This is a genomic window from Pseudomonas sp. FSL W5-0299 (assembly GCF_005930655.1).
Taxonomy (GTDB): Bacteria; Pseudomonadota; Gammaproteobacteria; order Pseudomonadales; family Pseudomonadaceae; genus Aquipseudomonas; species Aquipseudomonas mandelii.
This window is the reverse complement of sequence record NZ_RXHX01000022.1, coordinates 56683-105113: the sequence shown is the minus strand read 5'-3', so window position 1 is coordinate 105113 and position 48431 is coordinate 56683. Positions and strand designations below refer to the sequence as shown.

The window sequence follows — 48431 nt, the reverse complement described above, 5'->3', positions numbered from 1 at the left end:
GTGGTGAAAAGCGAAGCGTGTACACCGAACCCCTTGTAGGAGCGAGGCTTGCCCGCGAAGGCGGCCTGACAGCCGACCAATTTCTTGCAGACGTGCATCGTTCCGCTGTAGGAGCGAGGCTTGCCCGCGAAGGCGGCCTGCCAGCCGACCAATTTCTTGCGGACGTGCATCGTTCCACTGTAGGAGCGAGGCTTGCCAGCGAAGGCGACCTGCCAGCCGACCAATTTCTTGCAGACGTGCATCGTTCCACTGTAGGAGCGAGGCTTGCCCGCGAAGGCGGCCTGACAGCCGACCAATCACTTGCAGACATGCATCGTTCCACTGTAGGAGCGAGGCTTGCCCGCGAAGGCGGCCTGACAGCCGACCAATCACTTGCAGACGTGCATCGTTCCACTGTAGGAGCGAGGCTTGCCCGCGAAGGCCGCCTGCCAGCCGACCAATTTCTTGCAGACGTGCATCGTTCCACTGTAGGAGTGAGCCTGCTCGCGATAGCGGTCTGCCAGCCGACCATTTTCTCTCTACTGCCCCCGATTGATCGTTCCCTACGCTCCGCGTGGGAATGCCGCCCGGGACGCTCCGCGTTCCATTTTTGTGTGTTGAAAGATGTTTAAAAAACACAGCGTTTTCCCACGCATTTTTCAGGTTGCCGGGTAGGAAGCGTGTTCTCTAACCTTTGGCTGTCGCTGCAAATTCAGCGACCGGGCGTGAGATCCCCGGCAACTAGTATGCATCTAGCGCCAATGCCACCATAATTGGCGCCAGCTTATCCGCTGCCTGTAAATGCGTTATGGCGGCTGTGTGCGGGCAGACTTCGGTCTGGCCGGGTGCCTACTACCGGTGATCTCACACTGCACATAGCTGCCACCTCTTCGCCGCGTGAGATCCGGCGAATGGTGGCACCCATTTCAGTAGGAGTTTGCATGGATAAGTTAATCCCCGATCCACCCATCAACACCACCTCTCCCCGCGACGAAACCACCCAGGCCGAATCGCTCATCAAAGACCACGAAGCCATGAAACGCGCGCTCGATTACTACCTCGATCCCCCCGAGCGCTACATCGAAAAACCGCGCCGGCCGAGCACGATGTTTGTGGTCGATCCTGATGTTGATTCTGAAAGTCTGTTGGCTCATGCCTGTGAGTCGTTGGCGTCGGCGAGTGTTATGAGCAGTGATTTTGCGACGAGCCTGGAGGGGCCGCAGCGGCATACGCTGATGGCGATTCAGCAGGTCATCATGCTGGCGGAGTTGGCGGTGAATCGGGTGTTGGATAGGGTTGAGGTTCCCCGGTAGATAGCGTTCGGTCTGGTTTACCGCGTGATCGTTCTTCGCGGGCAAGCCTCGCTCCCACAGGTGCGGGGGTTGCTCGCGATTGGCACAAAACCCGACGGACTCGCTTGCGGCGTGAAGCTTGCGGCTCTGGACACAGGTATACTGCCGCTCTTTCGCGGCTCGCTGACCGGGCCCGACTTTTTGCATCACCCCGGAGCTTTCATGACTTCCCCGACACAACCGCCGGTTGCCGACGCTTTGAGCGACGCCCCGGCAGACCTGCCAGACAGCGTCGACTCCAGCGCAGACAGCGAAACCAAAGCCGCGATCCCGGCGTTCAAGTTCCCGTTCAAACCGGGTGATTTGGCCGCTGCGAAGAATGCCAGCCAGCCTTGGTACAAGAATGGCGCGAAGAATGGCCATACCAAGACACCAGGGGCTGCGCCTCCAGGGACTCGTCGGTCGATGGGTAAACGCTGAGTTTCAAACGCTGCAGTGCCTGATCAATCGCCTTCGCGAGCAGGCTCGCTCCCACAGTAGATCTCAACAGGACACAGATTTTGTGTGTACGACGCAGATCAATGGTGGGAGCGAGCCTGCTCGCGAAGGGGCCATAACAGGTTGAACAGCCCTGGAATCAAGCCACCCGCAACGAAATAAACGCATAGTTCACCGGCACTTCCGTCGCCACCATCGCCCCGGCCGCCTGCACTTGCACGGCGATGTCTTCCCCTGACACATGAAACTGCCAATCACTGCCTGAGCCCGCCAGCGGCTGCGCGGCAACCTGGTCGATGACGGTGGCAAACGCCTTCATATCCGGCAGATAAGCCGTAAATCCATCCCCCTTCAACGCTGTCGTCCGAATCCCCAGCAGCCCGCAAATCGCATCCTTGGTCTGAATGTCGTCGCGATCCGCCTGGCGCGAACGCTGGATCAATCCCGCGAGTTCCTGATCCACCAACTTACCCCCGATGATCAAGTCCGGTCCCTGTTCCCACGATTCGGGCGGGCATTCTTTCACTGCGGTGTTCAGCGCAATGTGCGGATTGATTTCCATCGGGTAGATGCGGCACACCAGCGGGCGGCGTTCGTAGATTCGGCAGAGGTTGTCTTCGTCAAGATTCCGGCAGGGACCGACGTTGTAGGCGGCAAAAGTGATCGCCACGTAAGCCTCGGACGTGCCGCTTCGAACCACTGCTGAGCGACGTTCGGCGTGTTCGCGTTGCTGCACGGGAAGGCCCAGGCCGTTGCCGAGGAAACCTTCCACCAACACGATCACCTGACCGCCGTCGGCCGCCCACATGCGGGCTTCGGCCAGGGTCAGGGGCACGTGGTGGTCGTTGCAGCATTTGCCGCAACCTACGCAGGAAAATGTCGTATTCATTGAGCGGCCGGTCGCTTCCGAGGGCATGGAACGGCGCCAGAAAGACACCGCGAAGGCTCGGGTCGAAGCAAGTTATGCGCCAGTCACTGGGTTTTGGCGGTGGGGCGGATGGAGTCCCATTCGGTCACGTAGGCGGTTTTGCTCTTTTTGTTGTAGAGGCACAGTTCGGTGCCTTGCTGGCCTTTCATGTGTTTTTGCGGGTATTGGCCTTGCATCAGGAGCGCGGTGTAGTCGACCCGGTCGTCGAACTGCGCGGCGGTGCCGACGGGTTTGGCGTTTTTCAGGCCGCTGGCTTTGGTGCAGCTGGCGAGCACGGCTTTGTCGTAGGCGGCCCAGGCGTCGGGACTGGAGGCGTGGGCTTGGGGGGCGAGGGCGGTAAGGCAGAGCAAGGTCAGGGTGGCGGTTTTCATGGGTCAGGCATCCTTGGGCATTGAGTTGGCCGAGGGGGGGAGTATGCCTGATGGTATTGGGTTGAATGTGTCGGCCCCATCGCGAGCAGGCTCGCTCCCACAGTAGATCTTCACCAGACACCGATTTTGTGTACGACAAAAAACATTGTGGGAGCGAGCCTGCTCGCGATGGCGGTGTCTCAGACTGGGACCAATTCTCGGCGGACTACATACATCCCGGCGCTTTCATACAGCCGCTGCGCCCGAAGGTTGTCTTCCAGTACTTTCAAATCCACATAACCTTCCCGGCGGGCCTGAAACACCTGGAACGCGTGGAGCAGTAATGCGCGGCCAACCCCGCGTCGCTGTGCCCGTGGGTGCACCATCAACTTCTTGATGTAGGCGCTGGTCCAGCACTGCGCCACGCCGACGATCCCTTCGGCATCTTGAGCGATGAAGCAGAGCGTGGGGTCGTATTCAGGATCGGTTTCAAAACGGCGCTGCCAGATTGCCAATTCCGGCACACGACCACCGCCTTCCAGGTGACCCAGTTCCATCACGTGATGGACGGCTTGGGCGACTTCGGGACGGTACTCGATCAATTCAATGCCGACCGGCCACGTGATTGCGGGCACCGTCTCGGCAAGGTTGCGCCGCATCAGCAAGCAAAAGCGTTCGGTCATGACTCAGTGACCTTGTTCGGCGACGGCCTTCGCCGCTTCGATCAGGCACCGGGTCAGTTCTGGTGAGGAAAACTTGGTCAGCACCGCGTTGGCCCCGGCCAGGCGCGCTTTCTCACTGTTCATCGCGCTGTCCAGCGATGTGTGCAGCAACACATAAAGGTGCGAGAAGTCCGGCGTCTCGCGCAGGGTGCGGGTGAACGCGTAGCCGTCCATCTCCGACATTTCGATGTCCGAGACGATCAGGTTGATCTGCTGCGCCGTGCCTTGCAGGTCCAGCAGGCAGTCGATGGCTTCCTTGGCGCTGCGGGCGGTGTGGCATTGCAGGCCGAGGTTGCGCAAGGTGTGAACCGATTGCTGCAGCGCGACCTGGCTGTCGTCGACCACCAGGATCCGAGCGTTACCCAGCACTTCGGCGTCTTCCATGCTCAGTTCGGTCGGGGCCATTTCGATCTGCGCCGGGGCGATGCCGTGGATGACCTTTTCGATGTCCAGCACTTGCACCAGGGTGCCGTCGACCGAGGTCACGCCGGTGATGTACGAGCGCACGCCGCCGGAGCCGAAGGGCGGCGGGCGGATGTCGGTGGTCAGGCAGTGGACGATCTTGCTCACGGCCTGAACGTGCAGGCCCTGTTTGGAGCGGCTGACGTCGGTGACGATCAGGCAGCCACCATTCGGGTCTTCCAGTGGCCGCTCGCCGATGGCGCGGCTGAGGTCGATCACCGACAACGAGGCGCCGCGCAGGGTGGCAATGCCTTTGACGTGTGGGTGCGACTCCGGCAGCTTGGTCAGCGGCGGGCAGGGGATGATTTCGCTGACTTTCAGCAGGTTGATTGCCATCAGCTTGCCGCTGCGCAAGGTAAACAGCAGAAGCGAAAGTGAGTCTGCGCGGGCTTTGGTGGTGGACATAAAAACCTTCTGTGGAAAAAGGTGATGGGCGAGTAAAAAGTCGCCAAAAACTATTGATGCCGGGTTATCGACTTGTTGGGGGCAGGCTTTAGGCTAAATACCCATTCCCGGCCCAACGGCGAACCCTGTGGCGAGGGAGCTTGCTCCCGCTGGAGTGCGAAGCACTCCCGATCAGGTGATGTGTGTTATCAGACTATCCGCATTTTCAGGTTTTGCGGCTGCCTCGCAGCCGAGCGGGAGCAAGCTCCCTCGCCACAGTGGGGGGTTATTTCATCCCTAGGCGCTTGGCCATCCGCCCGAGGTTCGCCCGATCCAGGCCCAACTCGCGCGCCGCGCTTGCCCAGTTGTCGTGGTGCCGTTCCAGGCAAGCGCTGATCAATTGGCGCTGATAATTTTCGGTAGCCTCTCGCAAATCCCCCGACACCAATGCCATTGGGGCCGCCGCCGGTTGCTCGGCGACCACTTCGATGCTGCCATTGGGCAAATCCAGATCCGCCGCACTCAAACTCAGAATCTTCGGCCGTACCTTGCAGTTACCCAGCGCTTTCAAGGCACTGCGACCAATCAAATGCTCCAGCTCCCGGACATTCCCCGGCCAGTCGTATGCCAGCAATGCCACCTGCGCGTCGCTGCTCAGGCGCAGGCTGTTAAGGCCCATCCGCGAGCGGTTCTGTTCCAGGAAATAACCGCTGAGCAGCAACACATCGCGCCCGCGATCGCGCAGGGCCGGTACCAGCAGCGGGTATACGCTCAAGCGGTGATAGAAGTCGGCACGGTAGCGGCCGCTGCGCACTTCTTCGGCCAGGTCGCGGTTAGTCGCTGCGATCAAGCGCACGTCCACCTGATGCTCCTTATCCGACCCCAGGCGCTGCAATTGACCGCTTTGCAGCACCCGCAACAACTTAGCCTGCACGGTCAGGGACAGTTCGCCGACTTCATCAAGAAACAGCGTGCCGCCATTGGCCAGTTCGAACTTGCCGCGCCGATCGCTGGTGGCGCCGGTGAAGGCGCCGCGCACATGGCCGAACAATTCGCTCTCCACCAGGGTGTCCGGCAGGGCGGCGCAGTTGAGGCTGATGATCGGTTTGTCCGCCCTTGGCGAAGCGGCGTGAATCGCCTGCGCGACCAATTCCTTGCCGACTCCGGTTTCCCCGGTGATCAGCACGGTCAGGTCGCTGCCGCCCACCAGGCTGATCTCTTCCACCAGGCGTTTATGCGTCTTGCTCTGGCCGATCATCTCGCGGTTTTGCTGGCCGCTGGCCTGGCGGTAGACCTCGGCGCGCTGATGCTCGTCTTCGGCGCGATTGGCCAGGCGTTCGATGCGTTCGGCGGCGTTGACGGTGGCCGCCGCGAGGCTGGCGAAGGCTTGCAGGGCGTCCAGTTCGATGGGTTCAAATTTTTCCGGGTCGAGGGCGTCGAGGGTCAGCAAGCCCCAGGGACGCTCGTCGATGAACAACGGGCAGCCCATGCAGTCGTGAACTTCCAGATGCTCGTCGAGGCCGTCGACCAGACCGTCGTAAGGATCCGGCAAGTTGCTGTCGGCGGCGAACCGCGTCGGGCCGTGGCTGCTGAGCAACGCTTCGAAACGTGGGTGCTCGCTGACTTTGAAACGGCGGCCCAGGGTGTCGGTGCTCAACCCGTCGACGGCCAGCGGCACCAGCCACTCGCCATCCAGGCGCAGCAGGGCGGCGGCATCGCAGGGGAGCAGGGCGCGCATGGCTTCGAGCAGGCGTCGATAACGCTCGCCTTCGGGCAGTTCGCGGGACAGGTCGGAGACCAGCGGTAGCAGGGCGGTAAGCAAAGATTTTGCAGTCATAGTGACTCCGTGTAGTCGGGATGACTATAAGCCAGCGTGTGTCGATATGACTACTGTGTTTATAAGTTATTGTTTTTAAAGGGTTAAATAGTTGGCATGGAAAGTGATAGCTATAGGGTCATCAGTTAGCAATCCAAAAGTAGCCCAGGAGTCACTTTATGCTTAGCGTTCAAGACCGTGCCATCGTCAAATCCACCGTGCCGTTGCTGGAAAGCGGTGGCGAAGCGCTGATCACTCACTTCTACCGCATGATGCTCTCGGAATACCCGGAAGTGCGCCCGCTGTTCAACCAGGCTCACCAGGCCAGCGGTGATCAGCCGCGCGCCCTGGCCAACGGTGTTCTGATGTACGCGCGCCACATCGACCAGCTCGATCAGTTGGGCGACCTCGTCGCCAAGATCATCAACAAGCACGTGGCCCTGCAAATTCTGCCGGAGCACTACCCGATTGTCGGCACTTGCCTGCTGCGTGCGATCTCCGAAGTGCTGGGCGAAGAAATTGCCACCCCTGAGGTGATGAGTGCCTGGGGCGCGGCCTACGGTCAGTTGGCCGACATCCTGATCGGCGCCGAAACCAGCATTTACGATCAAAAGGAACAGGCCCCCGGTGGCTGGCGCGGGGCGCGGGAATTCATCGTGGCGGCCAAGGTCGAGGAAAGCGCGGAAATCACCTCGTTCTACTTCGAACCTGCCGACAAAGGCGCGATTCTGGCAGCGGAACCGGGCCAGTACATTGGCATGAAACTGATCCTCGATGGCGAAGAGATCCGTCGTAACTACTCGCTGTCGGCGTTGGCCAACAAGGGCCAGTACCGCATCAGCGTCAAGCGTGAAACCGGTGGCCGCGCCTCCAACCACTTGCACGATCAGTTGCACGTTGGTTCGAGCATTCAACTGTTTCCGCCATCGGGCGAGTTCACCCTGACCGCCAGTGACAAACCGCTGGTGCTGATCAGCGGTGGTGTCGGCATCACCCCAACGCTGGCGATGCTGGAAGCGGCGCTGGCCACCGAGCGGCCGGTGCACTTTATCCACTGCGCGCGTAACGGCAGCGTTCATGCATTCCGCGACTGGATCGATGGCTTGGCCGAGCGTCACCCGCAACTCAAACGCTTCTATTGCTACGCCGAAGATGATGGCGTGAGCCCGGCGGCCGACACGGTCGGGCTGTTGAGCCGCGAGCAACTGGGCGAGTGGCTACCGGAGCAGCGCGATCTGGATGCTTACTTCCTGGGGCCGAAAGGGTTCATGGCGGCAATCAAGCGTCACCTCAAGGCGTTGGGTGTGCCGGAGAAGCAGAGCCGTTACGAGTTCTTTGGGCCGGCTTCGGCGTTGGAGTAACTGTTTGCGGCGACTCGGGAGACCGAGTCGCCTGCTTCGCGGGCAAGCCCCGCTCCTACAGGTTTTGTACCGTTGCGCAATCGCGCGAACAACACAAAACCTGTAGGAGCGGGGCTTGCCCGCGATAGACGCGCCGCGGTCCCGATTCGTAAAAATCCCTTAAAAGTTAATCCGTTCTTAACCGGTTTATCGTTTATTCCCCGATGCTGATGATAGGCGCTCGTTCGTTTACATGATCAGGATCGCCCCATGACTCACTTCACCTTCTCCCGTCTCGTTCTATCGGCTGCGTTACTGGCCAGCCCTTTCGCGTTCGCCGAATCCGCCTTGCTCCAGCCGCAGACCTTGATCGTCGATCAGAGCCTGCCCAAGGCGCAGCGTGATGCGATGGAATTGGCAGCTCGTCGTTACGGTAGTTTCTGGAACAGCGGGGAGGAGGCGTTGGCCAAGGCGGCCTTGTCGGAGCAGTTCATCGACATGACCCCGCCTGAAGGCCGGGTCCAGGGGCCGACCGGGCCGCTGCTGGCGTCGAAGTTTTTCCGCACGGCGGTGCCGGACCTGAGCTGCGAGATCGAGCAAATGATCATTGCTGGCGACCGGGTGGTAGTGCATTTGCACTTTCGCGGTCACTTCACTGGTCCGTTCAAGGCTCTCAAAGGTCAGGGCCAGCGTGTAGACTTCCGGGCAACCGATATCTATCAGATCAAAAGCGGTCGCATCGCGGCCAATTGGCATATCGAAGACAACATCAGCCTGATGCAGCAGCTGCAAGCGCAGCCGCCGGCGAGCTGATCCACGAGCATAAAAGGGAAACGCGATGAGCGAGGAAACAATGCGGTTGGGACGTGAACGGCGCTACCTGGTGTTGCTGGGCATCATCTGCCTGGCGCTGATCGGTGGCGCGCTGTACATGCAAGTTGTGCTGGGCGAGGCGCCGTGCCCGCTGTGCATCCTGCAACGTTACGCGCTGTTGCTGATTGCGCTGTTTGCCTTCATTGGCGCGGCGATGCGCACCCGCCGCAGCATCACGGTGTTTGAAACCCTGGTGGTGATTTTCGCACTGGCCGGCGTCGCGGTGGCCGGGCATCACGTCTACACCCAGTTCTACCCGGCGGTCAGCTGTGGCATCGATGTGCTGCAACCGATTGTCGATGGCCTGCCGCTGGCGAAGATTTTCCCGCTGGGCTTTCAGGTCGACGGTTTCTGCTCCACGCCATACCCGCCGATCCTCGGTTTGTCGCTGGCGCAGTGGGCGCTGGTGGCGTTCGTGCTGATCGTGGTGCTGGTGCCGCTGCTCACTTCGCGTAACCGCAAAGCACTGCGCTGAGGTCATCCGCCACTCGTGCGGATAACGTGAAAAAACGCCCCGGTCCTCATCAAGAGGGCCGGGGCGTTTTGCATTTCAAGGGACAAATAAAAAGTCCGTGATGTGCGACAAGAAAGGGTGCGACACGTGTGCGACATGTTGTCACAGCGTGACTGTCGCAAGGCATTTCAACGGGCAGAATCGGTGTATGGCCTGGCAACAAAATTGGCCTGCTCAGGCGTCTGCCGATTTATTGGCCATCGCACGCAAGCAGACAGTTTTAACAGCGGCTGGCAAATCGCCAGAGCCCTTGTCTTGTAGGGGCTAGGGCACCGTCGAAGTGTCTGCGTCAGCCCCGATAGCTGTCTGAACTGCGCCCTGTAGACCTACAAATTTTGGTGTTTTTGTTGAGAATTAATTTCGATAAGATGCCGCACTTTTGCAAAATCCGTTAATGATTGTTGCTGGAATGGATAAAAATTATTTCGGGATGAGACATGGTTTATGAGTCGCTACGTATCTACAATCGCCCGCACTGAATTCCGGCACTGCTCACCTTGAGCAGGAAAACAGGGCGTCGAGGGGCTTGAACGCTTCGTGCGACTCCCAGGTGTCGGAGCCTTCCAACTATCCGCACCAAATGGAATTGGTCTGTAACAAGGCCTTTGACCACGAATTCGAATAAGAACTTACCGCTAGCCCAGGATTTGTCGAACAGCGTCTGACGCGCGACGGGCAGCCCTTATTCAATCCAAGAAAAATGCCAACCCTTGGCAGGGTGAAGTGTTGGCGATCAAAACCCAACTGCATTGCGCAAGCTGCTTTAGAGGTCGTGAGATGAGTAAAAACAGGTACCCCAGACTACTAGGCTTATTGCCGCTGCTCGGCACGTTGTTGCTGTCAGGCTGCAACATGACCTTGCTCAATCCCACGGGCCAGGTCGGCCTGGAACAGCGAAACCTGATCATCACCGCCACGCTGCTGATGCTGTTGGTCGTGGTGCCGGTTATCGTCATGACCTTCCTGTTCGCCTGGAAGTACCGTGCCTCTAACAAGGACGCCATTTACACCCCGAAATGGTCTCACTCGACCAAAATCGAAGTGGCCGTCTGGACCATCCCGGTCCTGATCATCGTTGCCCTGGGTTACATCACCTACATTTCGACCCACGAATTGGACCCGTACCGTCCGATTCAATCCGACGTCAAGCCTGTGACCATCGAAGTGGTCGCGCTGGACTGGAAGTGGCTGTTCATCTACCCGGAACAAGGCATTGCCACGGTCAACAAGATCGTGTTCCCGGCGCACACGCCAATCAACTTCAAGATCACCTCCGACGCCGTGATGAACTCGTTCTTCATCCCGGGCCTGGGCGGCCAGATCTACGCGATGGCGGGCATGCAGACCAAGCTGCACTTGATCGCTGACCGTAACGCTGAAATGGACGGTATCTCCGCCAACTACAGCGGCGCGGGTTTCACCGGTATGAAATTCAAAGCGATCGCAACTTCCCAGGAAGATTTCGACGCCTGGGTAAGTGAAGTCAAAAAGTCACCCAAGCAGCTTGAACAAGTTGAGTACGCAGCCCTTGCCAAGCAGAGCCAGAACAACCCAGTCGAGCTCTACTCCTCGGTGACGCCGAACCTGTTCCAGACCATCGTCGACAAGTACGAAGGCATGAAACCGGGTCCTAAGGTGAAGCACGAGAAGAAAGAGAAAGAAGTGGCCGCTACGCAAGGAATGGACATGAACTCGCATTCAGCTGCCGGGGCAGAGGAGTAAACGATGTTTGGTAAATTAAGTTGGGAAGCGGTCCCGTTCCACGAACCGATCGTGATGATAACCATCGCCATGATCGCGCTCGGTGGTCTGGCACTGTTCGCTGCAATCACCTACTTCAAGAAGTGGACCTACTTGTGGACCGAGTGGCTGACGTCGGTCGACCACAAGAAAATCGGCGTGATGTACATCATCGTCGCCATGGTCATGCTGCTGCGCGGTTTTGCCGACGCCATCATGATGCGTACCCAGCTGGCCATGGCCACCGAGGGTTCGCCTGGCTACCTGCCGCCTGAACACTATGACCAGATCTTCACCGCCCACGGTGTGATCATGATCATCTTCATGGCGATGCCATTCTTCACCGGCCTGATGAACCTTGCAGTGCCGCTGCAGATCGGCGCGCGTGACGTTGCCTTCCCGTTCCTGAACTCCCTGAGCTTCTGGCTGCTGGTGTCCGGCGTGGTGCTGATCAACCTGTCCCTGGGCGTCGGCGAATTCGCCAAGACCGGTTGGGTTGCCTATCCGCCGCTGTCGGGCCTGCAATACAGTCCGGGCGTGGGGATGGATTACTACATCTGGGCGCTACAGCTATCGGGTCTGGGGACAACGCTGACGGGGGTCAACTTCCTGGCCACCGTGCTGAAAATGCGTACCCCTGGCATGAAACTGATGGACATGCCGATCTTCACCTGGACCTGCACCTGGGCCAACGTCCTGATCGTGGCTTCGTTCCCGATCCTGACCGCTACCCTGGCACTGCTGACGCTTGACCGTTACATGGATTTCCACATTTTCACCAATGAACTTGGTGGCAATCCAATGATGTACGTCAACCTGTTCTGGGCGTGGGGTCACCCTGAGGTGTACATCCTGATCCTGCCGGCATTCGGCATTTTCTCGGAAGTCATCTCGGCCTTCACCGGCAAGAAACTGTTTGGCCACCACTCGATGATCTACGCTTCCGGCGCGATCTCGGTACTGGGCTTCATGGTTTGGCTGCACCACTTCTTCACCATGGGTTCGGGTGCCAACGTCAACGCCTTCTTCGGCCTGGCGACGATGCTGATTTCGATCCCGACGGGGGTGAAGCTATTCAACTGGCTGTTCACCATTTACCAGGGCCGTCTGCGTTTCACCAGCCAGGTTCTGTGGACCCTGGGCTTCATGGTGACCTTCGCCATCGGCGGCATGACCGGCGTATTGCTGGCCATCCCGGGTGCTGACTTCGTACTGCACAACAGCCTGTTCGTGATTGCGCACTTCCATAACGTGATCATCGGCGGCGCGGTATTCGGCTACATCGCCGGTTTCGCCTTCTACTTCCCGAAAGCGTTCGGCTTCAAGCTGCACGAAGGCTGGGGCAAGGCAGCGTTCTGGTTCTGGATCAGCGGCTTCTTCGTCGCGTTCATGCCGCTCTATGCACTGGGCTTCATGGGCATGACCCGTCGTCTGAACGCCACCACCAACCCTGAGTGGGTGCCGTACCTGTATGTCGCCATGTTCGGTGCGGTGATGATCGCTGTCGGCATCGCCTGCCAATTGATCCAGCTGTACGTCAGTGTGCGTGACCGCAACAAGCCAGAGAACATGTGCGAACACGGTGATCCGTGGAATGCCCACACGCTGGAATGGTCGACCTCGTCGCCACCACCGTTCTACAACTTTGCCGTGCTGCCGAAAGCCGACTGCATCGACCCGTTCACCGAAGCCAAGGAAAACGGTACTGCGTACCGCGCTCCGGCCAAGTACGAGCCGATCCACATGCCGAACAACACCGCCACTGGCGTGGTGATGGGCGCGCTGTTGACCGTGTTCGGTTTCGCGATGATCTGGCACATCTGGTGGCTGGCAATCGCGAGCCTGGCTGGCACTGTCATCTACTTCGTGATCCACGCTGCACGTGACGATCAAGGCTACATGGTGCCGGTCGATGTGATCGAACGCATCGAAGCCGAGCAGCACAAGCGTCTGGTCGCGGCAGGGAAAATCCCGGCCACCGCCACCCGTGTTGAAACCTCGTTGGAACAGGCTTAAACCATGTCGAACTTAGTGACCAATGCTGGACACACCCATGTCGATGGACATGGGCACGATGACCATCACCACGACTCGGGCGAGATGACCGTATACGGTTTCTGGCTCTACCTGATGACCGACTGCATTCTGTTTGCGTCGATCTTCGCGGTGTACGCGGTACTGGTTAACAACGTCGCCGGTGGCCCGTCGGGCCACGACATCTTCGAACTGCCTTACGTGCTGGGCGAAACCGCTCTGCTGTTGTTCAGTTCGATCACCTACGGCTTCGCCATGCTGGCGTTCTACCGGGGTAACAAGAAGCAGGTCCTGGGCTGGTTGGCCATGACCTTCCTGTTCGGTGCCGGCTTCATCGGCATGGAGATCAACGAGTTCCACGTGTTGATCGCAGAAGGCTACGGCCCTAGCCGCAGCGGCTTCCTGTCCGGGTTCTTCACCCTGGTCGGTACCCACGGTCTGCACGTGACCAGCGGTCTGATCTGGATGGCGATCATGATGTATCAGGTCAACAAGCATGGCCTGACGTCGACCAACAAGACCCGCCTGAGCTGCCTGAGCCTGTTCTGGCACTTCCTGGACGTCGTGTGGATCTGCGTATTCACCGTTGTTTACCTGATGGGGACTATGTAAATGGCTAACACACACGCCCATGACAGCCACGACGCCGGCCACGGCAGCGTCAAGTCCTACGCGATCGGCTTCATCCTGTCGGTGATCCTGACCGTCATCCCGTTTGCGCTGGTGATGTACCCGACGCTGCCGAAGTCGATCACCCTGATGATCGTCCTGGCATTCGCCGTGATCCAGGTGCTGGTGCACCTGGTGTACTTCCTGCACCTGGACCGTTCGGCCGCGCAGCGTAACAACGTGATTGCATTTGTTTTCGCCGCGATCGTGATTGTCCTGCTGGTGGGCCTGTCGCTGTGGATCATGTTCAGCATCCACACGTTCATGATGGCGAAGTGAGGTAAGTCCGGATGTCCTTTAAGCACTTTATCCAAATCACCAAACCGGGGATCATTTTCGGTAACGTGCTTTCAGTGGCAGGCGGATTTTTCCTGGCCTCTAAAGGGCATGTCGATCTGGCCATCTTCCTGGCGGCAATGATCGGCACCTCCCTGGTGGTGGCTTCCGGTTGCGTGTTCAACAACTGCATCGACCGCGACATCGACCTGAAGATGGAGCGCACCAAGAACCGCGTACTGGTCCAGGGCCTGATCTCCCTGAAACTGGCGCTGATCTTCGCGACCGTCCTCGGTGTGGCCGGCGTTGCATTGTTGTACAAGGTGGCGAACCCGTTGGCCGCGCTGTTCGCGGTGATCGGTTTCGTCATCTACGTCGGCTTCTACAGCCTGTACCTCAAGCGCAAGTCGGTTCACGGCACGCTGGTGGGCAGTCTGTCGGGTGCGATGCCGCCGGTGATTGGCTACGTAGCCGTGACCAACAACTTCGACATGGCCGCACTGACGTTGCTGGTGATGTTCAGCCTGTGGCAGATGCCGCATTCCTACGCCATCGCGATCTTCCGCTTCAACGATTACCGGGCCGCATCGATTCCGGTGTTGCCCGTGAAGCGCGGGATTCAAGTGGCCAAGCGGCACATCCTGCTCTACATCCTGGCGTTCCTCGTGGCGACCTTGATGCTGACCTTCAGCGGCTACGCCGGCATGAGCTACCTCGCCGTCGCCGCGGCCATGGGCATGTACTGGTTGTACATGGCCTGGACCGGCTACAAGGCAGTGGATGACACGGTCTGGGCACGCAAGCTGTTCGTGTTCTCGATCTTCACCATCACCGCGTTGAGCGTGATGATGTCGCTGGACTTCAAAGTGCCGAGTGAGTTGTTGCTGACTTACGCGCCTTAAGCGCCAGCTGCTGTAAAGAAAAGCCCCGTCTTCGAGAGAAGAGCGGGGCTTTTTGTTGGGTGCGATTCAGTCGTTTGGCACACCAAGTCTCGTAGGCGCGCAACTAATGCGAGGCCCAGTGCTCCTGCTTACCCATGTGGAAGAATCTTCCTACAAACCTTTCAGGTTGTCGGTCGGAAGTCGTCTTTCTAACCTCGGACTTTGCCAAATCAGCTGCAGCAGCTGCCTGGCGTTTTGTCGCTAGAGGTTCGAATATGGATTTGCCGGACGTAATCAATCCCCGTGTTAATACGAGCACGGCGTTAGGGCAGGCTTTGATTTCAATGTTCAAATCTGTCGAAGCTGAGTTGATGCTTGAGTCTGCAGACACTGGGGCGGTCAAAATTATTGTGTTCGGTGGGTGTGCGGTTCACCTCTATACAAATCACCGTGTTTCCACGGATGTCGATGCCGAAATTTACGAGGCTAATGTCCCAAAAGGTCTCCACCTTCAAACCATGCTCGCAGAGGTTCCGGAAGAGTTTGTCGATGAACGATCCGGTCGATTGATGGAACTGAACTACGACCTTCAATACAACACAAGCTTTGGGCCTGTTCACGAGGATTACTGGGAGCGAAGCCTTCCACTTGCCGAGTTTCCGAATGAGTCTCCTCTGCATGTTCACATTGCATCGCCTATCGACATTGCCATTTCTAAATTGGGCAGAGCTACGGATCAGGACATTGGCGATATCATGGCGCTGCTCAGAAGTGGTTTCATACTCACCACTGAGCTCCGCCGACTGGCGTTGCAGGCTATTGATGTATATGTTGGCAATAAAGAATCACCAACCTCTGTTCTCGAAAATATTCTGCAAAACTATCTGGAGAATACAGATGACGAAGCCCCTTAGCGGCCACGTCCTCTCATCCGCTTTGGACACTTTGGTCAAAAGTCCTTTGAATCAAGCAGATGACGTTGCGCTTGTGAGCGCTGCCAAAGCTGTTTGGTACTCAAGCTCGAACCTCTCAAGTGAAGTCACGGCTTTTTTGAGTCGGCATTCTGATGAGGTCGAGGTTCGTCGCGCAGGCTACCTGCTCGAACGCTTTACACGTTTTTCATGCGTGTCTGATAGCCGAGTGTTGGAAACCTTTAATGCCCTTGAGCTTTTTGCCTACTCGACTTTCAAGCAAGGCGTGAAGCCAGAACCAGCCGCGCCGCTTCGCCGTCGCCGTGATGAACTGGCAGCCTCCTGGGGGTTGAGTGAAGGCCTTGGCCTAAAGGCTCAAACCCTCATGCCTTTTCAGACTCGACATTACGAGGCGGAGCAACGCGCAACATTTTCTTGAGCCTGAGTTGCAAAACAAGAACCCGATGCAGCTCCGGTTGAAAGCCCCGCCTTCGAGAGAAGAGCGGGGCTTTTATTGGAACAGCAAAATGGCATCAGAAAAACTCAGCGATCGAGCAGCCGGAAAAACTGCTCACGCACCTGCAGGCTATCGCTATGCGCAACATTGAAACGCAGGAAGCTGCTGGCATCGGCGGCTTTGCTCAACAGGGTGCCGGGCGCCAGCACCAGGTCGTGTTCGAGGCCTTTGCCGGCCAGGGATTCGGCGTGCAGTCCTTCGGGCAACCGAGTCCAGATGAACAGCCCTTCACCCGCTATCGATGACACCGAACATCCCGCCTCTACCAGCCATCTCGTCACGCGACTGCTCGATTCATACAGGCGATCCACCGTGCGCCGGGTGTGTTTGGCGTAGCTGCCGTTACTGAGCATGGTGCAGGTGATCTGCTCCGCCAGTTCCGAGGTCACGCCGCCGCAGGCCATTTTCAAGGTGATTATGCGTGCGGCCAGTTGCGGCGATAGCGCGGTGTAGCTGACCCGGCTGTTGGCGGTCAGGGTCTTGGAGAAACCGGACACGTAACTGACATTGTCCAGACCGCTCGCGGCCAGGCGCGGGGTGCGTCTTTGCTGGATGTCGCCATACAAGTCATCTTCGAGGATGTGGACGCCGTAACGGTGACTCAGCTCCAGCAAGCGATAAACCTGGGCGGCGGAGAACGAGTGTCCGGTCGGGTTGTGCAGCGTGCTGTTGGTCATATACAGCACTGGGCGATGGGCGATCAGTAATTGCTCGAACGCTTCCAGGTCCAGCCCGTCGCAATCGCGGGCGATGGTGATGACCTTGGCGCCGTGCAGCGCCAGGTTGGTATGCATGTTGAAGTAGCAGGGATCGTCGAGCAGCACGGTGTCGCCGGGTTTTATCAACAGGCGCATCAGCAGGTCGATGGCCTGCACGGTATTGGCGGTGGTGATGATCTGCTCCACCGGCACCTCGATGCCGACGGTCGACAGCTTCACGCGCAACGCCTCGCGCAACGGGAGGTAACCACCGACCTCTCCGTACTCGCCCATGCGCAGCGCGGTCGCACGAAGGGTGCTGCGCACGGCTTTGAGCAATTCGTCGGCGGGCAGCCACGAGGCGGGCAGAAATCCGCAGCCGGGGCGCAGCGCGCCGTTGTTCAGCAGCAAGGCGCGGCGGACCCGGCTGAGTGTGTCTTGGGGATGCAGGTCCGGGCCAGTTGCATGCTGGGATTGAATGCTCGGGCGGTGAATGTAATGCCCCGAACCCTGGCGTGAAACCACCAGCCCCTTGGCCCGCAACCGGTCGAGAGCATCGACCACCGTGGACTTACCGACGTTCATCAACTCGGACAGCTCGCGAATCGGTGGCAACTTGGCCCCGTTCGGCAGGCCACCCTGGTTAATGGCCAAAGACAGCTGATCGACGATCTGCTGCACCAGCGGCACTCCCGGCTGGAACTCGATGGCGGCGATGACGGCGCGCTGCATTTTACTGGTCTCCCTGGCAGTAAAGTTTGTTGGATCTTATACGAAGTTGCCCTGATCAAGACACGCATCTCTCTCTACCATCATCTGCGCGTATGCATGATTGATTAAGAGGGGGTCGGTTAATGAGTAATCAAATGAGTCGCGACGAACGCTTCCTCGCGATGGCGAAAGAACTTGGCTTTGATATCTACGACGAGAATTCTGCCGGCGGGCATTACGCCCCGGTGGTCCGGCACGATGACGAACTGTACGTCAGCGGGCTGGTGCCGCGAATGAACGGCAAAATCCAGTACCCCGGCCGAGTGGGACTGGAACTCAACCTGGTCGATGCCCAAGAGGCTGCGGGTATCAGCGCGATACGCGGGCTTGCCCTGATCCGTGAGGCCATCGGCTCACTGGATAACCTCAAGGCATTGCTGCGCATCACGGTCTACGTGAAATCCACGTTCGATTTTGTGGACCTCAGTGAGGTTGCCAATGGAGCGTCTGACGTCTTCACGCATGTATTGGGTGAGGCCGGTAAACACACCCGAACGACCGTCGGTGTTTACCAGCTACCGAAAAATGCGCCGATTGAAGTGGACATGATCGCGGCCCTGCATCCGTCAGCGCGATAATTCTTTCGGGCAGACCTGCTTTTGTGGCGAGGGAGCTTGCTCCCGCTTGAGTGGGTAGCACTCACAAGAGTCGGCATTGTTGCCACATTTTTTGGGGCCGCTACGCAGCCCGGCGGGAGCAAGCTCCCTCGCCACAGGTTCCTTGCTGACTGGAAGCTTTCAGGTTGATCGGTTACTGCGCAGCGATGCTGTAACCGTCGAACGCGGTTTGTTGTTGAATAGCAGTGATGATGTTCTTGCGGTTGACCGCTTGTTCGGCCCCGGTATTGTCCAGGAACGTTTCGTTTTCAATGGCCGCGTCTTCACCTTCGCCGACGAAAGTGAAACCGAGGAACTCCAGCGCTTTGCGATCAACGTTCAGGCTCGCACGTGGCGTGCGCAGCGGCAGCGTAACGCTCACGCCATCCTTGCTGATGGTGAACACTTCGAGGTCTTTCTTGGCGCGAGCCACTTTGCTCTTGCCGGTGCTTGGGTTGCTGATGGCCTGGTGAGTCTGGTTCAGCACCTTCAACGCCAGACCATAGACAATTTCCTGAAACGCCGGGTCTTCCTTGAAGCTGGAAAGAATACGGCTGATCGGGAATTTGCTGCTCAGGTCTTCCAGCGCGGCAATGTCGGACGCTTCAGCGTCTTTCAGTTGTTTGAGTTCGCCCATCAGTTCATAGGCTTTATCGTCGTCGAAGCTGTCGTGCGCCTGGCGAATCGCGGCGCGCAGCTCGCGGATCTGGTCGCTTTCCCGGGTGGATTGAAAAGCGTCCAGGACCATCTCGCTGATGGTCTTGGCCTGTGGCACATGCTGTGAAAGATTGATGGAGTTTTCGTATTCCGCTTTGGACGACAAGGTGACTACGGATTCAGCGGTATTGGAATCGGACATTGAAATTTCACTACTTCTTTTAACTTGGGTTTAGGCGAGAAAGCACAGGGCCTTTTCAGGCCGCCTAATCTATTGGACCTGACCCGAGTTGTCACGGATGAACAGGCGGTTGGTCATCATTTTTGGCGCTGGGATGTCATTCGCTGAAGCTCCAGCGCATTGGCGGTCGCCGCACCACTGGCGGTGTTGTCGAAGATGCACCAGGTGGGAACGCCGTCGGCTTGGGGGTGTAGCGTTCGAGCCAGGTCTTCAAGCCATGGTTTCTCGTAGTTTGAATAGTAGATTCGCGGCGACCCGTGCAATCGGTAGTAGCGGATGCCCGGCCAGGCACCGGGTACATCGCCATTGGGCAGTGGCGAAGGATCGGCTGCCACTTGGCCTATTCGATGCTCCATCAGCAGCGCCTGCGCCTCGGCTGTTTGCCAGCTGACGTGCCTGGGTTCAAACACGGCGAAGCCTGTGTAGCGCGAACGAAAGGTGGCGAAAAAGGTTTCGGCCGTGTTGACGTCGAAGGGCAAGGAGGGCGGAAGCTGGATCAGCAGGCAGCCAAGCTTCTGGCCCAGGTGGATGCATTGCTCAATAAAGTCATCGATCAACTGTTCACCATTCACCAAGCGAGCCTCGTGGGTGATCTGCTTGGGGACTTTGACTGAAAACCTGAAATTCTCCGGCACGCTTTCAGCCCATCGCGCATAGGTTGCCGGGCGGTGTGGTCGATAAAACGAGCTGTTGATTTCCGCGCACATCAGCTGTGCCGCGTACCGTTGCAGGTGAGTGCCTTCGTCGGGAAAAGCACTCCATTGCTCACGGGGCAGGCTCCATCCGGCGCAGCCGATATACAAGGGCGTCGTGGCTGTCATCAACGTTTTCTCGCCTCAGCATCGGGTATCGGGTTCAAAGCTGTGACCGCTGAAACCGGGCTATTTCCCCAGCGAATTCAGGTTCATCGAGCGAACGGCCCATTTTTCGGCTGTTTGTTCATCCACTGGCAAGGAGAAACGGAAAGTCGCCCCCCGTCCCGGAACGTCGATCAACTGAATCTCGCGACCGTGCAGTTGCAGGATCCGATGCACGATGCGCAGCCCCAGCCCGCCATCGCGCCGGGCACCGCCAATGTTGAACGGACGCAGAAACAAACCTTCGCGCAATTTGGGCGCGATGCCGGGGCCGGTGTCGCTGACGGTGACTTCGATAAAGGGCCCTTGAGGTCGCAGGCTCAGTTCGATTTCTCCACCTTGCGGGGTATAGCGCAGGGCATTGTCGAACAGGTTGGTCAGCACACGTTCGATCAGCCCCAGGTCGGCGCAGGCGGCGGAGAAGTTGGGCGCGAAGTTGGCCTTGAGTTCAATCTGGCGCGCTTCGGCGGTGAGTTCGAACTTCTGGAAGATGTCCTGCACAAGATCGGTCAGGGAGAAACGCTCCAGCACCGGTTGCACGAAACCGTGTTCCAGCCGCACCAGTTCCAGCAGCGATTGCGCCAGGCCGCCAACCTTGCGGCTTTGATCCAGGGCGATGCCCAGATAGCGACGGCGGTCGGCGGGGGACAGCGTGGCGTCCTTGAGCGACAGGGTTTCCAGATAACCGTGCAGCGAGGCCAGCGGTGTGCGCAGGTCGTGGGAGATGTTCGCCACCAATTCACGGCGTTCCTGATCCTGGCGAGTCAGCGAGCGCCATTGTTCGCCGAGACGGGTTTGCATCTGGCGGAAAGCGGCGTCGAGTACGGCTATTTCATCGTGGCTCGATGCTTTTTCTACCGGGTCCGATGCGGGCGGTGTCGAGGGGACTCCGTCGATGTCGAACTGGCTGACTCGATCGGTCAATCGACGCAACGGTCGGGTGATCAGGGCAAATGCGGCAAGGCCGGCGATCAGGCACAACGACGCCACCAGACCGATAGACAGCAGCGCCGTATTGAGCGCGGCGCTGGTGGCACCGCGTTCGGCGAAGCGGTCGTGTTCTTCACTGAGCAACACCACATAGAGGTAACCTTCCGGCTTGCCGTTGACCTGCAACGGCGCTGCGCTGAACACCTTGCGTCCGTCGACGCTGCGCGGGTCGTCGCCGAGAATCGGCAGCGCCTCGCCCTTGAGCAAGCGCTGGATCGGTGCCAGATCGACCCGATCCCGACGCATCCGGCCTTCGGGGGCGGCGCTGCCGACAATGAGCCCCTCGTTATCAAGTAGATAGACCTCGACACTCGGATTGACCAGCATGAGTTTGCTGAACAATTCGCGCACGGCATTGGGCATCAGGCCATTGGTGTCCATCAGCACAGTGTCGCGGGCGATGTGCTGGGCGAGATCACGCGACAGCCCTTGAACCACCTCCAGTTCGTGCATTTTGTTGGAGCGCACTTGCATCCAGGCCGAGGTGCCGCAGCACACCAGCAACAGAATGGCGAACACCAGGGACAGGCGCTGTGTCAGGGTCAGCCTCATGGCTGCTCCTCCTTGGCCGCGAATTTATAGCCACGACCCCATACCGTGAGGATGCGCGCAGGTTGTGCCGGATCGGCTTCGATCTTGGCCCGCAGGCGATTGATGTGGGTGTTGACCGTGTGTTCGTAGCCTTCGTGGCTGTAGCCCCAGACTGCGTTGAGCAGGTCCATCCTCGAGAACACCTTGCCAGGCTGGCGGACGAAGAAATACAGCAGGTCGAACTCTCGCGGGGTCAGGTCCAGGCGACGACCGTCGAGGGACACGTCGCGGGTGATCGGGTCGATGGACAGGCCGTTGGTGATCAGGCTGCCGGCGTCCATTTTCAGGTTGCGGGCCATGGCGTCGACACGTCGCAGCAGGGCTTTGACCCGGGCGACCAGCTCAAGCATTGAAAAAGGCTTGGCCAGGTAATCGTCGGCCCCGAGTTCCAGCCCCAGGATCCGGTGCATTTCACTGGAGCGGGCGCTGGTGATGATGATCGGTGTGTAGCGGGCCATGGCCCGCGCCCGACGGCAGATTTCCAGGCCGTCGACGCCGGGCAACATCAGGTCGAGGATCAGTGCGTCCCAGCTTCCTTGCTGCAGCAGTCGCATACCCTCATCACCGTCGGCGCAGTGCACCACCTCGAACTGCTCATCGCGCAGATGCAGGCAGATAAGGTCGGCGATGTGCAGGTCGTCCTCGACCACCAGGACACGTTTGGTCTGTTCCATAAAGCTCAATCCTTTGTAGCGCAATGGGCACATTGTGCGGGTTTTCCCCGGGGCGAGTTATCACGAATTGTTTAACTGTCCGTGAGGATTTGGCGATCAACCCAAGCCTAGGCTGTGTTCCCTATCAGGCACCTGGAATTTTGGAGATGGCCATGTTTTCACGGCGACAATTTCTTGTAGCGAGCGGCGGGCTGGGCGCTGCAGCCCTGGTGATCGGTGTGTTGCCAAAATTTGCCGCCCATTCGGCGCTGGTCAGCGAGGCCAGTGCGTCGGAGGTGTTCGAGGTGACTCACAGTGACAGCGAATGGCGCGCGATGCTCAGTGCCGAGCAGTACGAAATCCTGCGCGAAGAAGGCACCGAACGGGCCTACAGCAGCCCGTTGAACAACGAGCATCGCGAGGGAATTTTCGCCTGTGCCGGGTGTGATTTGCCGCTGTTCTCATCCGACACGAAGTTTGACAGCCGCACCGGTTGGCCCAGCTTCTGGGCGCCACTGGACAAGGCGGTGGCGACCCGTCAGGACCGTTCCTTCGGCGTACTGCGCGAAGCAGTCCACTGCCGGCGTTGCGGGGGGCATCTGGGCCACGTCTTCGACGATGGGCCCAAGCCGACCGGCCTGCGTTACTGCATGAACGGTCTGGCGATGACCTTCGAGCCCGGGGCGGCGTGACCCATGGGCACTTCCTTTCACTCATTTATTGCAGGTCGATGCTATGTGGCTTCTGGTTCTCGCGTATCTCGGTGGTGTGCTGACGATTGTCAGCCCGTGCATTCTGCCGGTATTGCCCTTTGTCTTCGCTCGCACCGGGCAGCCGTTTATGAAAAGTGGCTTGCCACTGTTGGCGGGGATGGCGGTGACCTTCGCGCTCGTCGCCTCATTGGCGGCGGTGGGCGGCGGCTGGGTGGTGCAAGTCAATCAGTACGGTCGCTGGCTCGCGTTGCTGTTCGTGGCACTGTTCGGGCTGACGCTGCTGCTGCCTCGATTGGCCGAGCGCCTGACGCGCCCACTGGTGGCGGCCGGCAGCCGACTGTCGGAAGCCGCGGGCGCCGATGCTCGTCCGCGTCCCGGCGCTTCGTTCCTGATCGGCGTCGCCACGGGCCTGCTCTGGGCACCGTGTGCCGGGCCGATTCTCGGCCTGTTGCTGACCGGGGCGGCGCTGCAAGGGGCAAGCATCGCCACCACGTTGCTGTTGCTGGCTTACGCCGCGGGTGCCGCCACTTCCCTCGCCGTGGCGTTGTTGCTGGGCGGTAAAGTCTTCGCGGCGATGAAGCGCTCGATCGGCGCGGGTGAATGGGTCCGTCGAGGTTTGGGCGCGGCGATGTTGGCCGGTGTGGCGGCGATTGCCCTCGGGCTGGACACTGGCATCCTGGCGCGGGTTTCGACGGCTTCCACCGGCGGCCTCGAGCAGGCGTTGGTGGGCCGTTTGGCCGGCAAATCACCGAACAACAGCGGGGCGATGATGGCCGCTGGCGGGGCGATGAAAATGTCAGCAAAAGCGCCAGGCGCATTGCCGATTGAGGGCAACCTCCCGCCGCTGGATGGCGCCGTGCAATGGCTCAATTCGCCTCCACTGACCGCACAGGCATTGAAGGGCAAGGTCGTGCTGGTGGATTTCTGGACTTACTCCTGCATCAACTGCCTGCGCACCTTGCCGTATGTCAAAGCCTGGGCCGAGAAGTACCGCGATCAGGGGCTGGTGGTGATCGGTGTTCATGCGCCCGAATTCGCGTTCGAGCGGGATGTGGGCAATGTCACCAAAGCCATGAAAGACCTGGGCATCAACTACCCGGTGGCGATCGACAATGACTACAAGATCTGGCGTGCCTTCAACAACGAATACTGGCCGGCTCACTATTTTGCCGACGCGCAGGGGCGCATTCGTTATCACCACTTCGGTGAAGGCGAGTACGCCGAATCGGAACGCGTCATCCAGCAGTTGCTGCGTGAAGCGGGCGCCTCAAAAGTCGCCGATGGGCTGATCACAGCCGATGCCACCGGGGTTCAACTGGCCCCGGACATGAATGAAGTCCAGTCGCCGGAAACCTATGTCGGCTACCAGCGTGCGGAGCACTTCGTGCCGCAAACCGGTCTGGTGCCGGACAAGGTGTCGGCGTACAGCACGCCGACGCAATTGGCACTCAACGATTGGGGCCTGGACGGTCAATGGAACGTCGGTTCGGAGCGCGCGATTTCAAGCGCGCCGGCCAGCCGAATCGTCTACCGCTTCCACGCGCGCGATTTGCACCTGGTACTGGGCCCCGACGCAGACGGCAAACCGGTGCGCTTCAAAGTGCTGATCGACGGAAAAGCCCCCGGCGATGCCCACGGTACCGACGTCGCCCCCGATGGCAGCGGCAGCGTTACCGAGCAACGGTTGTATCAATTGGTGCGCCAGAACGGCGGCGTGACGGACCGCACTTTCAGCATCGAGTTTCTCGATCCGGGTGTGTCGGCGTATGCGTTTACGTTCGGTTGATCGCCCTATCATTTGTTCAGGAGTCAGACTCATGAAAATCCCGGTTACCTGGCGCCGTACCTTGTTGGGTTTGGCGGCTGCAGGCGTCATTGGCCAATGCTCGGCGTTTTCTTTCGGCGCTGCTGAAGAGGCCGTCATTATCCCGCCGCCTGCCCTGGATGAAACCACCCAGGCCCACAGCGAAACCGCAGTCTTCGCCGGCGGTTGCTTCTGGGGCGTCCAAGGGGTGTTCCAGCATGTCAAAGGCGTGAAAAAAGCCGTCTCCGGTTACGCTGGCGGTGAAGCCAGCACCGCCCGGTATGAGCGTGTCAGCGACGGCGATACCGGTCATGCGGAATCGGTCGAAGTCACTTTCGATCCGTCGCAGGTCAGCTACGGCACCTTGCTGCAAATCTATTTCTCAGTGGCGCACAACCCCACCGAGTTGAACCGCCAGGGCCCCGACAGCGGCACGCAGTATCGGTCGGCAATTTTCCCGGCGAACACGGAACAGCAGCGCGTCGCCCAGGCCTACATTGCCCAGCTCGACGCCGCCCATTCGTTCACCAAACCCATTGTCACCAAGCTGGAAACCTACAACGGTTTCTACCCGGCGGAAGAGGAACATCAGGACTTTCTGACCGAGCACCCGACGTATCCATACATCGTGATCAACGACCTGCCGAAAGTCGCGCAGCTGAAGCAGCTGTACCCGGATCGGTATCAGGAGAAACCGGTGCTGGTGAAGGCGGGGATGTGAAGGGCGTTTTAGCTATCGACTGCGCGGGCGCTCCATCGCGATGCTCGACGGTTCAAAACCCAGGCGCGAGAAGAACTCCGAAGCGCCGTCACGGCCTGCGCGCAGAACCCAGGTGATGTCGGTGTTCTCGCCCATGACATGCTCGACCAGCGCCCGGCCAACGCCTTCACGTCGATGCTGTCCGGACACGACAACCATAGACAGATAACCGTTGGATAGGCTGTCGGTGATGCCACGGGCAAACCCGACGATCTGGGTATCTTTCACGGCAAGCGCGGTACGTTGGGAGCTGGCGATCAACTGCGCAAAATGTTCAGTTGATCCCAGGCGGTGGGCCCATCCGTTCTGCTCAAGAAACAGCCGCACGGATTCCGCTTCCGAGGGCAGTACATCGCGGACATGCAGGACGGCGCTCACCCGGAAATCACATTCTTGCCCGCCACTTTCGACCGATACAGCGCCTGATCGGCCCTGGCCAGAAGGCCGGTCTGTTGCTCTTCTTCAAAGCGCTGGACCACCCCGAAACTCATGGTCACCTGGAACTCGCCCACAGGCGGCATGCTTGAGAGGCCATGGCGGATTTTTTCGGCGAAGGATCGGGCGTCGGCCAGCGAGGTATTGGGCAGGATGAGGATGAACTCGTCACCGCCCCAGCGTGCCAGTAGATCGCCGTAGCGCACGCAGCGTTTCACGGTCTCGACGACCTGCACCAATGCCGCGTCTCCCAGGGCATGGCCGTAGTGATCGTTGATGTTCTTGAAGTCATCAATGTCCATGGCGATCAATGACAGCGGCTGGCGAAAGCGCTGGGCACGCTCGCATTCCTGAGGCAGGGTTTTTTCCAGGCGATAGCGATTGGCGATCGATGTCAGCGCATCGGTTTCCGCCAGTTTGCGATTTTCTTCCAGTTGAATTTGCAGCTGCTGATTGACCCGCGACAACTCCCGGGTGCGTTCTTCGACGATGGCTTCAAGGGATTGATTGCGCCGTTCCATCTCCTCGAAGAGGCGTTTCTTGTCTTCGATGCTGCGGTGCGCACCGACCATCCGCGCGACCGATCCGTCGGCATTGCGTGCCAGCACGTAGCCGCGATCTTCGATCCAGATATAACTGCCGTCCTGCTTGCGGCAGCGATACTCGGCTTGATAGCCCGCCGCGTGTTGATTCAGGTACGCATCAAACAACGCCATCACCCGCGGGTAATCGTCGGGGTGCATCACGTTTTCCCAGGTAAACACGGTGTTGTCCAGGGAGTGCGGAGCATAGCCGAGCATCACGTACCACCCGGGATTGCGGTAGACGAACCCGGTGTTGGCATTCCAGTCCCAAATGCCGTCACTGACCAGTTCCAGAATGGTGTGCAGCATGTCCTCGTTCAAATCCGACACATTGAATTTCAACGGCTCGATATTTGATGCCTCACCCATCACCGCTCTCCTTGCACTGATATCAAAGTGACCCGTCAGCCGGGAGATTAGTGCATGGTGTATTGCCCCGGCTAGTGTTTGGCCCACATCTGCATGGCGAAGTCGACGAAGCGACGCAATTTCGGCAAGCGGTAGCGATCCTGGGCGTACACCAGGTGCATCGGCCGGCTGGGCAGTCGATAGTCTTGCATCAGCGCTACCAGGTTTCCGCTCAGCAGATCCTGCTCGACCAGCGCATCGGGCAACATCACGATGCCCATCCCGGTTCGAGCAGCCTGGTGCAGCCCGGCCGAGCTGTTGATCAGCATCGGTCCTCTGACGGCCACCATGACTTCGCCTTCCGGCCCGCTCAGCCGCCATTGCTTTTCCACGGATTGCCAGTCATCGCCGACCGGGTAGGCAAAGGACAAGCAGTCGTGCTGTTGCAAGTCTTCGGGTTTTTCCGGTGTGCCCCGGCGTGCCAGATAAGACTTCGAGGCGCACATGGTCAGCGTGTAGTCGATGAGCGGGCGGGCGATCAGGTTGGACGGTTCGATTGCACCCAGGCGAAACGCCACGTCGAGGCCGTTTTCGAGAAGGTCGGGCCGCCCGTTGGTGAGGACCACGTCCAGTTTGACTTGCGGGTAACGCAGGGTGAACTCGCTGAGTGCCGGCGCAAGCTTTTCAGTGCCGAAGGTCAGCGGGGCGGTGATGCGCAATGTCCCGCTCGGGGTGTCCTGACTTTGTTCGGCCAGCCGCTCGGAATCCTCCACCAATCCCAACACCTCCAGACAGCGCTGGTAATAGGCGGAGCCGAACTCCGTCAAACGCTGGCGCCGCGTCGTCCGGTTCAACAAACGCACACCCAGACGTTGCTCCAGCGCGCGGAGGTGATTGCCGACCATGGTGGTGGACATTTCGCACTGCTGTGCGGCGGCCGTCATGCTCCCGGCTTCGACCACTTTGACGTAAACCGTCATTGCCTGGAATAAATCCATTATCAAGCTCAGCTTTAAGATGATTGAAGTGTTGCAGCGTTTATCCAGCTCAGGTGGCTAACCATACTGCAAAAACACCGACAATTGATGGAGCTTGATGTCATGACCGCCGCTTGCCTGATGACCACTTACCAACCCCTGGCCCTGAGTTTCAGCAAAGGCCTGGGCACTCGACTTTGGGATCAGGCGGGACGTGAGTATCTGGATGCGGTGGCGGGTGTGGCGGTGACCAATGTCGGCCACTCTCATCCCAAAATCGTGTCGGCGATCAGCGAGCAGGCCGGGCTGCTGTTGCATACCTCCAACCTCTACAGCATCGACTGGCAGCAGCGGTTGGCGCAGAAACTGACGCAGTTGTCGGGCATGGAGCGGGCGTTCTTCAACAACTCCGGGGCCGAAGCCAATGAAACCGCGCTGAAACTCGCACGGCTTTATGGCTGGCATAAAGGTGTCGAGCAGCCGCTGGTGGTGGTGATGGAAAACGCCTTCCATGGCCGGACGCTGGGCACCTTATCCGCCAGCGACGGCCCGGCCGTGCGCCTGGGGTTCAACGAGTTGCCCGGCGACTTCGTCAAAGTGCCCTTCGGCGACCTCAACGCGCTGGAAAAAGTGCGGCAAGCCCATGGCCCGCGCATCGTGGCGATTCTGATGGAACCGATTCAAGGTGAAAGCGGCGTCCAGCTGGCGCCCCCCGGCTACCTGAAAGCCGTGCGCGAACTGTGCAACCGGCGCGGCTGGCTGATGATGCTCGACGAAATCCAGACCGGCATCGGTCGTACCGGCCAGTGGTTCGCCTTCCAACACGACGGCATCGTCCCGGACGTCATGACCCTGGCCAAGGGCCTCGGCAACGGTATCCCCATTGGCGCCTGCCTGGCCCGGGGCAAAGCCGCCGAGCTGTTCACCCCCGGCAGCCATGGCAGCACCTTCGGCGGTAATCCGCTGGCGTGTCGGGTCGGCTGCACGGTGTTGGACATCATCGAAGAACAAGGTCTGCTGGAAAACGCCAGGCTTCAGGGGGAACGCCTGCTGGCCAGACTGCGCGCCGAACTGGCCGACGACCCGAACGTCCTGGCGATTCGTGGCCAAGGCTTGATGATCGGCATCGAACTCAAGCAACCGATCCGCGACCTGACCCTGATCGCCGCACGCGACCACGGCTTGCTGATCAACGTGACACGGGGCAAGACCATCCGCCTGCTGCCACCGCTGACGATTGATGGGCGGGAAGTGGAGATGATTGTCAGAGGGGTTTGTCGGGCGATGAGAACATCCTGAGATCGTGTTCAGTAGTGATATCGACACATCACGACGCGAATCTCACCTTCATCGACCTCGTAGACCAAACGATGCTCAGCAGTAATTCGACGTGACCAAAAGCCGCTCAAATTGTGTTTGAGCGGCTCAGGCTTTCCGAGCCCGTCGAATGGTTCACGCTGGATAGCTGTGATGAGCAGGTTGATTCGTTTGAGTCCGGCCTTGTCATTTTGTTGGAACCATAAATAGTCGTCCCAACCTTCGGGAGTGAACTCAATATTCATTCTTCGATGAGTTGCCTGGATTGGGTCTTCCCTGCACGCAAGTTGCTGATCGATTTGATCAGGCGCTCAGCATTGGCGGGGGAGCGCAGCAGATAGGCGGTCTCTTCGAGAGCGTTGTACTCCGCCAGAGACATCATCACTACGGGTTCACCTTTCTGGCGAGTAACCAGCAACGGCGCACGGTCTTCATTGACCCTATCCATGGTTTCGGCCAGATGGGCCCGTGCGGTGGTGTAGTTGATAGTTTGCATGTTGTAGTCCTCGCTCGATGCAAAGAACGTACAGAAATGAGTACAGGTTGACAAGGCGATACCTCCGAGTGGTCGTTACGCAGACGATGTGTCTACGCTTGCACTGAGTATCGCCGAAGCTTCTTCAAGACGTTTCCGAGACCGATGTAATCCTAATCCGATTTGCCCGCGATCCGATCTACGGACAAACACACCCGCTCCCCCAAACTCTCCACCAACCGAACCAGATACCCATCCGGGTCCTGAACCAGAAATTCACGTTGCCCGACCTCCACCGCATCAGCGCGATACCAGACATCGGCGCAGGGACGAAACAGCGGCCATTCAACTTCGGCCAATCGTTGGAGTATCGGCTCGACGAGATCAACAGTGATCTGAAAGTTGATGCCCCGGCCAAACGGCGCTTCTAATGCTCCGGTCATCCACTGGCCTTCGTCTGGAGCGTATTGCTCCAGCATGATTTGCACGCCGTTGTTATGGAGGTAGGCGAAACCCGCTTCAGGGCGCTCGTAGGCAATCTTGAAACCGATTAGCGAGGTCCAGAAATGCAGGCTTTTCTTGATGTCGGTGACCATCAGTTCGGGGACTAACTTGCTCCGTGCAAACATACCAATCCTTTTTCAAACGCTGTGTGACGAGTCGGAAAGAGTGTTCACGAAGGCCGCGATTTCACCTCGATCCCTGAGTCTGATTTTTGAACCGCTGAACCCTTCGAACAGCTGCCGGTGTGCGGAAAACCCGCTGGAGTCTTTGCGAACACGATAACTGCCGGCCCATTCCAGCAACGCGATCAGCAGTTCGTCGTTGTCCTGCCGGTTTTCTCGCTGACGAATATTGGCGGCGCAGCTTTCGTCGTCAACACACAGCCAGACCAGCGCTGTTGCACGGTTGATCAGTTCGCTGACGATCCAGCCGTAAACACCCTCAATCACCCAGCGCTCTTCATCGGCCAGCACGCGCGCCATGCCCAATGCTTCGGAGCGAGGGCGGGCGATGCTGCTTTCATCCGACAGCCAGTGGACGCGGTCAAGATCAGTCCACGGCGCATGCAGGTGTTCGGCCAGTCGTTTAGCCAGCCAGCTTTTGCCCGCGCCAGAGTTGCCGATGATCAGGGTTCGGGTGAGGTTCATGGTGGCTTACACGTTCAGTCGTCTGTGTCGGGCGCAATCATCCGCGTCTTCGGTGCACCGTTTGAATTGTGCTGAAAGATTTCCTGCGGCTGTCCCTTTTCATTGAAGAACACTTGGCCGATCCCTGCCGAATTCCATAGCCGTTCACCCGCTTCGGCATGTTCAGGGATGTGCGGGATGATGCGCATGCGACGGCGTTTGGTCAGCCAATTGAGCGGCGAGCGCGGCGAGTAGAGCCAGCGGTTGAGGCGGTCGAACCATTCGAGCAGCGTGGGCGGGAATTCGTTTTTGATGCCGCTGCTGGTGATCTGCCAGATCCTTGGACCGGCCTGGCGGTGTCGGATCAGGACTTCGTAGACGAAGGAATAATGCACATCGCCCGACAGCACCACGTAGTTACCCGGTGTGCGCGAGTGTCGGAAAATGTTCAGGATCACCTGAGCCGCGCCGCGATGGGCCATCCAGTTTTCCGCGTCGACCAGCAGCGGATAACCGCACCAGCTGAAGACGCGTTGCACGGTTTCGATCAGTTTGACGCCGAAGATCGGCGCTGGCGAAACAATGATCGCCGACGGGTGATCGAGCAGTTCCTGTTGCAGTTCGCTGAGCGCTTCCCAGTCCAGCAGACCCGAGGGTTGCTTGAGATTCATCTCGCTGCGCCAGCGTCGGGTGCGGGTGTCGATGACAACCAGCGCCGGAGTGGTCGGCAGCACGTAATGCCAGTGTTGAAAGCCGAGCAGATCATCGATCAGAGCGTCCTGGACGTCGCTGTCGAGATAATCGTCGTGCCCCGTGGCACTCAATAATCGGGCTTTTTCCAGCACGTCGCCGAACGCATCCGGGTTGTTGCCCCAGCCCTGGCACAGCATGTAGGCGAGCAGCGCGTTGCCGATGATGCGCTTGGAGAACGGATGGCCGTAGGCCGTTTCCTCCCATTGCGCGGACAGATTCCAGTCATCGGTAATGTCATGGTCGTCGAAAATCATCAGGCACGGCAGATGCGCCATGGCCCGCGCGACATCCCCCAGGCCCCCCTTGAAGTCATCGATACGCGTCTGTTCAAGGGCATAACGCTTGCGTCTTTCGGGCGTCAGCGCTGGCGGTTGTGGCGCGATCAGCGTCCAGGGAGTCGGCGACCAGACCAGCAGGTACATGGCCATGACTTCAGCGAATGTCACCAGGTGATTGTCGGCGCTGCTGCTGGTGAAAATCGGCTTGCGCGCTCCGCCGAAAAATCGCTCGCGCAAGGTTTTGTTGCTCTCAAGCGCCGGCAACAAATCCGCACGATGGTAATAACTGGCAGGGTGTTCGTAGAGTTTGGCGCTGTCGCTGACCACCGCACCTTCGAGGTGTTCTTCGAACAGCCCCAGTTGAGTGATCAGCGCATGGATCGCCCGCAACATCGGACCGGCGACATCGTCGGCGTACACCTGATCGCCGCTCATCATCAGCAGGGTCGGGCGCTCCGTCGCGGCATGTTCTGTCGCCAGAAAACGATCGACGCACAGCAAACCGTCGGCTGCCGGGTGGTGAGGTTTACGGCAGGAACCGTGCATCAACTGATCAATGCGCGAACGCAAAACAAAATTCGGGCAACGGGCTTCGCCGTACAGCAGATGAGGCGCCCAGTCGGCAATACCGGTCGCCGCGTCATCTATCAGCAAGTCATAGTCGATCAGGGTGTCGCAGGGCAGGGCGGTCGCCAGTGGTACATCGATCAGGTGAACGAAGGCATGCTTGCCCACCGGAATGACCGTGCATTGCCCGGCATCGAGGCGAATGTCGCCGACACCTTGCAGGCGCAAGGTCAGCGACAATGCCCGGGTTCCTACCAGCCAGAGCACCAGGCGCGTGGGCTCCAGACGCCGCAACAGCGGGCCGGCGAGGACCGGTGGCAGAGAGCGATGGCTGTCGGGGAATGGCGAAGACATGGACATGCAGGTTCAAGACTCTTGGTGCACAGAGCGCGCGATGATAGCGCAGCCAGCGCCTGGGATTATCTGATGGCTACTGGCTTGCTGCTGAAATTGTAAAGCTGAGCCGGGCAGTGTTCATTTGCCATCAATGATCACTGCGCATATCACAAACGTCAGGAATGCCGTCACCAGGCTGCAAGCTCCGGCTATCAAATGGCGCCCGACCGGATACTCATCCTGCTTGAACCTGGCGACTGTGAAGAGCCATGTTCCGAAGAAGACGCCAAAGGTCGCCATGATCGTATAGAGAAAGTAAGCAGGTCGTGTTTTTGTCTCATCGGGGCTCATGAACATCAGCACGATCGTCGCGACAATCAAACTGGCCAGAGCACCTGCCAGGTTGGCGAACCACAGATACAAGCTGCCACGGTTCCTCACTATCCAGAACCAGATCCCCGCTGACGCAGCCAAGAACACCAATATTGCGACGAGAACCATTCATTCTTCCTTGGTAACAATGGCGTCCATTGTTCTTTGAGGTGGGGCGATGGCGTGCACGATAGCAAATCAGTGGCGTGGTGTTGAAGTGAGACGGGCGATTCATCAAGGCAGCGAAAGGCTGTCCCCCCTCATGACACTGGTTTCCCCATTGGCCACCAGCCAGCGAAACAGCTCGCTCAGCGACACCGTATGACTGCGCTCGATCCAGCGCACCACCGCCGGACCGTAGTGTTCGGTGTAGCGGCTGAGCACCAGTTGGCGGCAGTCCGGTGACAGGCGTAGGGTGATTTCCCGGCAGTGCACATTAACCGCGTCGTGCCGGGTCACTCGCTGTTGCAGCGTCAAATGATTGCTTTCAGAAACCATCGGTCGGTACTCCTTCGCATTGAGGTTGGGTTGTTTGCGCTGAGCCTTGTTTGCCATCCTCCACATAAGCGGCTCGATGCTCGGCGACCACGTTGCGCAAGGCGCTGTAGTAATCCGGCAATTTTTGCAGGCTGTCGGTCAGCGGTAATGCTTCGGCTCGACCATCGACGATGCCGCCGACCGTGTTGATCGTGGACAGCGTGTCCACGGTATCGCTGTTGCTGCCGAACGGATCGACCACAAAACTCAGCACTCGCCCGGCCGCATCGCGGCTGTTCGAGGTGCCGAACAAGGGCAGCTCGACGATCGGACCATTGCCGATGCCCCACACGCCGAAGGTCTGGCCGAAATCTGCTTTGTGACGCGGGATGCCGGCCATGCCGGACACATCGATCAAGCCCACCACGCCCACGGTGGTATTGAGCGCGAAACGTCCCAACGTATTGACCGAGCGCATCGGGTTGCCTTGCAGCAGGTCGTTGATAAAGACCTTGGGCTCGCCAAAGTTCGCGACAAAGTTGTGCACACCGGTCTGGAAAAAGTCCGGCAAGTACCGATAACCACGGGCGACCGGCGCCAGGGCATAGTCATCGGCCACCCGATTGAAGGCAAAGACACCGCGGTTGAACGGTTCCGCCGGGTCGTACACCGAATAGCTGATTTCGGCACACGTCACGGTGGCGGACGCCGGCGGTTGGCTGCTGCAACCCGCCAGCCCGGCGGCCAGCACGGCCATCGACGTGTTGCGGACCAGCCAGGGAGCACATTTGAAAGGCAACATGGACGCAAGTCTCGGGAGGAATTCGCCGAGATGCTGAGCCCCAGGCCTTGCACAAAGATGTCTGGTTTATTGCGGTGCTGACGCTTTATTGCAGGATTGAAATATATGACGCGCTGCCGTGAATGGTTTTAGATGGTGGCTCCATTCGCCCCTTAAGTGACCTTCGGTGAACAGCCTTTTAATTGTGGACGACGACCTTGAAGTCCTCGATCTGCTGAAAAAATTCTTCGTGCAGCACGGCTACAGCGTCGAGGTCGCCACCGACGGCGCGTCGCTGTGGGCGGCCATCGAGCGCCAGCCGCCGGACCTGATCATTCTTGACGTGATGTTGCCGGGGGACAGCGGATTGATCCTGTGTCAGCAACTGCGGATTCGCTACGCCATGCCGGTGATCATGCTGACCGCCATGGGCGAACTCAGCGACCGGGTCGTCGGCCTCGAACTCGGCGCCGATGATTACCTGACCAAACCTTTCGACGCCCGCGAGCTGCTGGCCCGGGTGCGCGCCGTGCTGCGGCGCGTGGACGAACGCCGACCGGTCGTGACGGAGCGCCCACGGCCGCTGATCGACTTCGCCGACTGGCACCTCGACGTCACCCGCCGTGAACTGCGCTCGCCGGACAACGTGATGATCCCGCTGTCGGCCGGTGAGTTCGACTTGCTGCTGGTCTTCGTCGAACACCCTCAACGCATCCTCACCCGCGAGCAGTTGCTGGACCTGGCGCGGGGGCATTGCCATGACGCGTTTGATCGCAGCATCGATGTGCAAGTCAGCCGCCTGCGACGCAAGCTCGAATCCGACACCAAACGCCCGGCGATGATTCGTACGGTGCGCAATGGCGGTTATCTGTTCACCCCCAGCGTGACCCGGCGATGAGCTGGTTGAAGCGGATTCGCCGGGACACGGTGGCGCGCTGGATCGCCTTGACCATCATTCTGGCGATGCTGATTTCATTGGCGCTCAACGGGCTGTTTATCCAACTGGCGGGTGTGTGGGCGCGCCCACCGCTGACCGAAACCGGGTTGCCGGACAAAATGGCCGCCATCACCCGCATCATCCAGGCCGCCCCGGCGCCGCTGCGCAGCCAACTGGCGCACGCCGTCAGCGATGAGGGCTTCATCGTCAGTTGGCACCTTGATCGACGTGAGCTCAATCTGCCGACGGTGGAAGACCTGGATTCCGAAATCGGCTCGACCATCCTGCATCCGTTGCTTAAGTTTTCCGCACGAATCCAGACCTACGAGCCGGCCGACTGGACGGAGCCCTCGGCGGACGCCCGTTATGCGCTGCTGATCCAGCTGCCGGACGCGACCTGGGTCATGTTCTCCGCCCCTTCGCGCAGCTGGGGCCTGGACGAAGCGCCGCGCTACCTGATCGTCATCCTGCTGGTGCTGATCTCCACCGCCCTGGTCGCGCTGATCGCCACCCGCCGCCTCGCCACACCTTTGCAACACTTCGCCGAAGGCGCCCGACGTTTCGGCGTGGATTTCCGCGCCCCGCCGATCGAACCGCTAGGCCCTCAGGAAATCCGCCAGGCGATCCTCGCGTTCAACGCCATGCAGGCCCAACTGCAACACTTCATTCGCGACCGCACCCAAATGCTCGCCGCCATCTCCCACGACCTGCGCGCGCCCCTGACGCGGATGCGTTTGCGCGGGGAATTCATCGAAGACAGCGAGCAACAGCAGCGACTGTTTCGTGATGTGGATGAAATGCAGGCGATGATCAACTCGGCGCTGGAATTCTTCCGGGATGATGCGCGGCTTGAACCGGCGACCCAGTTCGATCTGGCCGAGTTGCTGCAAACGTTGCTGGATGATTACCGGGATCAGGGGGTTGAGATCGCCTACGTCGGGCCGACGCGGTGGGTGTATTTCGGGCGGCCGCTGGGGCTTAAGCGGGTGATGACCAATCTGCTGGATAACGCGATCAAGTACGGCAGTGAACCGGCAATTGAGTTGATAGCTGATGCTGGGGAAGTGCGGATCAAAGTACTGGATCGCGGGCCGGGTATTCCGCAGGCCAGCCTTGAACAAGTGTTTGTGCCGTTCTTTCGCATGGAAGGATCACGCAACAAAAGCACCGGCGGTGTGGGCTTGGGATTATCGGCGGCGCGGGCGATAGTGTTGGAGCATGGCGGGGAATTGAAACTGCGAAATCGGTCGAAAGGCGGGTTGGAGGCGTTGGTGGTATTGCCCGTGTAACCGAGTACCGGGTTCTGACTACAGTGAATTATCCAAGTGCGCGAAAAGGCGCTGATCGAAGGAGAGAACTGATGAACAAAATCATCCTGCCAACGCTGGCCCTATTGATGCTGGTGCAATTCCCCGCCCACGCGATCAATGACAAATACCGCAAACAACTCGAGCAATCCGGTTGCACCCAAGTGAGCGAACTTCAGGGCTGCGATATCCACAAGAGCAAAGCGGAAAACGCCAAGGCCGGGTTTACCAACCCAGCGGCGGACAGCGCAAGCACCCAGACACCTTATGCCGGGCAATGGGTCGCGAAGAGCGATGCCGGCGCGACCGTTGCCACGATTCGTATCAATGCCAAGGAACAGGTCTGGGTGGACGGCAAGCGGGTCAACGCGAAGCGCACCGATGGCGCGCTGCAATTCAAGCAGGGAAAGATCATCTTCACGATTCAAGGTGATCGACGGCTGACGGGGGAGGATTACTGGATGGACAGTGATGCCGGGACTAGGGGGCCGATTGAGATCGAGTAGCCCCTGACGCGATAACGCCGCACCCAGTCGATCAAAATACTGTGGCGAGGGAGCTTGCTCCCGCTGGACTGAGCAGCAGTCCTCTTCTTTTCATGGATAAGGGGGCCACTTCGCGGCCCAGCGGGAGCAAGCTCCCTCGCCACAGGTGTTAGTGCCAGCCAGCAGGCCGGGGCAATCTTACGGGATCGTGTGAACCTAAGCCTCCCACCCCGCGCCACTGACCGCCGCCTGCGCCAACGGGTGCAAATCCGCCCCGTGATGTTCTGTCTGCCAGGCCAGCAATAACGCCGCACCCAGTCGATCAGAATACTGTGGCGAGGGCGCTTGCTCCCGCTGGACTGCGCAGCAGTCTCCTTCTTTTGATGGATAAGGGAGCCACTTCGCGGCCCAGCGGGAGCAAGCTCCCTCGCCACAGGTGTTAGTGCCAGCCAGCAGGCCGGGGCAATCTCACGGGATCGTGTGAACCTAAGCCTCCCACCCCGCACCACTGACCGCCGCCTGCGCCAACGGGTGCAAATCCGCCCCTTGATGTTCTGTCTGCCAGGCCAGCAATTCCTTGCGCATGCCCGGCGTCCAGTACATCTGCAGGTGATTACGCACACCGAGCACGGCCGCTTGCTGGTCCGGTTCGGTGGCGAAATACAGGGCGATCTGGTTGACCATCTTGATCAGGTTCTCCGTACTCATCGGCGCACCTCCGCTTTGGCGCCACGGGCATGCCGGCGTTCCTTGAGCAGACGGTCCTGTTCATCACTGAAGGCCTGATAGCGTTTTTGCCACTCGGAAGGGTGGTAGACGCGGCTGACTTCCACGGCCGTGACCTTGTACTCCGGACAGTTGGTAGCCCAGTCGGAGTTGTCGGTGGTGATGACGTTGGCCCCCGATTCCGGGAAGTGGAACGTCGTGTACACCACGCCCGGCGCGACCCGCTCGGTGACCCGCGCACGCAGTACGGTCTGACCGGCGCGGCTGCCGATGCCGACCCAGTCGCCTTCGTTGATGCCTCGGCTCTCGGCATCGGTCGGGTGGATTTCCAGGCGGTCTTCATCGTGCCAGGCGACGTTTTCGGTTCGCCGTGTCTGAGCGCCGACGTTGTACTGACTGAGGATGCGCCCGGTGGTCAGCAGCAGGGGATAACGATTGTTGACCTTCTCCTCGGTGGGCACATACCCGGTGAGCATGAAGCGCCCTTTGCCGCGCACGAACTGATCGATGTGCATGGTCGGCGTGCCGTCCGGCGCCGCGGCGTTGCACGGCCATTGCAGGCTGCCGTGGCTGTCGAGTGCGGCGTAACTGACGTTGGTGAACGTCGGCGTCAGGCTGGCGATTTCATCCATGATTTGCGACGGATGCGTGTAGTTCATCGGGTAGCCCAAGGCGTTGGCCAGCGCCACTGTGCCTTCCCAGTCAGCCTTGCCGCCCAGCGGCTCCATGACCTTGCGCACCCGCGAGATACGCCGCTCGGCGTTGGTGAAGGTGCCGTCCTTTTCCAGGAACGAACTGCCCGGCAGGAACACATGGGCGAACCTGGCGGTTTCGTTGAGGAAAATGTCCTGCACCACGATGCATTCCATGGCCGACAGGGCTGCGGTGACGTGCTGGGTGTTCGGGTCGCTCTGGGCGATGTCTTCGCCTTGGCAATACAGGCCTTTGAAACTGCCGGCCAGCGCCGACTCGAACATATTCGGGATACGCAGGCCCGGGTCGGGTTGCAAGGTGACGTTCCAGGCCTGTTCGAACTGCGCCCGTACCACTTCGTTGGAGATGTGCCGGTAACCGGGCAATTCGTGGGGGAACGAACCCATGTCGCAGGAGCCCTGGACGTTGTTCTGCCCACGCAGCGGGTTCACGCCCACGCCTTCGCGGCCGATGTTGCCGGTGGCCATGGCGAGGTTGGCGATGCCCATGACCGCAGTGCTGCCCTGGCTGTGTTCGGTGATGCCCAGGCCGTAGTAGATCGCCGCATTGCCGGCACCGGCATACAGGCGAGCGGCGGCGCGGATATCGGCAGCGGCGACGCCGCAGATCGGGCCGAGCACTTCCGGCGAGTGTTCCGCGCGGCTTACGAACTCGCTCCAGCGAGCAAAATCGCTGCCCTCGCAACGGGCGTCGATAAAGGCCTGATCGAGCAAGCCTTCGGTGACGATGACGTGAGCCAGTGCGTTGAGCATGGCGACGTTGGTGCCCGGGCGCAGGGCCAGGTGCAGTTCGGCGCGGGCATGCACCGCGTCCACCAGATCAATGCGCCGTGGGTCGATGACGATCAGGCGTGCGCCTTCACGCAGGCGGCGTTTGAGTTGGGAGGCGAACACCGGGTGGGCGTCGCTGGGGTTGGCGCCCATCACCAGAATCACGTCGGCCTGCATCACCGAGTCGAAACTTTGGGTGCCGGCGGATTCGCCCAAAGTTTGTTTCAGCCCATAACCGGTCGGCGAGTGGCAGACCCGCGCACAGGTGTCGACGTTGTTGTTGCCGAACGCAGCGCGCACCAGTTTTTGCACCAGGTAGGTTTCTTCGTTGGTGCAACGGCTGGAGGTGATGCCACCAATGGAATCGCGGCCGTACTTTTGCTGCAACCGACGGAATTCGCTGGCGGCGTAAGTCACCGCTTCATCCCAGCTGACTTCCTGCCACGGGTCGTTGATGTGTTTACGGATCATCGGCTTGGTGATGCGATCCGGGTGGGTGGCGTAGCCCCAGGCGAAGCGTCCTTTGACGCACGAGTGACCATGGTTGGCCTGGCCATTCTTGTCCGGAACCATGCGCACCAGCTGGTCGCCTTTCATCTCGGCGCGGAACGAGCAGCCCACGCCGCAATAGGCGCAGGTGGTGATCACGCTGTGCTCCGGCTGACCCAGTTCGACCACGCTTTTTTCCATCAGCGTCGCAGTAGGGCAAGCCTGCACACAGGCGCCGCAGGACACGCATTCGGAGTCGAGGAAGTTATCGCCACCGGCCGCCGCCACCCGGGATTCAAAACCGCGTCCGGTAATCGTCAGGGCAAAGGTTCCCTGGGTTTCTTCGCAGGCACGCACGCAGCGGTTACAGACGATGCACTTGCTCGGGTCGTAATCGAAATAAGGGTTGGAGGTGTCCTTGACGTCGGCCAGATGGTTCTCGCCTTCATAGCCGTAACGCACTTCCCGCAGGCCGACCTGACCGGCGACGGTTTGCAGCTCGCAGTTGCCGTTGGCCGAGCAGGTCAGGCAGTCCAGCGGGTGATCGGAGATGTACAACTCCATGACATTGCGACGCAGGGTCGCGAGCTTCGGCGTCTGGGTGTGCACGGTCATGCCTTCGGTGACCGGCGTGGTGCAAGACGCGGGATAGCCGCGCATACCGTCGATCTCCACCAGGCACATGCGGCAGGAGCCGAAGGCTTCCAGGCTGTCGGTGGCACACAGTTTCGGAATGGTCGTGCCCATCAATGCGGCGGCGCGCATCACCGAAGTGCCTTCCGGCACGCTGATGCTGCGCCCGTCGATGCTCAGGGTTATCTGCACGTCGCTGTCGCGGGCCGGGGTGCCCAGATCAATGTCGGTTTTCGGGTCGAAGAGGGTAATCATTGGTCGGCCTCCGAAGATTGCAGACCGAAGTCGGCGGGGAAGTACTTGAGGGCGCTGACCACCGGAAAGGGGGCCATGCCGCCCAAGGCGCACAGCGAACCGTATTGCATCGTGTCGCACAGGTCCTTGAGGATGATGACCTGCTCATCGCGACCACTTTGGTCCGGCGCGGCCAACAGACGGTCGATCACCTCCACGCCGCGGGTCGAGCCGATACGGCACGGCGTGCATTTGCCGCAGGATTCCTCGGCGCAGAACTGCAGGGCGAAACGCGCCATTTGCGCCATGTCCAGGCTGTCGTCCGCGACCACCACCCCACCGTGACCGAGCATCGCGCCGATGCCCGCGAAGGCTTCGTAATCCAGCGGCGTGTCGAATTGCGACGGCGGCACCCAGGCGCCGAGCGGACCGCCGACCTGCGCGGCTTTCAGCGGTCGGCCACTGGCGGTGCCACCGCCGTAGTCTTCCACCAGTTCGCGTAGGGTCAGGCCAAAGGCCCGTTCCACCAGACCGCCGTGAAGAATATTGCCCGCCAACTGGAAGGGCATCGTGCCCAGGGAACGGCCCATGCCGTAATCGCGATAGAACTGCGCACCCTTGGCCAGAATCAGCGGCACCGAGGCCAGGGTCAGCACGTTGTGCACCAGCGTCGGCAGGCCGAACAGGCCCTTCAGCGCGGGAATCGGTGGCTTGGCGCGAACGACCCCGCGTTTGCCTTCGAGCGAATCCAGCAACGCGGTTTCCTCACCGCAGATGTAAGCGCCGGCCCCGACACGCACTTCCATATCAAAAGCCAAGCCGCTGCCGCCGACATTGGCCCCGAGGTAACCGTTGGACCGGGCAATCTCCAGCGCCTCGTTCAGCGTGGCGATGGCTTGTGGATATTCCGAGCGCACATAGATGTAGCCGTAGCTGGCGCCGACGGTGATGCCGGCAATGGCCATGCCTTCGATCAGCAGGAAGGGGTCACCTTCCATCAACATGCGGTCGGCGAAAGTGCCGGAGTCGCCTTCGTCGGCGTTGCACACAATGTATTTCTGCGCCGCCTGGGTGGCGCGTACCGTGCGCCACTTGATCCCGGCGGGGAACGCTGCGCCGCCACGGCCACGCAGGCCGGAATCGAACACTTCCGTTGCGGTTTGATCACCGCCAACGGTCACGGCTCTCGTTAAACCTTCGAAACCGCCATGGGCCCGGTAATCGTCCAGCGACAACGGCCGGGTAATACCAGCGCGAGCGAACAACAGGCGTTGTTGAGATTTCAGATAGGGCAATTCTTCCACCAGACCCAAGGCCAGTGGGTGCGAGGACGGGTCGCCTTGCAGCGCATCGAGCACCGACGGCACATCGCTAGCGGTCAGCGGGCCGAAGCCGATTCGGCCTTGCGGGGTGTCCACTTCCAGCAAGGGTTCCAGCCAATACAGGCCGCGAGAACTGGTGCGTTGCAGGTCCTGACCGGCAAGGGCCGACGCCACCGCATCGGCACCCACGGCTCGGGCAAGAGAATCACAGGATAGATAGAGGCTCATGCGTCCTCCCGGCAAGCGTCGAGCAAAGCATCGAGACGCTCGGCACTGAGCCGCGCATGCACCTGACCATCCAGCTCCAGCGCCGGCGAACAGGCGCAGGCACCGAGGCAATACACCGGACGCAAACTGATGCTGCCGTCGGCGCTGCTGCCGTGATCATCCAGTTGCAGGCGATCACGCAACTGCGCGGCGAGCTGCTCGGCGCCACGACTCTTGCACGACTCAGCCCGGCACAACCGCAGGATATGCCGGGCCGGCGGCGCGGTACGGAAGTCATGGTAAAAGCTGATCACCCCGCGAACCTCGGCCTGACTCTGGTTGAGCGCGTGGGCAATCTCGGGGATGGCGGCATCGGGGATGTAACCGATACCGGCCTGAATCTCATGAAGGATGGGCAACAGTGCACCCGCAGAGCCTTTGTGGCGCTCCAGCACGCTGTTGACCATAGGCAATTGCAACATCTCATCAGGCATACAGCATTCCTCACGGTCACGGACAAACCAGGTGGTTGTCGGTCGTCCGAAAGTGTCGGCTGCGGCATTCACACCACGTCACGGTATCGTGGCATTGTCAGGCCGTTGGCCAGGGCACCCTGAGCGGGCATCTTGTTGTGCCCGATACGGTCTTCGCCGCACCTCTATTGGGCATAAAGGGCAGCTTGCCACGCTGCTATTGATCGAACTGCACCAAAGCGACGTGTTCGGTTCTGCCTACGACTCTCCAGTAAGTCTAGAAGAGCACAAAGCCAAGCGTTTGCTTACCGAATATCTTTCAGATACGCCTTGAGTACGATGAGCGGGCGATCCACCTCGCTTGTGCCAAGCTGAAGGGTGTTGAAGCGCCGAGCATTCGATTGCCGGTCAGGCAAACCCCCAAAGGGCCCATAACATGAACATCGCTCATGCAGCACACGTCCGTCGAGAATTCTATAAAGCCGTCAGGTTCTACTTTCGCGTTGTCTGGCCGATTTTTTCCATCCTGCTGTTTTTGATCGTGCTGTTCGGTCTGATCATCAGCTATCTGGAAGGATGGGGGCCTTTTGACGGTATCTACTTCGCGTTCGTGACCGGCCTGACCATCGGTTATGGCGATCTCGTCCCGAAACTGGCCGTCTCACGGGTGCTGGCGGTTTTGCTGGGGTTTAACGGGGTGCTGATGACGGCAATATTTGCGGCGATCAGCATTCGGGCGATTGAAAATGCGGTGCGGGCGACAGACCACCTGGAGTAGGGGACGTGGCGGCGTAGTGGGAAATGCGCTATGAAACCCTGCTCGCGATGTTCATTTGAAAACAGGGAAAGACTGATGATTGATTTCAACAACAAAGGATTCTTCAAGCTCAAGCAAAACGACGAATACGCCGCACGCGTTTCCGACCTTTTGATCGACGGCGAGCACGTCATCGACGCTTATAAGTCCATGCGCGACGGCGTGGTGTTCACCAACAAACGCATCATCGCCGTCAACGTCCAGGGCCTCACCGGCAGCAAAAAAGACTTCACCTCATTACCCTACAAAAACATCGTGGCGTACTCGGTGGAAACCTCTGGCACGTTCGACCTGGACTCCGAACTGGAGGTTTATTTCTCGTCGCTGGGAAAAGTGAAATTCGAATTCACCGGCAGGACATCCATGGTCGAAATCTCAAAACTGATCTCCCAGCACTTGCTCTGACCCCAACACGAAAAAGCCCCGAAAACTCGGGGCCCCAACTGACTAAACACACATCCAATGTGGGAGCGAGCCTGCTCGCGAAAGCGCCAGACCAGCCACCATCAACGCTTAAAGCTAGCCACTACTTCCCAGCCTCAGCCTCAGCCTCCGCCCGCTTAGGTGTCGGCAAAAAACCAGTGTTTTATGTGGCGTCGGCGTAGACATGATAATCAGGCTTCGACAGCATCAATCCCAATCGCGCCCGATCCTCTGGTGCTGGCTCAGTCCGGCATTACGTTCGGGCCTTCTTGTTTCTGAAACATGGAAATTGGCTTAACCGCCCCCTGTGGGAGCGAGCCTGCTCGCGAAAAACTCAAGGCAACCATCACTCCCACTGAATGCCCCAGCCCGCGACCAAACCCGCCCCTACATGCGTTACGCCTGACGTCTAAAAACCAGAAGCTACTCTTCAACCTCCGCTGCCTGCTTCGACATCGGCGCAACCTTCCGATCCCGCGTTAGCACCTTCACCGCATCATCAACCACCGCCTTACTCATCGCCGTCAAATAATGCGCGGCCCAAGAGTGGCGGTCGGTGTCTGTGGCGTACGCGGCATCTTCATTCAGCTTCTTGGCGAGGAAGAGAAAGTCAGAAGCCATGGCCAATGCATCGCCCAGGGGAACGCCGCGAGTGACGTGGAAAAGCGGTTGATCGGCGCAGTAAATGGCGGGGGTTAGGCCGATGGTTTTTAGCTCTGATTGATCGGTCATTTGCCACCTCCAGTGAGGGAGAGGCGGTGGGCGAGGGTGGATGGTGGGGCGATACGCAACTGGGAGTCGCGTTGAGGGAAAAGCCAAATTTTGTACGTATCCATACAGCGCATTGTGAAGCTCCTTAATTTTTAAGAGCTGCCACAATTCGTTACCAAGCGAATGGGTGGCAGCTGTGCGCAGGTTGGTAAACCGGGAAATCAAGGAAACCGGCACGTCCGAAGACGTCCCACGCACAGCCGCCATAACGCAGATCGCAGGCGAAAAAAAAGCGCCTGCGAACGCATAGCACTGTTGCGCAGTGATTTACCTCGGGTTACCAAGCCCGGCCGCTGAATCGGCAGCGACGGTGGGAGGGTATCGTGCAGGTCATTTTCCTGCAACCTCCGAGAGCGGTGGGTGATTATGTGGTCAATCACTGTGGATATTCTGGTGATGAGGGCTCGGTGGTGGGCAGGGAAGGAAAGGCGTACTTGCGTCATGAAACGCGCTGAAACAGTTCAATACCATCTGTCTGTAGGTTACATATTTGCGCTTCGGGTCGTTGCGGATTTACCTCATAATCCGCGCTTCTGCCGTCGGTAGCTCTGCTTCTCTACTAATCTGTAGTCGCTGCAACCCGACCTTAAACAGCCAAGGAGAAAGGCAATGCCAGATAACCGGACCCCGCGTCATTCGGCTGCATCTGCAAAGGATGCTCTCGAGCGTTTGCTGGCCCCATCTGATTTGCCTGCGACCCTATGAGCCAAGCCGCCTTAGTCAATCCAAGCCTGCTCACATGGTCTCGTGAGCGCGCAGGTCTCTCCACTGCGCAGGTTGCTAAAAAGCTGCCAGTGAAACCTGATCGAGTAGAGGAATGGGAGGCTGGCGAGACCAAACCAACATTCCTTCAGGCTCAAAAGTGGGCGAGTCTCGCTCACATCCCTTTTGGCTTCTTGTTTCTTCCGCGCCCGCCTGTCGAACAACTGCCTTTACCTGATCTTCGGACCGTCGGTGGTATTGCGCCTCAACGTCCCAGCCTGGAATTGTTGGACACTGTCAGGGACTCCATGCGTAAGCAGGACTGGTACCTGGAGTATCTGCAATATCAGGAGCATCAGCCGCTGGCATTCGTCGGTCGCTTCAACAGCCAATCTCGAGTCGCAGAGGTGGTGGACGATATTCGCCGGACGCTCGGCGTGAACCCTGACGCTGCTCGATTGGATTACGACAAATACAGCCGTGCCTTGATAGAAGCTGCAGAAGCGGCTGGCATTTTGGTTATGCGCAGTGGCATTGCGCTAGGAAATACTCATCGCAAACTTGAAGTCAGCGAGTTCCGGGGTTTTGCCATCAGTAATACCTACGCCCCCGTGGTATTCGTCAACAGTTCCGACGCTCCCACCGCCAGACTGTTCACCTTACTTCACGAACTGGCCCATATCTGGATTGGTAGCAGTGGAGTGTCTGACGGAAATACCGCCAATGGTCGAGATGAGGAGCGATTCTGCAATGCAGTTGCAGGTGAGTTTCTGGCTCCCGAAGCGCAATTTCGTGCCCTGTGGAACCCTGATGTTAACTGGGAAGACAATTTAGCTCCGCTAGCCACTCGGTTTCACATCAGTAGATTGGCGATCGGTCGCCGCGCATTGGATCTTGGATATATAAGCCAAGCTCATTACAGCGCTTACTATCTAAAGATCTTCAAGGCTTTCCAGGATGAAAAAGGTGGAGCGGGTGACTATTACCGTAACGCCACCGCGAAAAACAGCCCTCGCCTAAGCAAGGCAGTGCTGACTGAAGCAATGAGTGGCCGGATGCTGCTGCGCGAGGCGGGACACTTGCTCGGCGTGCAACCTGCCAAGTTAAGGACGCTTGCCAGTAAGATCACGGAATGAATTATTTACTAGACGCTAATACACTGATCGAAGCAAAAAATCGATATTACGGGATGACTATCTGTCCTGGGTTTTGGCAATGGTTATTGCTGAAAAATGAAGCGTTAGCTTTATCTAGCATCGCCCCCGTAATGGATGAGTTGACCAAAGGGAATGACGAACTCGCTGATTGGGCGAAGGAGAACGCTGGTTTCTTCCACAACACCACCGATGACTCTACGCAAGAAGCATTCGCTCAAGTGGCAGGGCTTGTGGCTGATCAGGCGCCGAGAATGAAGATAGGTGCCATGGAAGAGTTCTTAGCGGGTGCGGACCCTTGGCTAATTGCAAAGGCTTTGACGACAGGTGCGACGTTAGTAACTCACGAAAGGCTGAATCGCGACGCAAGACGAAAATTCATCATTCCTAATATTTGCGAGCAGCTTAACGTCTCTTTTTTGAATACGTTTGAGTTGCTGCACAAGCTTGAAGCCAGGTTTGTGCTGCTTGTTTAAATGAAATTCGAACTGAAATGCCAAGCGATTCAGCGCTAATGTGAATTGCCTGTTACTCAAAAGTGACTTCCAAACATTTTGCCTGGCTATAGCGGCGGACAGCCCCGGAAGAATTCGGGCCGCCCGCCCCGTGAGTTCATCGCTGCAATGTAGGAGCGAGCTCACGAAAAACGCAAGCCAGCAACCACAACTGCTGTGCGGCCCTTAGGGCTGCCAATCAACCCGGTCATAAAATGGATTTCAAACAGTTTTGCCAAGCTCATGAATTCAATATCAGCAAATGCGCGGTAAATTTAGCTGGTGGCAGCTTCACGATGACGGAGCTAAAAACGTCACCTGTCGAATTCTTGAACTTGGCGGAAGACGATTTTGAACGGGGCGGTCTGTCTGCGCTTGTTAACGCAATGACCAATTCAAAGCGCGCGATTATCTGTCAGATAGATCAGCTACTGATTTCTTTTGGTTACCAGTCGCTTAGATGGAATGTACCGAAAAAACTAGAGCGATTGCGAGCGCTTGGCCTGTTGGCACCAAGTCTGTTACGCAAAATAGTGGATGTGCGGAATATTCTTGAACATGAATACAAAATCCCTGACTTTGAGTTTGTAGAGGACTCGCTGGATATCGCGAGTCTTTTTGTAATGTCTGCTTCTGCTATGTTCATTCCGTTCGAGGATGTATTGGAGTTTTCACTACCTGAGTCAACTTGTAGGGGAAGCTCTGTTACGCACATCAATGTCGGGTTGTGTAGAGAGCCTCGAGGTGTTTTTTACAAGGTCTATGCGTATGAACCCGACGAAAATTCCGGTCGATGCGTTGATCAGTGTGAGATTCCATCAGGGCATATACTTTTCGAGGCCATGGTGAAGCTTTCCGCGTCTTTGATGCTTCGATACAAGGTCGAGCAAGCTTTTGAAAGTTTTGATAAGGCCTATGCACAGGTATGAAAGGAGTTTTGGAAAAGGAACAGATTGATCATCCACGCACTCGGGTTAAGTAATGCCTGTCAGCTCACCACGATCCCTGTGGACGCGAGCCTACTCGTCAAATCCGTCAGGCCGGTTCCCCAATGCACCACCACTGTACTGCAACTTCATCGTCAGGTTGAGTTACGTCATGCCCGTGCTCGATGAAATTCGCTGGTGACTGCAACGCGAGAACTTGACTGATCCGCTCTGGCATTAGAGCGTTTGTTTCACCAAGAAAACCCAGATAATAGTCCCTGTCATAGAAGACGGTGACCTCGCTCTGATGAACCCATGGCCACACCACCAGGCAAGCGACCCGGTAGTAACCTTGTGAGTGGTCAGCAGCGTTGGACAGGTGGCTAGCGGCTTCGAGCAGTTGCTGAATGCAGAAGGCTTGAGCTTCGATCCTGGCTTGAGGACCTTGAACCAAGGCCGCATGCACCGGGATCTTCCAGTGTGTATAGCGCTCCATGTGG

General features: G+C 58.9%; 53 protein-coding genes and 1 pseudogene (1 of these 54 running past the window's edge). 25 read left to right on the top strand and 29 right to left on the bottom strand.

What is annotated here, in order from left to right; genetic code table 11:
- A partial coding sequence (locus FHL16_RS34530) for a hypothetical protein (protein WP_218191867.1) occupies positions 1–242 on the bottom strand: 242 nt, incomplete at its 3' end.
- A gap of 678 nt (positions 243–920) precedes the next feature.
- On the opposite strand from FHL16_RS34530, the gene FHL16_RS23060 reads away from it, so the two are divergent.
- Together FHL16_RS23060 and FHL16_RS23055 are read left to right on the top strand one after the other, a co-directional pair.
- Positions 921–1292, top strand: a complete 372-nt coding sequence (locus FHL16_RS23060; RefSeq protein WP_077749379.1) for a DUF6124 family protein — start codon at positions 921–923, stop codon at positions 1290–1292.
- Between the two features lie 201 nt (positions 1293–1493).
- On the top strand, positions 1494–1751 hold the full coding sequence (locus FHL16_RS23055) for a hypothetical protein (RefSeq protein ID WP_010458080.1): 258 nt from the start codon (positions 1494–1496) through the stop codon (positions 1749–1751).
- A 157-nt stretch (positions 1752–1908) separates the two neighbouring features.
- On the opposite strand, the gene FHL16_RS23050 is transcribed toward FHL16_RS23055, so the two are convergent.
- From FHL16_RS23050 to norR, 5 genes are all read right to left on the bottom strand, one after another.
- On the bottom strand, positions 1909–2658 hold the full coding sequence (locus FHL16_RS23050; RefSeq protein ID WP_077749384.1) for a YkgJ family cysteine cluster protein: 750 nt from the start codon (positions 2656–2658) through the stop codon (positions 1909–1911).
- Positions 2659–2741: 83 nt separating this feature from the next.
- A complete protein-coding gene (locus tag FHL16_RS23045) occupies positions 2742–3068 on the bottom strand; it encodes a hypothetical protein (protein ID WP_077749378.1) in 327 nt (108 codons plus the stop codon).
- A gap of 179 nt (positions 3069–3247) precedes the next feature.
- On the bottom strand, positions 3248–3706 hold the full coding sequence (locus FHL16_RS23040; protein ID WP_077749383.1) for a GNAT family N-acetyltransferase: 459 nt from the start codon (positions 3704–3706) through the stop codon (positions 3248–3250).
- A gap of 27 nt (positions 3707–3733) precedes the next feature.
- A complete protein-coding gene (locus FHL16_RS23035; protein WP_010458072.1) occupies positions 3734–4636 on the bottom strand; it encodes a chemotaxis protein CheV in 903 nt (300 codons plus the stop codon).
- A 265-nt stretch (positions 4637–4901) separates the two neighbouring features.
- Positions 4902–6452 carry a nitric oxide reductase transcriptional regulator NorR gene (gene norR / locus FHL16_RS23030; protein ID WP_077749377.1) on the bottom strand — a complete coding sequence of 517 codons (1551 nt, stop codon included), beginning with the start codon at positions 6450–6452 and terminating at the stop codon, positions 4902–4904.
- Positions 6453–6610: 158 nt separating this feature from the next.
- On the opposite strand from norR, the gene hmpA reads away from it, so the two are divergent.
- From hmpA to FHL16_RS22975, 10 genes are all read left to right on the top strand, one after another.
- Positions 6611–7792, top strand: a complete 1182-nt coding sequence (gene hmpA, locus FHL16_RS23025) for an NO-inducible flavohemoprotein (RefSeq protein ID WP_010458067.1) — start codon at positions 6611–6613, stop codon at positions 7790–7792.
- 249 nt (positions 7793–8041) lie between these two features.
- On the top strand, positions 8042–8584 hold the full coding sequence (locus FHL16_RS23020) for an ester cyclase (protein WP_010458066.1): 543 nt from the start codon (positions 8042–8044) through the stop codon (positions 8582–8584).
- A gap of 25 nt (positions 8585–8609) precedes the next feature.
- Complete coding sequence (locus FHL16_RS23015) at positions 8610–9119, top strand: disulfide bond formation protein B (protein ID WP_042932579.1); 510 nt, start codon at positions 8610–8612, stop codon at positions 9117–9119.
- 816 nt (positions 9120–9935) lie between these two features.
- Positions 9936–10880: a ubiquinol oxidase subunit II gene (gene cyoA, locus FHL16_RS23005; protein ID WP_010458061.1), complete on the top strand. Its 945-nt coding sequence runs from the start codon at positions 9936–9938 to the stop codon at positions 10878–10880.
- A gap of 3 nt (positions 10881–10883) precedes the next feature.
- On the top strand, positions 10884–12914 hold the full coding sequence (gene cyoB, locus FHL16_RS23000) for a cytochrome o ubiquinol oxidase subunit I (protein WP_010458058.1): 2031 nt from the start codon (positions 10884–10886) through the stop codon (positions 12912–12914).
- A gap of 3 nt (positions 12915–12917) precedes the next feature.
- A complete protein-coding gene (locus FHL16_RS22995) occupies positions 12918–13544 on the top strand; it encodes a cytochrome o ubiquinol oxidase subunit III (RefSeq protein ID WP_010458056.1) in 627 nt (208 codons plus the stop codon).
- Positions 13545–13880, top strand: coding sequence for a cytochrome o ubiquinol oxidase subunit IV (gene cyoD / locus FHL16_RS22990; protein ID WP_077749376.1), 336 nt, complete (start codon positions 13545–13547; stop codon positions 13878–13880). It abuts the gene before it with no gap.
- A gap of 11 nt (positions 13881–13891) precedes the next feature.
- A complete protein-coding gene (gene cyoE, locus FHL16_RS22985) occupies positions 13892–14779 on the top strand; it encodes a heme o synthase (protein WP_077749375.1) in 888 nt (295 codons plus the stop codon).
- 254 nt (positions 14780–15033) lie between these two features.
- A complete protein-coding gene (locus tag FHL16_RS22980; RefSeq protein WP_177346249.1) occupies positions 15034–15672 on the top strand; it encodes a DUF6036 family nucleotidyltransferase in 639 nt (212 codons plus the stop codon).
- Entirely contained in the window at positions 15656–16108 is a 453-nt protein-coding gene (locus tag FHL16_RS22975; protein WP_077749374.1) for a hypothetical protein, read from the top strand. The genes FHL16_RS22980 and FHL16_RS22975 overlap by 17 nt, the downstream gene beginning before the upstream one ends.
- Positions 16109–16212: 104 nt before the next feature.
- On the opposite strand, the gene FHL16_RS22970 is transcribed toward FHL16_RS22975, so the two are convergent.
- Positions 16213–17616, bottom strand: a complete 1404-nt coding sequence (locus FHL16_RS22970; protein WP_077749373.1) for an aminotransferase-like domain-containing protein — start codon at positions 17614–17616, stop codon at positions 16213–16215.
- Between the two features lie 122 nt (positions 17617–17738).
- On the opposite strand from FHL16_RS22970, the gene FHL16_RS22965 reads away from it, so the two are divergent.
- Complete coding sequence (locus FHL16_RS22965; RefSeq protein ID WP_077749372.1) at positions 17739–18233, top strand: RidA family protein; 495 nt, start codon at positions 17739–17741, stop codon at positions 18231–18233.
- A gap of 172 nt (positions 18234–18405) precedes the next feature.
- Here FHL16_RS22965 and FHL16_RS22960 read toward each other — a convergent pair whose 3' ends face one another.
- The 4 genes from FHL16_RS22960 to FHL16_RS22945 all read right to left on the bottom strand — a co-directional run bounded on the left by FHL16_RS22960 (position 18406) and on the right by FHL16_RS22945 (position 22261).
- Entirely contained in the window at positions 18406–19110 is a 705-nt protein-coding gene (locus FHL16_RS22960) for a hypothetical protein (RefSeq protein ID WP_010458047.1), read from the bottom strand.
- A 116-nt stretch (positions 19111–19226) separates the two neighbouring features.
- Positions 19227–19970, bottom strand: coding sequence for a DUF72 domain-containing protein (locus tag FHL16_RS22955; RefSeq protein WP_077749370.1), 744 nt, complete (start codon positions 19968–19970; stop codon positions 19227–19229).
- A 60-nt stretch (positions 19971–20030) separates the two neighbouring features.
- Entirely contained in the window at positions 20031–21548 is a 1518-nt protein-coding gene (locus tag FHL16_RS22950) for a sensor histidine kinase (protein ID WP_077749369.1), read from the bottom strand.
- Entirely contained in the window at positions 21545–22261 is a 717-nt protein-coding gene (locus tag FHL16_RS22945; protein WP_010458041.1) for a response regulator transcription factor, read from the bottom strand. The genes FHL16_RS22950 and FHL16_RS22945 overlap by 4 nt, the downstream gene beginning before the upstream one ends.
- Positions 22262–22413: 152 nt before the next feature.
- On the opposite strand from FHL16_RS22945, the gene msrB reads away from it, so the two are divergent.
- Genes msrB through msrA form a run of 3 tightly spaced genes read left to right on the top strand, consistent with a single transcriptional unit; the run spans position 22414 to position 25478 of the window.
- On the top strand, positions 22414–22932 hold the full coding sequence (msrB, locus tag FHL16_RS22940; RefSeq protein WP_077749381.1) for a peptide-methionine (R)-S-oxide reductase MsrB: 519 nt from the start codon (positions 22414–22416) through the stop codon (positions 22930–22932).
- Positions 22933–22975: 43 nt separating this feature from the next.
- Positions 22976–24739, top strand: a complete 1764-nt coding sequence (locus tag FHL16_RS22935) for a cytochrome c biogenesis protein DipZ (protein WP_077749368.1) — start codon at positions 22976–22978, stop codon at positions 24737–24739.
- A gap of 31 nt (positions 24740–24770) precedes the next feature.
- The gene (msrA, locus tag FHL16_RS22930) at positions 24771–25478 is read left to right on the top strand and encodes a peptide-methionine (S)-S-oxide reductase MsrA (protein ID WP_077749367.1); all 708 of its coding nucleotides are present in this window, start codon (positions 24771–24773) and stop codon (positions 25476–25478) included.
- 12 nt (positions 25479–25490) lie between these two features.
- On the opposite strand, the gene FHL16_RS22925 is transcribed toward msrA, so the two are convergent.
- The 3 genes from FHL16_RS22925 to FHL16_RS22915 all read right to left on the bottom strand — a co-directional run bounded on the left by FHL16_RS22925 (position 25491) and on the right by FHL16_RS22915 (position 27882).
- Positions 25491–25895, bottom strand: coding sequence for a GNAT family N-acetyltransferase (locus tag FHL16_RS22925; protein ID WP_077749366.1), 405 nt, complete (start codon positions 25893–25895; stop codon positions 25491–25493).
- Positions 25892–26905 (bottom strand): sensor domain-containing diguanylate cyclase, encoded by a 1014-nt coding sequence (locus FHL16_RS22920; RefSeq protein WP_077749365.1) that lies wholly within the window; start codon positions 26903–26905, stop codon positions 25892–25894. Before FHL16_RS22920 ends, FHL16_RS22925 begins: the two co-directional genes overlap by 4 nt.
- Positions 26906–26976: 71 nt before the next feature.
- Positions 26977–27882 carry a LysR family transcriptional regulator gene (locus tag FHL16_RS22915; protein ID WP_077749364.1) on the bottom strand — a complete coding sequence of 302 codons (906 nt, stop codon included), beginning with the start codon at positions 27880–27882 and terminating at the stop codon, positions 26977–26979.
- 102 nt (positions 27883–27984) lie between these two features.
- Between FHL16_RS22915 and FHL16_RS22910 the strand changes: the two genes are divergently transcribed.
- Positions 27985–29160, top strand: coding sequence for an aspartate aminotransferase family protein (locus FHL16_RS22910; RefSeq protein ID WP_077749363.1), 1176 nt, complete (start codon positions 27985–27987; stop codon positions 29158–29160).
- A gap of 8 nt (positions 29161–29168) precedes the next feature.
- Here the strand turns inward: FHL16_RS22910 and FHL16_RS22905 are convergent, their stop codons facing one another.
- The 8 genes from FHL16_RS22905 to FHL16_RS22870 form a co-directional block, all read right to left on the bottom strand.
- A complete protein-coding gene (locus FHL16_RS22905) occupies positions 29169–29423 on the bottom strand; it encodes a Txe/YoeB family addiction module toxin (RefSeq protein ID WP_077749362.1) in 255 nt (84 codons plus the stop codon).
- Positions 29420–29674, bottom strand: a complete 255-nt coding sequence (locus FHL16_RS22900; RefSeq protein WP_010458023.1) for a type II toxin-antitoxin system prevent-host-death family antitoxin — start codon at positions 29672–29674, stop codon at positions 29420–29422. Before FHL16_RS22900 ends, FHL16_RS22905 begins: the two co-directional genes overlap by 4 nt.
- 152 nt (positions 29675–29826) lie before the next feature.
- Entirely contained in the window at positions 29827–30282 is a 456-nt protein-coding gene (locus FHL16_RS22895; RefSeq protein ID WP_077749361.1) for a bleomycin resistance protein, read from the bottom strand.
- A gap of 12 nt (positions 30283–30294) precedes the next feature.
- Complete coding sequence (locus FHL16_RS22890) at positions 30295–30804, bottom strand: adenylate kinase (protein WP_077749360.1); 510 nt, start codon at positions 30802–30804, stop codon at positions 30295–30297.
- Between the two features lie 14 nt (positions 30805–30818).
- Positions 30819–32741 carry an alkaline phosphatase D family protein gene (locus tag FHL16_RS22885; RefSeq protein WP_077749359.1) on the bottom strand — a complete coding sequence of 641 codons (1923 nt, stop codon included), beginning with the start codon at positions 32739–32741 and terminating at the stop codon, positions 30819–30821.
- 114 nt (positions 32742–32855) lie between these two features.
- Entirely contained in the window at positions 32856–33218 is a 363-nt protein-coding gene (locus tag FHL16_RS22880) for a hypothetical protein (protein ID WP_010458015.1), read from the bottom strand.
- A gap of 105 nt (positions 33219–33323) precedes the next feature.
- Positions 33324–33587, bottom strand: coding sequence for a hypothetical protein (locus FHL16_RS22875; RefSeq protein WP_077749358.1), 264 nt, complete (start codon positions 33585–33587; stop codon positions 33324–33326).
- On the bottom strand, positions 33577–34368 hold the full coding sequence (locus FHL16_RS22870) for an MlaA family lipoprotein (protein WP_010458011.1): 792 nt from the start codon (positions 34366–34368) through the stop codon (positions 33577–33579). Before FHL16_RS22870 ends, FHL16_RS22875 begins: the two co-directional genes overlap by 11 nt.
- A 166-nt stretch (positions 34369–34534) precedes the next feature.
- Between FHL16_RS22870 and FHL16_RS22865 the strand changes: the two genes are divergently transcribed.
- The 3 genes from FHL16_RS22865 to FHL16_RS22855 all read left to right on the top strand — a co-directional run bounded on the left by FHL16_RS22865 (position 34535) and on the right by FHL16_RS22855 (position 37097).
- The gene (locus FHL16_RS22865; protein WP_077749357.1) at positions 34535–35245 is read left to right on the top strand and encodes a response regulator; all 711 of its coding nucleotides are present in this window, start codon (positions 34535–34537) and stop codon (positions 35243–35245) included.
- A complete protein-coding gene (locus FHL16_RS22860; RefSeq protein ID WP_077749356.1) occupies positions 35242–36573 on the top strand; it encodes an ATP-binding protein in 1332 nt (443 codons plus the stop codon). The genes FHL16_RS22865 and FHL16_RS22860 overlap by 4 nt, the downstream gene beginning before the upstream one ends.
- Before the next feature lie 71 nt (positions 36574–36644).
- The gene (locus FHL16_RS22855; protein ID WP_077749355.1) at positions 36645–37097 is read left to right on the top strand and encodes a hypothetical protein; all 453 of its coding nucleotides are present in this window, start codon (positions 36645–36647) and stop codon (positions 37095–37097) included.
- Between the two features lie 195 nt (positions 37098–37292).
- On the opposite strand, the pseudogene FHL16_RS22845 reads toward FHL16_RS22855, so the two are convergent.
- From FHL16_RS22845 to FHL16_RS22825, 5 genes and pseudogenes are all read right to left on the bottom strand, one after another.
- Positions 37293–37379: pseudogene (locus FHL16_RS22845) on the bottom strand (formate dehydrogenase subunit delta); the annotation flags it as partial.
- Positions 37380–37562: 183 nt separating this feature from the next.
- Positions 37563–37784, bottom strand: a complete 222-nt coding sequence (locus FHL16_RS22840) for a formate dehydrogenase subunit delta (RefSeq protein ID WP_077749354.1) — start codon at positions 37782–37784, stop codon at positions 37563–37565.
- Positions 37781–40663, bottom strand: a complete 2883-nt coding sequence (gene fdhF, locus FHL16_RS22835; RefSeq protein ID WP_077749353.1) for a formate dehydrogenase subunit alpha — start codon at positions 40661–40663, stop codon at positions 37781–37783. The genes FHL16_RS22840 and fdhF overlap by 4 nt, the downstream gene beginning before the upstream one ends.
- The gene (locus FHL16_RS22830) at positions 40660–42192 is read right to left on the bottom strand and encodes a formate dehydrogenase beta subunit (protein ID WP_077749352.1); all 1533 of its coding nucleotides are present in this window, start codon (positions 42190–42192) and stop codon (positions 40660–40662) included. Before FHL16_RS22830 ends, fdhF begins: the two co-directional genes overlap by 4 nt.
- Positions 42189–42665 carry a formate dehydrogenase subunit gamma gene (locus FHL16_RS22825; protein WP_010457990.1) on the bottom strand — a complete coding sequence of 159 codons (477 nt, stop codon included), beginning with the start codon at positions 42663–42665 and terminating at the stop codon, positions 42189–42191. The genes FHL16_RS22830 and FHL16_RS22825 overlap by 4 nt, the downstream gene beginning before the upstream one ends.
- Before the next feature lie 415 nt (positions 42666–43080).
- Here FHL16_RS22825 and FHL16_RS22820 point away from each other — a divergent pair, with 415 nt between their 5' ends.
- The gene (locus tag FHL16_RS22820; protein ID WP_077749351.1) at positions 43081–43422 is read left to right on the top strand and encodes a potassium channel family protein; all 342 of its coding nucleotides are present in this window, start codon (positions 43081–43083) and stop codon (positions 43420–43422) included.
- A 75-nt stretch (positions 43423–43497) separates the two neighbouring features.
- Entirely contained in the window at positions 43498–43866 is a 369-nt protein-coding gene (locus tag FHL16_RS22815; protein WP_010457986.1) for a PH domain-containing protein, read from the top strand.
- A 441-nt stretch (positions 43867–44307) separates the two neighbouring features.
- Here FHL16_RS22815 and FHL16_RS22810 read toward each other — a convergent pair whose 3' ends face one another.
- A complete protein-coding gene (locus tag FHL16_RS22810) occupies positions 44308–44616 on the bottom strand; it encodes a DUF3077 domain-containing protein (RefSeq protein ID WP_077749350.1) in 309 nt (102 codons plus the stop codon).
- A gap of 740 nt (positions 44617–45356) precedes the next feature.
- Here FHL16_RS22810 and FHL16_RS22805 point away from each other — a divergent pair.
- The 3 genes from FHL16_RS22805 (at position 45357) to FHL16_RS22795 (ending at position 47934) form a co-directional block, all read left to right on the top strand.
- Positions 45357–46493, top strand: a complete 1137-nt coding sequence (locus FHL16_RS22805; RefSeq protein WP_077749349.1) for an XRE family transcriptional regulator — start codon at positions 45357–45359, stop codon at positions 46491–46493.
- The gene (locus FHL16_RS22800; RefSeq protein WP_077749348.1) at positions 46490–46987 is read left to right on the top strand and encodes a DUF4411 family protein; all 498 of its coding nucleotides are present in this window, start codon (positions 46490–46492) and stop codon (positions 46985–46987) included. The genes FHL16_RS22805 and FHL16_RS22800 overlap by 4 nt, the downstream gene beginning before the upstream one ends.
- Before the next feature lie 233 nt (positions 46988–47220).
- Positions 47221–47934, top strand: a complete 714-nt coding sequence (locus tag FHL16_RS22795) for a hypothetical protein (RefSeq protein WP_077749347.1) — start codon at positions 47221–47223, stop codon at positions 47932–47934.
- Positions 47935–48040: 106 nt separating this feature from the next.
- Here the strand turns inward: FHL16_RS22795 and FHL16_RS22790 are convergent, their stop codons facing one another.
- Positions 48041–48431: the 3' portion of a DUF3916 domain-containing protein gene (locus FHL16_RS22790; RefSeq protein ID WP_077749346.1), read on the bottom strand. The gene runs 110 nt beyond the window's last position; 391 of the gene's 501 nt are visible here — the last part of the coding sequence; its start codon lies off the right edge, out of view; its stop codon occupies positions 48041–48043.

Coding starts and splice junctions, on each gene's coding strand:
- FHL16_RS22995 (WP_010458056.1), top strand. CDS start 12,918: ATGTCGAACTTAGTGACCAATGCTGGACACACCCATGTCGATGGACAT.
- FHL16_RS22970 (WP_077749373.1), bottom strand. CDS start 17,616: ATGCAGCGCGCCGTCATCGCCGCCATCGAGTTCCAGCCGGGAGTGCCG.
- FHL16_RS22955 (WP_077749370.1), bottom strand. CDS start 19,970: ATGACAGCCACGACGCCCTTGTATATCGGCTGCGCCGGATGGAGCCTG.
- hmpA (WP_010458067.1), top strand. CDS start 6,611: ATGCTTAGCGTTCAAGACCGTGCCATCGTCAAATCCACCGTGCCGTTG.
- FHL16_RS22975 (WP_077749374.1), top strand. CDS start 15,656: ATGACGAAGCCCCTTAGCGGCCACGTCCTCTCATCCGCTTTGGACACT.
- FHL16_RS22795 (WP_077749347.1), top strand. CDS start 47,221: ATGGATTTCAAACAGTTTTGCCAAGCTCATGAATTCAATATCAGCAAA.
- cyoA (WP_010458061.1), top strand. CDS start 9,936: ATGAGTAAAAACAGGTACCCCAGACTACTAGGCTTATTGCCGCTGCTC.
- fdhF (WP_077749353.1), bottom strand. CDS start 40,663: ATGATTACCCTCTTCGACCCGAAAACCGACATTGATCTGGGCACCCCG.
- cyoB (WP_010458058.1), top strand. CDS start 10,884: ATGTTTGGTAAATTAAGTTGGGAAGCGGTCCCGTTCCACGAACCGATC.
- FHL16_RS23050 (WP_077749384.1), bottom strand. CDS start 2,658: ATGAATACGACATTTTCCTGCGTAGGTTGCGGCAAATGCTGCAACGAC.
- FHL16_RS22945 (WP_010458041.1), bottom strand. CDS start 22,261: ATGGAACAGACCAAACGTGTCCTGGTGGTCGAGGACGACCTGCACATC.
- FHL16_RS22800 (WP_077749348.1), top strand. CDS start 46,490: ATGAATTATTTACTAGACGCTAATACACTGATCGAAGCAAAAAATCGA.
- FHL16_RS23060 (WP_077749379.1), top strand. CDS start 921: ATGGATAAGTTAATCCCCGATCCACCCATCAACACCACCTCTCCCCGC.
- FHL16_RS22815 (WP_010457986.1), top strand. CDS start 43,498: ATGATTGATTTCAACAACAAAGGATTCTTCAAGCTCAAGCAAAACGAC.
- FHL16_RS23040 (WP_077749383.1), bottom strand. CDS start 3,706: ATGCGGCGCAACCTTGCCGAGACGGTGCCCGCAATCACGTGGCCGGTC.
- FHL16_RS22875 (WP_077749358.1), bottom strand. CDS start 33,587: ATGGTTTCTGAAAGCAATCATTTGACGCTGCAACAGCGAGTGACCCGG.
- msrB (WP_077749381.1), top strand. CDS start 22,414: ATGTTTTCACGGCGACAATTTCTTGTAGCGAGCGGCGGGCTGGGCGCT.
- FHL16_RS22820 (WP_077749351.1), top strand. CDS start 43,081: ATGAACATCGCTCATGCAGCACACGTCCGTCGAGAATTCTATAAAGCC.
- FHL16_RS22950 (WP_077749369.1), bottom strand. CDS start 21,548: ATGAGGCTGACCCTGACACAGCGCCTGTCCCTGGTGTTCGCCATTCTG.
- FHL16_RS22905 (WP_077749362.1), bottom strand. CDS start 29,423: ATGAATATTGAGTTCACTCCCGAAGGTTGGGACGACTATTTATGGTTC.
- FHL16_RS22885 (WP_077749359.1), bottom strand. CDS start 32,741: ATGTCCATGTCTTCGCCATTCCCCGACAGCCATCGCTCTCTGCCACCG.
- norR (WP_077749377.1), bottom strand. CDS start 6,452: ATGACTGCAAAATCTTTGCTTACCGCCCTGCTACCGCTGGTCTCCGAC.
- FHL16_RS22965 (WP_077749372.1), top strand. CDS start 17,739: ATGAGTAATCAAATGAGTCGCGACGAACGCTTCCTCGCGATGGCGAAA.
- FHL16_RS23015 (WP_042932579.1), top strand. CDS start 8,610: ATGAGCGAGGAAACAATGCGGTTGGGACGTGAACGGCGCTACCTGGTG.
- FHL16_RS22900 (WP_010458023.1), bottom strand. CDS start 29,674: ATGCAAACTATCAACTACACCACCGCACGGGCCCATCTGGCCGAAACC.
- FHL16_RS22855 (WP_077749355.1), top strand. CDS start 36,645: ATGAACAAAATCATCCTGCCAACGCTGGCCCTATTGATGCTGGTGCAA.
- FHL16_RS23020 (WP_010458066.1), top strand. CDS start 8,042: ATGACTCACTTCACCTTCTCCCGTCTCGTTCTATCGGCTGCGTTACTG.
- FHL16_RS22915 (WP_077749364.1), bottom strand. CDS start 27,882: ATGGATTTATTCCAGGCAATGACGGTTTACGTCAAAGTGGTCGAAGCC.
- FHL16_RS22840 (WP_077749354.1), bottom strand. CDS start 37,784: ATGAGTACGGAGAACCTGATCAAGATGGTCAACCAGATCGCCCTGTAT.
- cyoD (WP_077749376.1), top strand. CDS start 13,545: ATGGCTAACACACACGCCCATGACAGCCACGACGCCGGCCACGGCAGC.
- FHL16_RS22960 (WP_010458047.1), bottom strand. CDS start 19,110: ATGTCCGATTCCAATACCGCTGAATCCGTAGTCACCTTGTCGTCCAAA.
- FHL16_RS22860 (WP_077749356.1), top strand. CDS start 35,242: ATGAGCTGGTTGAAGCGGATTCGCCGGGACACGGTGGCGCGCTGGATC.
- FHL16_RS22805 (WP_077749349.1), top strand. CDS start 45,357: ATGAGCCAAGCCGCCTTAGTCAATCCAAGCCTGCTCACATGGTCTCGT.
- FHL16_RS22830 (WP_077749352.1), bottom strand. CDS start 42,192: ATGAGCCTCTATCTATCCTGTGATTCTCTTGCCCGAGCCGTGGGTGCC.
- FHL16_RS22825 (WP_010457990.1), bottom strand. CDS start 42,665: ATGCCTGATGAGATGTTGCAATTGCCTATGGTCAACAGCGTGCTGGAG.
- FHL16_RS22910 (WP_077749363.1), top strand. CDS start 27,985: ATGACCGCCGCTTGCCTGATGACCACTTACCAACCCCTGGCCCTGAGT.
- msrA (WP_077749367.1), top strand. CDS start 24,771: ATGAAAATCCCGGTTACCTGGCGCCGTACCTTGTTGGGTTTGGCGGCT.
- FHL16_RS22980 (WP_177346249.1), top strand. CDS start 15,034: ATGGATTTGCCGGACGTAATCAATCCCCGTGTTAATACGAGCACGGCG.
- FHL16_RS22870 (WP_010458011.1), bottom strand. CDS start 34,368: ATGTTGCCTTTCAAATGTGCTCCCTGGCTGGTCCGCAACACGTCGATG.
- FHL16_RS23055 (WP_010458080.1), top strand. CDS start 1,494: ATGACTTCCCCGACACAACCGCCGGTTGCCGACGCTTTGAGCGACGCC.
- FHL16_RS22895 (WP_077749361.1), bottom strand. CDS start 30,282: ATGTTTGCACGGAGCAAGTTAGTCCCCGAACTGATGGTCACCGACATC.
- FHL16_RS23045 (WP_077749378.1), bottom strand. CDS start 3,068: ATGAAAACCGCCACCCTGACCTTGCTCTGCCTTACCGCCCTCGCCCCC.
- FHL16_RS22890 (WP_077749360.1), bottom strand. CDS start 30,804: ATGAACCTCACCCGAACCCTGATCATCGGCAACTCTGGCGCGGGCAAA.
- FHL16_RS22920 (WP_077749365.1), bottom strand. CDS start 26,905: ATGGGTGAGGCATCAAATATCGAGCCGTTGAAATTCAATGTGTCGGAT.
- FHL16_RS23035 (WP_010458072.1), bottom strand. CDS start 4,636: ATGTCCACCACCAAAGCCCGCGCAGACTCACTTTCGCTTCTGCTGTTT.
- cyoE (WP_077749375.1), top strand. CDS start 13,892: ATGTCCTTTAAGCACTTTATCCAAATCACCAAACCGGGGATCATTTTC.
- FHL16_RS22935 (WP_077749368.1), top strand. CDS start 22,976: ATGTGGCTTCTGGTTCTCGCGTATCTCGGTGGTGTGCTGACGATTGTC.
- FHL16_RS22810 (WP_077749350.1), bottom strand. CDS start 44,616: ATGACCGATCAATCAGAGCTAAAAACCATCGGCCTAACCCCCGCCATT.
- FHL16_RS22880 (WP_010458015.1), bottom strand. CDS start 33,218: ATGGTTCTCGTCGCAATATTGGTGTTCTTGGCTGCGTCAGCGGGGATC.